Origin of the sequence: Leptospira ainazelensis (assembly GCF_016918785.1) — a bacterium.
In the GTDB taxonomy this organism is placed as follows: Bacteria; Spirochaetota; Leptospiria; order Leptospirales; family Leptospiraceae; genus Leptospira; species Leptospira ainazelensis.
The window spans coordinates 1-57,671 of sequence record NZ_JAFFPT010000009.1; the positions used below are offsets into that span (position 1 = coordinate 1).

General features: G+C 42.0%; 33 protein-coding genes and 1 pseudogene (1 of these 34 running past the window's edge). 11 read left to right on the forward strand and 23 right to left on the reverse strand.

Annotated features, from left to right (window positions below; translation table 11 throughout):
• Window positions 1-129 precede the first annotated feature (129 nt).
• The 8 genes and pseudogenes from JWG44_RS01650 to JWG44_RS01685 all read right to left on the reverse strand — a co-directional run bounded on the left by JWG44_RS01650 (window position 130) and on the right by JWG44_RS01685 (window position 23,075).
• Entirely contained in the window at window positions 130-768 is a 639-nt protein-coding gene (locus JWG44_RS01650) for a hypothetical protein (RefSeq protein ID WP_205273228.1), read from the reverse strand.
• 8 nt (window positions 769-776) lie between these two features.
• Window positions 777-4,709: pseudogene (locus tag JWG44_RS01655) on the reverse strand (TIGR04388 family protein); the annotation flags it as partial.
• Between the two features lie 698 nt (window positions 4,710-5,407).
• Window positions 5,408-6,019: an Ig domain-containing protein gene (locus JWG44_RS01660; protein WP_205273229.1), complete on the reverse strand. Its 612-nt coding sequence runs from the start codon at window positions 6,017-6,019 to the stop codon at window positions 5,408-5,410.
• A 495-nt stretch (window positions 6,020-6,514) separates the two neighbouring features.
• Window positions 6,515-7,201, reverse strand: a complete 687-nt coding sequence (gene lsa27, locus JWG44_RS01665; protein ID WP_205273230.1) for a laminin-binding protein Lsa27 — start codon at window positions 7,199-7,201, stop codon at window positions 6,515-6,517.
• A gap of 13 nt (window positions 7,202-7,214) precedes the next feature.
• Entirely contained in the window at window positions 7,215-16,382 is a 9,168-nt protein-coding gene (locus JWG44_RS01670) for a TIGR04388 family protein (protein ID WP_205273231.1), read from the reverse strand.
• Between the two features lie 13 nt (window positions 16,383-16,395).
• Window positions 16,396-16,938 (reverse strand): Lcl C-terminal domain-containing protein, encoded by a 543-nt coding sequence (locus JWG44_RS01675; RefSeq protein WP_205273232.1) that lies wholly within the window; start codon window positions 16,936-16,938, stop codon window positions 16,396-16,398.
• Window positions 16,939-16,975: 37 nt separating this feature from the next.
• The gene (locus JWG44_RS01680) at window positions 16,976-19,849 is read right to left on the reverse strand and encodes an Lcl domain-containing protein (RefSeq protein ID WP_205273473.1); all 2,874 of its coding nucleotides are present in this window, start codon (window positions 19,847-19,849) and stop codon (window positions 16,976-16,978) included.
• 46 nt (window positions 19,850-19,895) lie between these two features.
• Window positions 19,896-23,075, reverse strand: coding sequence for an Lcl domain-containing protein (locus JWG44_RS01685; protein ID WP_205273474.1), 3,180 nt, complete (start codon window positions 23,073-23,075; stop codon window positions 19,896-19,898).
• Between the two features lie 646 nt (window positions 23,076-23,721).
• Here JWG44_RS01685 and JWG44_RS01690 point away from each other — a divergent pair.
• From JWG44_RS01690 to JWG44_RS01730, 9 genes are read left to right on the forward strand one after another with little or no spacing between them, the layout of a single operon-like run.
• Window positions 23,722-25,152 carry a TolC family protein gene (locus JWG44_RS01690; RefSeq protein ID WP_408611859.1) on the forward strand — a complete coding sequence of 477 codons (1,431 nt, stop codon included), beginning with the start codon at window positions 23,722-23,724 and terminating at the stop codon, window positions 25,150-25,152.
• 9 nt (window positions 25,153-25,161) lie between these two features.
• A complete protein-coding gene (locus tag JWG44_RS01695) occupies window positions 25,162-26,979 on the forward strand; it encodes an Ig-like domain-containing protein (protein WP_205273234.1) in 1,818 nt (605 codons plus the stop codon).
• 32 nt (window positions 26,980-27,011) lie between these two features.
• Complete coding sequence (locus tag JWG44_RS01700; RefSeq protein WP_205273475.1) at window positions 27,012-27,740, forward strand: lipoprotein; 729 nt, start codon at window positions 27,012-27,014, stop codon at window positions 27,738-27,740.
• A gap of 1 nt (window position 27,741) precedes the next feature.
• Window positions 27,742-28,359, forward strand: a complete 618-nt coding sequence (locus JWG44_RS01705) for a tetratricopeptide repeat protein (protein ID WP_205273235.1) — start codon at window positions 27,742-27,744, stop codon at window positions 28,357-28,359.
• 44 nt (window positions 28,360-28,403) lie between these two features.
• Window positions 28,404-29,885, forward strand: a complete 1,482-nt coding sequence (locus JWG44_RS01710; RefSeq protein ID WP_205273236.1) for an efflux RND transporter periplasmic adaptor subunit — start codon at window positions 28,404-28,406, stop codon at window positions 29,883-29,885.
• On the forward strand, window positions 29,882-32,968 hold the full coding sequence (locus JWG44_RS01715) for an efflux RND transporter permease subunit (protein ID WP_205273237.1): 3,087 nt from the start codon (window positions 29,882-29,884) through the stop codon (window positions 32,966-32,968). The genes JWG44_RS01710 and JWG44_RS01715 overlap by 4 nt, the downstream gene beginning before the upstream one ends.
• Before the next feature lie 22 nt (window positions 32,969-32,990).
• A complete protein-coding gene (locus JWG44_RS01720) occupies window positions 32,991-35,873 on the forward strand; it encodes an efflux RND transporter permease subunit (RefSeq protein WP_269752185.1) in 2,883 nt (960 codons plus the stop codon).
• 2 nt (window positions 35,874-35,875) lie between these two features.
• Window positions 35,876-36,571, forward strand: a complete 696-nt coding sequence (locus tag JWG44_RS01725; protein ID WP_205273238.1) for an MORN repeat-containing protein — start codon at window positions 35,876-35,878, stop codon at window positions 36,569-36,571.
• A 12-nt stretch (window positions 36,572-36,583) separates the two neighbouring features.
• Window positions 36,584-37,279, forward strand: coding sequence for a hypothetical protein (locus JWG44_RS01730; RefSeq protein ID WP_205273239.1), 696 nt, complete (start codon window positions 36,584-36,586; stop codon window positions 37,277-37,279).
• 226 nt (window positions 37,280-37,505) lie between these two features.
• Here JWG44_RS01730 and JWG44_RS01735 read toward each other — a convergent pair whose 3' ends face one another.
• From JWG44_RS01735 to JWG44_RS01760, 6 genes are all read right to left on the reverse strand, one after another.
• Window positions 37,506-39,239 carry an ArnT family glycosyltransferase gene (locus JWG44_RS01735; RefSeq protein ID WP_205273240.1) on the reverse strand — a complete coding sequence of 578 codons (1,734 nt, stop codon included), beginning with the start codon at window positions 39,237-39,239 and terminating at the stop codon, window positions 37,506-37,508.
• A gap of 15 nt (window positions 39,240-39,254) precedes the next feature.
• Complete coding sequence (locus tag JWG44_RS01740) at window positions 39,255-39,542, reverse strand: Cys-rich protein (protein WP_205273241.1); 288 nt, start codon at window positions 39,540-39,542, stop codon at window positions 39,255-39,257.
• A gap of 30 nt (window positions 39,543-39,572) precedes the next feature.
• Window positions 39,573-40,634, reverse strand: coding sequence for a 23S rRNA (adenine(2503)-C(2))-methyltransferase RlmN (gene rlmN / locus JWG44_RS01745; RefSeq protein WP_205273242.1), 1,062 nt, complete (start codon window positions 40,632-40,634; stop codon window positions 39,573-39,575).
• A gap of 669 nt (window positions 40,635-41,303) precedes the next feature.
• Window positions 41,304-41,693 (reverse strand): hypothetical protein, encoded by a 390-nt coding sequence (locus tag JWG44_RS01750; RefSeq protein ID WP_205273243.1) that lies wholly within the window; start codon window positions 41,691-41,693, stop codon window positions 41,304-41,306.
• Window positions 41,694-42,149: 456 nt separating this feature from the next.
• Complete coding sequence (locus tag JWG44_RS01755; RefSeq protein WP_205273244.1) at window positions 42,150-42,908, reverse strand: indole-3-glycerol-phosphate synthase; 759 nt, start codon at window positions 42,906-42,908, stop codon at window positions 42,150-42,152.
• A gap of 7 nt (window positions 42,909-42,915) precedes the next feature.
• Complete coding sequence (locus JWG44_RS01760) at window positions 42,916-43,248, reverse strand: STAS domain-containing protein (protein ID WP_010575596.1); 333 nt, start codon at window positions 43,246-43,248, stop codon at window positions 42,916-42,918.
• A 79-nt stretch (window positions 43,249-43,327) separates the two neighbouring features.
• Between JWG44_RS01760 and murD the strand changes: the two genes are divergently transcribed.
• The gene (gene murD / locus JWG44_RS01765; RefSeq protein WP_205273245.1) at window positions 43,328-44,716 is read left to right on the forward strand and encodes a UDP-N-acetylmuramoyl-L-alanine--D-glutamate ligase; all 1,389 of its coding nucleotides are present in this window, start codon (window positions 43,328-43,330) and stop codon (window positions 44,714-44,716) included.
• A 168-nt stretch (window positions 44,717-44,884) separates the two neighbouring features.
• On the opposite strand, the gene JWG44_RS01770 is transcribed toward murD, so the two are convergent.
• The 7 genes from JWG44_RS01770 to JWG44_RS01800 all read right to left on the reverse strand — a co-directional run bounded on the left by JWG44_RS01770 (window position 44,885) and on the right by JWG44_RS01800 (window position 54,489).
• Window positions 44,885-45,295, reverse strand: coding sequence for an ester cyclase (locus tag JWG44_RS01770; protein ID WP_205273246.1), 411 nt, complete (start codon window positions 45,293-45,295; stop codon window positions 44,885-44,887).
• Window positions 45,296-46,370: 1,075 nt separating this feature from the next.
• Window positions 46,371-48,353, reverse strand: a complete 1,983-nt coding sequence (locus tag JWG44_RS01775; RefSeq protein ID WP_205273247.1) for an HD domain-containing phosphohydrolase — start codon at window positions 48,351-48,353, stop codon at window positions 46,371-46,373.
• Between the two features lie 247 nt (window positions 48,354-48,600).
• Window positions 48,601-49,995, reverse strand: a complete 1,395-nt coding sequence (gene flgE / locus JWG44_RS01780) for a flagellar hook protein FlgE (protein WP_205273248.1) — start codon at window positions 49,993-49,995, stop codon at window positions 48,601-48,603.
• Between the two features lie 27 nt (window positions 49,996-50,022).
• Window positions 50,023-50,730, reverse strand: a complete 708-nt coding sequence (locus JWG44_RS01785) for a flagellar hook capping FlgD N-terminal domain-containing protein (protein WP_205273249.1) — start codon at window positions 50,728-50,730, stop codon at window positions 50,023-50,025.
• A gap of 18 nt (window positions 50,731-50,748) precedes the next feature.
• A complete protein-coding gene (locus tag JWG44_RS01790; protein WP_205273250.1) occupies window positions 50,749-52,362 on the reverse strand; it encodes a flagellar hook-length control protein FliK in 1,614 nt (537 codons plus the stop codon).
• Window positions 52,363-52,709: 347 nt separating this feature from the next.
• Complete coding sequence (locus tag JWG44_RS01795; RefSeq protein WP_205273251.1) at window positions 52,710-53,933, reverse strand: hypothetical protein; 1,224 nt, start codon at window positions 53,931-53,933, stop codon at window positions 52,710-52,712.
• 4 nt (window positions 53,934-53,937) lie between these two features.
• Window positions 53,938-54,489, reverse strand: a complete 552-nt coding sequence (locus tag JWG44_RS01800) for a thioredoxin family protein (RefSeq protein WP_205273252.1) — start codon at window positions 54,487-54,489, stop codon at window positions 53,938-53,940.
• Window positions 54,490-54,744: 255 nt separating this feature from the next.
• On the opposite strand from JWG44_RS01800, the gene JWG44_RS01805 reads away from it, so the two are divergent.
• The gene (locus JWG44_RS01805) at window positions 54,745-55,173 is read left to right on the forward strand and encodes a DUF1499 domain-containing protein (RefSeq protein ID WP_232371434.1); all 429 of its coding nucleotides are present in this window, start codon (window positions 54,745-54,747) and stop codon (window positions 55,171-55,173) included.
• Window positions 55,174-55,239: 66 nt separating this feature from the next.
• On the opposite strand, the gene lp30 is transcribed toward JWG44_RS01805, so the two are convergent.
• Together lp30 and carB are read right to left on the reverse strand one after the other, a co-directional pair.
• Window positions 55,240-56,094: a plasminogen-binding receptor Lp30 gene (lp30, locus tag JWG44_RS01810; protein WP_205273254.1), complete on the reverse strand. Its 855-nt coding sequence runs from the start codon at window positions 56,092-56,094 to the stop codon at window positions 55,240-55,242.
• A gap of 309 nt (window positions 56,095-56,403) precedes the next feature.
• Window positions 56,404-57,671 carry the 3' portion of a carbamoyl-phosphate synthase large subunit gene (carB, locus tag JWG44_RS01815; protein WP_205273255.1) on the reverse strand. The gene runs 2,053 nt beyond the window's last position, so the window shows 1,268 of its 3,321 coding nt (coding positions 2,054-3,321); its start codon lies off the right edge, out of view; its stop codon occupies window positions 56,404-56,406.

Consider the following 57,671-nt stretch of genomic DNA (forward strand, 5'->3'; position numbering starts at 1 on the left):
AAATCCAATCCAATCCAATCCAATCCAATCCAATCCAATCCAATCCAATCCAATCCAATCCAATCCAATCCAATCCAATCCAAGGAGCTCATATCCGAAAACGAGGAGTATTAGACTATTGAGAACACGTTATTCTTCAATAGGACAATGTTTATCAAAGCCTGTGATCGAAAAATACCCAAACTCTCCTTTTTTACCCTTGTCTCCTTTAAAATATAACAAATACGCGTTATCTTTTGTTAACTTTTCTGTCTGCCCCTCTTCTCTCAAATATACATCATATGAAATTTCAAAAATCCCACTCGGTACGTCTTGTTTCAAGTAAGGCTGAAAAACGCCGCTGGGAACGATTTCATATGACACAATTTTTGTCTTAAAAAAAGCACCAAACTCACACCAGCCATACCCTGATTCAAAACTCTTTATCCAAGCCTGATCTGCGGCATATGAGGAGGAGTATCCAGTTGCAAATGAATCGGATAAACCTGGACTTGCTAAACCGACTAACTTATAAGGTAGCTTCTTTTCGATTCCCTCTTTGAGTTTTTTAATTTGAGGAACCATACGCTCTTTAGCAATTTGCCTCGGATCTAATTTGAATTTTTCAAACTGATCCTCAACATCAGAACTTGCTCTGATATATTTAATCCCATCTTCGAACAATTCTTCACTTGGGCCAGCCTTCCATTCAGGCCCAAAGAATTTGCATTCGAAAACGAAAAATACTAGAATCAGGTAAAATAGCTTTGAATTTTTTCTCAGAGTCATATTGATAATTACGCTCCCCATTTCCTTTTTTTCAATCCCTTTGGAACGATTTCGTTCAGAAAGTAATCCCCATTGATTTCATAATATTGGTTTTTACCTTCACCTTTGACGGTATACAATCCCTTAGGAAGTTCCAAAGGAGGGTTATTTGCCGTAAAGTATTTTACCGTCGCGTGTAAATGTGGACCCGTAGATCTTCCAGTACTTCCGACGTTCCCAATCTGCTTGCCCGCCGGGATAAAGTCTTTTATTTCGATCCATTTTCTCGGATCTTCTTTAAAATGTTTGTATTCCAAGCGGAAGGTTCCGGAAATTTCTCCTTCAAACTTCGTTTCTATCGTTACACTATTTCCTCCGGAATTCACAGTTTTCGGATTATCAATTGCATCCGGAGGAATTTGCAGCTGAACTTGTCTTTCGCTGAGCTTTATCTCGTCTTTTGGTCCACTCAATGTATAAAATCCTGGGTCTGTTACAATTCTGCCTTTTTTCTTATCATCGTTATATGCCAAATAAATTACACCTGTCATCCGTATTCCGGTATAGGCTTCCTTTTTAAAACCTGGATCCAAAGTTACCAACTCTTCTCGACTTAGCGGTGTTTTCTCGCCTTCACGATACAAACCCTCTTTTCTAACACTTCCATCAGTATGCAAACCTTCCGGCAGATAGATTATACCTTTGCTCTCTAGTTTCTTTGAAGGAACTTTGATTTCTAATCCTTGAGAGATGTCAACGACCGTTCCACTCAACATCGTATTCACGCGATCTCCATACATTGCCGCAATATCAATCCCGCTATGATCCAAAGCTTTCAACGCGCTCTTTACGATGTCTTTGAATCCGTATCCCTCTTCTCCATAATGAGATGTATATGTAATCGTATTCTTGTTTACATCATCTCCCACCGGATGTTTGAAACCTGGTTCTTTATCAGAAATGGGAAGAGATCTTGTAATATGCCCTTCCCCATCTTTGTGAGTTTTGTATCGTTCCCACTTTGCAACCTCAGTCGCTGGCTTACCTTTAGCAATCAAGCTTTGATCTTCCTTTGCAGCTAAGGTAAAAACGTCATCTTTAGCTAATTCACGAGTTTTCATTTCACGCTTTTCGTAAAGAACGATCTTCTTGTCGATCTCAATCGCTTTCTTCTTATCCCCCAACTTCTCGTATGTTTCCTTTCTGGCCTCAAGCTGCTTTGTTATCGCCTTAATTGCATCCTCTTCTTGTTCATACGACTGTTGTCTGCGGAGGACAAAGTCGCCTAACGGCTCTTCTTTTCCGTGGATCATCCTTCTCTTTGGTTCGTAGTCCAAAAAGTTCTTGTCGATCTGTGCAACTCTTTCCTCGGCTTTGGTGATTTGTTTTTGGAGATCGGATCTTTCTTTTGCCGTCTCGGAATCTTTTGGATCTAAAGTGGCAAGTTTACTTTCAAGAGTTTGGATTTTGTCGGTCTGTTCAAATCGATTTTTTACAACGACTCCCCTTTCTCCGCCAAAGTTTCTTTCAAGACTATCATGCATTTTATTTTTATTTTGATCAAAGAGGGCCGCTACTTCATTGTTATGCTCTTTCTTCGCAATATTGATCTCGTTCAATTCCTTTTGATCTTTCGCTGATAATGACCCTTTCAAAGCCAACTTCTCAAGCTCGATTCGTCTTGGTTCCTGAGGGAAGTTCGTTACAGTTTCATTCAAGAAGTTAGATCTCTCTTTCTCCAAATGATCCTGCATTGCGAGTGCCTTCTCCCTCCGACGATCCAGTTCCGGACTGCGTTTGTAAGGTTCATCCGGATGTTTTTTAGTATGATTCTCGTATTCTTGTCGTTCCAGTTTTTTCTGGGTTCTGATCACACCCAAGATTTGGTTGTCATATTCTTGGATTTTTGCATTATCAGCCGCACTCAAGTAAAGATCAAAAGCTTTGCGCTTTGTCTCAAAATCAATCGAGGAAGTCTTTTTACTCAAGCTACTCTTGTCAATTGTTCGAGAATCTACAATCCGTTCAGCAAATCGAGGGTCGTCTCCATATACTTTCGCGACATATCCTTCTATTCGGGCTTCCACTTCTTGAATTTTCTTAGCTTCCGCAACACCGCGTTCTCGAGATACCTTCTCATGATTTGCTAACGCGTCCTGTGTGCTTTGAAATCGAAGATTGGATGCTTTCAATCCTTCGACGCTGGATAATTCTCTACCTAATTTCCAAAGTCCGACATGAGTTCCAACCTCGCCGATCGATCTAAATTGAGGAGACGAATTAAAGGTTGGGGTCGCAGAGGCATAGCCGCCTCCTAAATCCTTCAATCCTGCCGCTCCCATCGGTAGGTTCTTAGACAAGTCCTGCCTTATCCAATTATCAATATCCAAAAGGGAGCTCTTAGTAAATCCCTGCCCGGGTTTTATACCGATTAACTTCTCACGAATTGATTTGATACCCGGAAGTGAATCCGCTTCCGGACTACGCAACATAGTCAAGAAATCGTTATTCTTCTTTATTTGACTATTTAAACTCATCCGAGCAGAACTATCGTCGAACATCAAACGATTCGTTTCTTTGTAAGACTCCGATGCGTTTTTTCGAAACTCATTATCTAATTTTTTAAGCTCGGTTAATCCACCCACAAACTCGGCATCATCCGGGGCAAGTTTACCGTATTTTTCAGTTCGATTCATTGCAGCTGCAACGATTGTTCTTTCTTTTTCGGTGTAATTATGGACAACGACTCCGCTCTCCCCCACGATATATGTATGATTGTCCTCTACTTCGATGTTGTAAACTTTCGTCGGCTCTACATTGTAGTGAAAGAGCCCAGTAACTCTTGCCCAGCTTCCATCCGACATGAGAACTTGATTGTTCAAGCGAAGGTCTTCCACCTTTACCCATTCCGACGTCGCTAAATCGTTGTTAGCTGTCGCCCTCCTTCTAAACGGGTGATTCCAAGTGGTATGTAAGGTCTCTTCGTCGTTTAACTCTAAGTCAAACAACTGGGGAACTTCATGAACGAACAACTCCGTGACTCTCTTGTTCTCAAAGGTGTTTGTCTTCTCATTCCAAGACTGGACTATATCTCCGATCTGTAATGTTTCAATCGACTTCGTCCCAGTCGCCAAGTGAACCTGAGTCCCCGCAACAAAACAAGTATCCAAGTGAAACACTCCGGACTTGTCCACCATCTTGCTTCCGTCGTTCGCAAAACCAAAACTCTGAGCAATATCCCCTGCAATCCCGGAAACAAACTTACCAAACGTGCTCGTCGCAGACTTGCCGTCGTTAAAGTTGATCTTCAAACCGGCCGCTTCACCTGCCTTCGATACCTGATCCTTCCAAATCTTTACGCTCTCATCGCTTCCAGACATCTTTCCCTTGTAATCATTCCACTTGGAAAGAAGTTCATTCGGATTCGCTCTATCTACATCGATATTTCCGTCTTTGTCTTTTGGTAAAAACTGATCGATCTCGGCGCTTGAATACAAGCCCATCTTTAAACCAGTCGCAATCAAAGGTTTCACAAGCTCCAATTGCGATCTGGAATGATTAAACTGAGCGTTCTCCGCAGCTAAACCTTGGTTGAATTCGTTTTGGAAGTTCTGATTCAAAGAAATCGGCTGGAACCCGTGAGTATTCGTATCATACGTTAGAGTTCCTACCGTCGCCCCTTGCATCTGACCGCTCAAAGACATCGTTCCGTCATTGCTAAACGACAACGTACCTCCATGCCCTCTTAACTGAGGAGGAATCGCCTTGTTTCCGTAATTGTAGTAACCGTCCAAACTCGCGCTTCCGTTCTTTCCTGCAGATACGCTAAAACCTGCGTGGTGTTTGTCGTTCTTGCTGTCCCAAGCGTCATAGCTCGCGTTCGCTGTATAATCACCGCTTTTGAAGTTGTAATCAAGGCCTACGCTGCCACCTTTAAAATTCAGTCGTAGCCGGAAAGAAAGTCACTGGGCGAGTTCGCTACGCGAAACGCGCTCTCCGCTTCAATCAGCGAAGCACCATTCGATATTTTAAAAAGCAAAGAGCTACATTCTAAACGATGGTGCATCGCCGGATTTTCGCTGCGATCACTCTCGCGAGTTTGTCTGTTGTCATAACTGCACCGCCGGTGCAGTTGACGCTAACGTGGATTCAATTTGAAAAGATTTTGAAAAAAAGTGAAGAGAGATTGAAGAGTCAGGAACCAGCTCTTTGATGTATCAAAGAGCTGGTCATCCGCCACTTTTGTCAATTGGAAAGGTGGAGTTTGAGATTTTTTTTACAAAGCTTCAGTTCAGAAATATTCAATTCTTAAAGTTATTCTCTTTCTGAAACTACTAATTCAGCATTCAAATAGTTACCTGTTTCAACTATTTCTTCTGCATTCGCCGTTCTTTTTTTTTAAAATACAACACATCAACAACGTATCTTCCATAGAGATCTTTAGATCTACTTCTAACGATCAACTTGGTCTTTGGGAGAAGTTTACTTTTTAGAAATTCAAAGCTCGAATACCCTTTTTGGGTATCCATTTCCGATGACCAAACATTCCTCATAATAGAAATAAATCCCCTTTGATCTAGGGAAAATAATCTCAATAATCAAAGCTACACTTCCTTAGAAAACGAAACTTTGATTATCAATTATTAAAAGAAAAACTGACCTAAAATCCGCAGGAAGCACTCTGCTGGCAAAGCGTTACCGTATTGAATGTTACGCCGGGAAACTGAGGGCACCCAAACTTTCCGCCTCCAACAGCAACGCAAGTCAACTGACCAGCTGCGTATATCTGAAAATTCAGGACCTGTGCAGTAAGATTTACGCTCGCAAAAGTAAGCTTGCTCGCCATCGAGTAACTAAACTCTAAATTGGTAGCCGCCATGGTCGCAGTTGGGGTTCCGGATAACGTTCCAGTAGTCGAATCGTAAGAAAGCCCATTTGCTAATGCATTATTTGTCAAAGACGGAACACTAAAATTACAATCAGGTAATGCAAGTGCCGCACCCGACTTTGCAAAGATTATAGAGTGAATAGGTCGGCCAACCTCACCTCTGAATTGAAACGTGCTAGTTTCGCTAGGATTTTCAGAATTCACAACGACCAACTTTCCCATTCCCTGTTTGCAAGTTAATCCCAATAAAACGATAGGATTCGTGACCAAGGCTAAATATGCATCTAAAGGGTCTTCTTCTTTTTCCTTTTTCCCGTCTTCACAAGAAAAGACCAAACCTATTAACAAAAGCGCAGCCAGTGTCTTAAGAATACTCTTTTTCATATTCCTTAAATTCTCCTAAATTAATAATTTCGAATAAACGATTTTCTACTATACATTCAGAATTTGTTTAAAGCTGTTTTTTGACAACTGTTTTCATTTTATAAAATAGAAACCAAAAGGAAGATTTTCTAATCATTCACTTAAAAAAAACCGGCCAAAAAAGAATATTCTCTCATTCGACTAATTTTTATGAAGATTGATAGACTGTCTTAACGCTGATCCAATACGCTCATTCATATCCCTTAAGTTGTTTGTAGAATTCATACCCGAATTCGTCTTCGTTCCCTTCTTAACTACTACCGAGTAAAAATTTCAACCAAACAGAAACTTGACAACGGCTGCTCCATACTTCGTGTCAAGAGCCAAGCAGGCAAACGCGCTCCTTGGACCGGTGTTCAATTTTAAAAGTCGGGCTAAAGGAAACGGGTCGATTAAAACGCAATAACCGACTCTTTTGTTCACATACTCAAATCTTTAAAGGACGAAATCTCCTTCCTAAGGATTTCCCGCATCCGGATGACTGCTTTCAAAATCCTTCAGGCGCTCCTCTTCCTCTTGACTCAGGATCGGACAGTGATTTGCAAATGCGTCGATTGAAAATCTTCCCCATCCCCCCTCTCGAAATAAACTTCCCTCAAAAATCAACACATGACTGTTTTCAAATGTCAATTTTCCGGTCTGGCCTTCTTTACGAAGATACACTCGATATCTCATATGTTTACTTGACGTACCATCAATTGGAACATCTTGATCCGCTTGCAAAGGTTCGATTTCATACGATACGATCTTGTCCTTGAATAAAAGATCGTAGTCGCACCACGCTTTTCCAGTTTCAAAGCTCTTCACCCAAGCATTCATAGCGTCATACTCGGACGGAATGTTGTAAGCCCTTTGAATGGATTGAGAAATCCTTGAATTAGAAAGATGTGTTACTCGATGATAATTTTTTTCTTCGATCCCTTCTCTCAATTTTAAAAGATCTTTCATCAATCGCTCTTTGGCAATGTCTCTCGCATTCAAACCGATCTTTTTGAATTCCTCTTCCACCTTCGGGTTCGAACCGCCTAAATACTTCACGCCTTCAGCAAATTGCTCTTCCTTCGGAGAACAGGAAAAAACAAAGCCGACCGCAAATGCCAAAACGAATATTAGAAATCGATGTTTGAGTCTAATCTTCTTCATATATTTTACCAACCTACCTCTTCACCCCCGAAGGTGCCATTACTTTAATGAAATATTGGGGATTGATCAGGTAGTAAACAATATTCCCCTTTTTGTCAGCTACAGCGTTGTAGAAAACAGGACTGACTCCGTTCGGTTTCTCATAACTCACCACAGAGATATGCAAATGCGCCCCTGTCGATCTTCCCGTCGTCCCCAAATCTCCGATTTTTTGTCCGGCCTTGATCGTATCTCCCTTCGTCAAAGGTTGCCCGTTTTCATTTCTTGGAATCGAGTCAAAGTGTTTGTATTGCAATTCATACTTCCCGGCAAACACACCCGTCAACGTCGTCTCGATCGATACACCGTTTCCGTTTGAATTCGCAAGTTCGGGTTTTCTTCGGATCTCTTCCGGTACCAAGGCAAGCTGCGCCAGCGTCAATTCCACCGGAGTCTTCGCATTCGCCATCGTGTAGAATTTACCCTTGTCGGAGATCACTCCCACCGATCTTACAGACTCAAACGGCTTCTCTATCTTAGCAAGTTCCGGGTTCGCTTTTCTGTATTTCGAATCCATCTCTCCCAGCTTGTTTGCCGAATATACCTTCCCGTCAGGATCGTAATAACCTGCATCACGCATCTTGTTTCCGTTTCCGTCGTACAATGGCTCGGAATATGCAATCCCCTTCTCTTTCAGGTGGGCTGGCATCTCTCCAGGCAATGTGATCGACAATCCTTTCGTCGGTTCTCCTTTCACCTTCCCTTCCAGAACCGAATTGATCCGTTCCCCTTTCACTCCTCCTCCATCCAAACCGGTATGGTCGTTCGAATGCAAATACGCCCCCACTACCTCTTGGTTGCCGTATCCGCCTCGACCAAAGTGAGAATTCACAGCAAGTTTCTTGCCCTCCGGATTTCCTACTGGATTTTTGATATGATCCGAAATCGGAAGTTCCCTTTCGTATTCATTGCTGTCTCGTTTGTCGGCGTGGGTCAGATATTCTTTCATATCCTGGAGCGCTTTCTCTCTTTCTGCCCCGCCCTTCCGAAGAGCAAGAGTGAGAACGTCATTTTCAGCTAATTTCAATGATTCTTGAGAGCGTTTTTCAAATTTATCAATTTTATCGTTAATCTCTTTTACCTTAGCAACATCACCCAAGGCTTTGTAATGTTTCTTCTGCGCTTCAAGCCCTTCTGTAATCCTTTCAATCGCTTTCGGCTCTCCTGCATAGCTGTCCTTTTCTCTCAGCAAAAACTTCTCCAAAGACTCATCCGCTTTTCGTACCGGTTTGAAGTCCAAAAAGTTTTTGTCGAGTTGCGCCGTTCTCTCTTGGATCGTCTGGATCTCTTTGTTCAACTTGTCGTATTCCGCCTTGTCCTTCTTCGGATCTAAGGTTCTCAGTTTGTCTTCTTTGTTAAGCAAATTCTGAGTCAACTCTGTTCTGTCGTTTGCTACCAGCATACGCTCTTTACCAAATACGGTCTCTAAAGTCGTGTGCATTGTATTTGAGTTTGTATCCAACAAGTTGGCTACTTGTTCGTTGTATTTCGTCTTCGCCTTGTCGATCGCATTGAGTTCGTTCCGCTCTTTGTCCGTAATCTTACCACTCAACACAAGTTTCTCAAGTTCGATCCGTCTTGGTTCCATCGGAAAGTGTGTGATCGTTTCATTCACAAAGTTGGATCTCTGTTTCTCCAAATGTTCACGGGTTGCGATCATCTTCTCCCGTCTCTGGTTGAGATCTGCGGAACGCTGATACGGTTCGCCAGGATGATGCTTTTGATGTTTCTCATAGTCTTCTCTCTCAAGGCGATTCTGAGTTTCTAAGATGCTGGATATCTGTTTGTCGAACTCTTGAATCTTCGCCCTGTCTCCCGGTTTCAGGTTGAATTCAAACGCCTTTCTCTTCGTATCAAAATCAACTCCATCAGAATTCTTACTCAAACTGCTTTTGTCGATCGTTCGGGAACTTACAATCGCTTCTGCAAACTTTGGATCATTGCCGTATCGGTGAGCTACGTATGCCTCTACTCTGTCTTCGACTGCTCGGATCGCTTTCGCTTCAGCCACTCCTCGTTCTTTAATCTTGTTCTGATGCGCAACCAGTGCAGTTTCGGAGTCCGTTATTCTCTGGCGGCCCAGATTCATCGTTTGCGTTTCGCTTAACTCTCGGCCCACCTTCCAAAGTCCTACATGTGTTCCCATTTCAGAAAGAGTTCGCGTATTTCCGGGTTTGTTTAAACCACCCAACCGAAAGGCCCCAGAAGAATACCCGCCTACCATGTCCTTGATTCCAGCTACACCCGAAGGTAAATTCTTAGAAAGATCCTGTCTGAGCCACGTGTCGATCTCAGAAAGTTGATGCTTTGAGTATCCTTTTGCAGGATCAATTCCTTTCAGCACATCTCGTATCTTACCAATGCCCGGTAAACTATCCGCATCCTTACTTCGAACCATGGTCACAAAGTCTAAATTCTTCTTACCCTGAACTTCCAGGTTTTGTTTTGCTGAGAAAGTTTCAAAAAGAAGTCGATTCGTCTCTTTACTTGCCTCTGCTCCGTTTTTGATAAACTCTTTGCCTAAATGTTTCAAATCATCTAAACTGCTTACAAATTCACGATCCTCTGGAGCAAGTTTAGAAAGCCTCTCCGTTCGATTCATCGCCGCTGACACTTCCGGTCTTTGTTTCTCATAGTTGTGGACAACAACACCGTTCACACCCACAACGTAGGTATGATTGTCCTCTACTTCGATGTTGTAAACTAAAGTCGGCTCTACATTGTAGTGAAAAAGCCCAGTAACTCTTGCCCAGCTTCCATCCGACTTCAAGACTTGATCCTGAACTTTCAGGTCTTCCGTTTTCACCCATTCCGACGTCGCTAAATCGTTGTTAGCTGTCGCCCTCCTTCTAAACGGGTGATTCCAAGTGGTATGTAAGGTCTCTTCGTCGTTTAACTCTAAGTCAAACAACTGAGGAACTTCATGAACGAACAACTCCGTGACTCTCTTGTTCTCAAAGGTGTTAGTCTTCTCATTCCAAGATACGACTACATCACCGATTTGAATCTCTTCAATGCTCTTCGTCCCAGTCGCTAAGTGAACCTGAGTCCCGGCAACAAAACAAGTATCCAAGTGAAACACTCCGGACTTGTCCGCCATCTTGCTTCCGTCGTTCGCAAAACCAAAACTCTGAGCAATATCCCCTGCAATCCCGGAAACAAACTTACCAAACGTGCTCGTCGCCGACTTGCCGTCGTTAAAGTTGATCTTTAAACCGGCCGCTTCACCTGCCTTCGATACCTGATCCTTCCAAATCTTTACGCTCTCATCGCTTCCAGACATCTTTCCCTTGTAATCATTCCACTTGGAAAGAAGTTCGCTCGGGTTCGCTCTATCTACATCGATATTTCCGTCTTTGTCTTTTGGTAAAAACTGATCGATCTCGGCGCTTGAATACAAGCCCATCTTTAAACCAGTCGCAATCAAAGGTTTCACAAGCTCCAATTGCGATTTGGAATGATTAAACTGAGCGTTCTCTGCCGCTAAACCTTGGTTGAATTCGTTCTGGAAATTCTGATTCAAAGAAATCGGCTGGAAACCGTGAGTATTCGTATCATACGTTAGAGTCCCGATTGTCGCTCCTTGCATCTGACCGCTCAAAGACATCGTTCCGTCATTGCTAAACGACAACGTACCTCCATGACCCCGTAACTGAGGCGGAATATCCTTGTTTCCGTAATTGTAGTAACCGTCTAAACTCGCACTTCCGTTCTTTCCTGCCGATACGCTAAAACCTGCGTGGTGTTTGTCGTTCTTGCTGTCCCAGGCGTCATAGCTCGCGTTCGCTGTATAGTCTCCGCTTTTGAAGTTGTAATCAAGGCCTACGCTACCACCTTTAAAATTCAACCCCACATTGGCCCCTAACCCGGCGTCTTGGTTATAGCTAAATCCTGCGTTAAACCCCGCGTAATTCAGATTGTTCAAAATGAGCGCCATCGCTTGGTTGTTCACATCGGAACCAACGACATTCAAACTCAAGCCTCCTCCCCAGCCTCCTTTTACTTCCTGTTGGCCTGTCAGTAGGTTGGCATTCTGATGTTTGGTATAGCTTACAAAACCGGTAACTGGGGTTTTGACTCCGAGAGTTGCTGCCGAGATTAGTCCATTGGCAAAAGCGGCAATCGCTCCATTGGAACCGTTGATAGAAGATTCAACAGCCATGTTAACCGCAGTGCTTGCGGCCAACGCGATCAATTGCCCGTTTGTGAGTCCGGTTGCGACAACGGTTGACACTCCGCCTACGGACGCCGTCGTTGCCGTTCCAGTTTGGATGGCCACAGAACTGAGCCAACTGTTGGCTGCACCCGATGCTGTTCCCGCAGAAAAGTAAATCGCTGCTGCCGCTGCGGCAACCTGCACAATGGTTTGTGCATCCTTAAGCTTTTGCTCTCTTGCGTCTTTCTTAGCTTCTTGCTGATCGATATGATGTTTGAGAAGCAAGCCCAAATTATGTCCCATGGTCTTGTCGCCTGGAACCAAAAATTCTCCAATGGCATCGAAAAGCAGATTGCGCATTTCTTTTTGCACAAAGGCTTGGTTGATAATACCTTGCTGACTTCTCGCTTTTACGTCTTGTTGTGTGATCGTATTGTGCCAAACCTTTGTTTGATCATACACGGAATCTTTAAAATCCGAGGAGACGATCGATTCCCCAAAAAGATTTCCAAGATCGGCGATCGATGTCATAACCCCTTTGAACCCTTTGGAAACAAGAGTTGTCAAACCGCCGCCGAACAATTTGGCGTCCAACAGCAAAGGACTAAGGATTCCTCCGGTAACGACCGTTCCGATCTTTAGAAAATCGTCCCTTCGATTTAAATCCCTTTCCGCCTGTTTTCTAACCACAAAGTCGGACGCTTGTTGCGACCATAGATCGATAGTCTTTTGATCGAGGTGATTGACCCGCCCATACTCTTTCACGGCTTCGCTCGCAAGCATCGCTTGATCGGAGTCCCAATTTCGGATATCGTCTTTTAAGTCTTTTAATTTTATATCGTTGATGATCGTTCTCATCTCTTTATTGAGATGTTTTTCATATTTTTCGGAAGTCAAACCGAGATCCCCCGAAAGATGAATCATGGTTTGAAGTTCAGCTCCGATGACTTCAGCTACAGCGCCGCCAATACTGGCAAACGCCGACTGTAAGTTTCCACCGAGTGATTGTAAGGAAAACGCTCCACTCCGCATCCCAAGCTCTTCTTTTGCATGCCGCATTTCCATATAATCAATCGTGTACTGAGCCAAAGCTCCGGCAAACGCGGGAGACATTCCATTCGCGATCGCTGCCTTCTGAACTCCAAATCCATACAAGCTGTTTTTGAAATCCTTCCATCTCTCGATCGCGGCCAGATTTTTATCGTAACCTTCAAATGCGGCCCCGATTCCTGAATTAAAATTTTGAATCCCTAAAGCTTTTGCATAATTACCGCCTATGCCGTCTAAAACCGTACCAAGGCCGGTCCCAACTTTCGCGAAAAGACCTTCCAACGGTTCCAAACCATAAGCATCTAAAACGTTATGAATCCCCTTTTGAATCCCTAAATTTTTAGTTCCCATATCGTGTTTTGCCTTCGACATTTCCATATGAGCCATAAGCCCGCCGGAGAGAAACGCGGCGACATCGGGAGGTAAATCGAATGCCTTCGCAATCACCGTCGCAACAACGTCTTGGATCGCAGATTGCGCCTGTTTATTCACCCAGGCGCTCGTAGACATCCCGCCTAACAAAACGGCTTCCACATAATCCACTACGATATTTGCAATCTTCACCCGGTTATTTGCGTCGGCGGATGCGATCGAAGAATTTTCATCGTTCAGTCTCTGGGCGGCATTCACCTCGGTAAAAAGACCGGACATATGTTTGTTAGAGGATAAAAAGGCATTCACATTCTGGAATGTGCTGTTAACAAGATCTCCGACCTGGTTGTCGTTGCCGTCGAAAATATCTCCTAAACGGGAAGCTCCCCTCCCCAAAAGAAACATTCCCCCGTTCGGCGGAGCGATCGTAACCACCGCATCATCGGTCCCAAAACAATAAGAGTCCAAGTTTGTCGCGTCCATCGCGCCGCAAAGCGAAGTCGAACCGTCATAAACGTTTCGATGCGCGGTAAGTTTGCCGCTCTTGTCCACATCGACGCTCGTATATTTGTTTTCGATAAACTGGTTGCAATGTCCGTTGCTGAGATCGTCTCCGCAAGTAGCCTTGATCCAATCCTGGATCTTCTGACCGAGGCTACCGTCCGCATTCAATACATACGTCGTAGTGATCGTTTCGCCTGAGTATGTGTCCTTGGATTCGACCGATTTCGTTTTGAGCTGATGAGCCTCGATCAGATCGCTTTGGCCGTTTTGCGAAAACTGCTTCTCCTTACGCATAGAATCCGCAACACCGTTCATATATCCCAAAATCGTATCCAGGGTCGCGTTGTTGGTCGAAGACAACAAACTCAAGTTGGAAGCGCCTGTGATCGCCCGGCTAAAGCTCGATCCGAGAGTGGAAAGCAAACCGAAATCCGGAATGTTTCTATCAGCGTTCCGATCCAATCCACTCAAGATCGTACCGAATGCATCCGTAAACAAACTCGTATTCGCAACGACTTCTCCGTCGATATTTGACTTAGTCCTTCCTTGATTGATGCCGGCCAAAACTTCTTGAGTAAGCTGACCGTAGTTCGTTTGCCCCTTTGCATTCTTGAGCGCGTTCTCTGCGGCTTGAAAAGCATTGGCGGCCTGTTGTTGCACCACCCCCATCTGAGCAAGCCAAGCCGATTCTTGACCTTGCAGATCCTGAACACCGCTGTTAAACGTATTCTGCGCGTCCGCTAAAGCGGCCTGCATCTCGGTCTGCCAATTTGCATACTGCGCCTGATACGAAGCCGACTGAGCGGTCCAATTCGTAATCGAAGGCATCACGTTGTTCTGCCAGTCGTGTTCGAAAGCCTGTAACTGCAAAACGAGGTCCTGATACGTGGTTACGTTCGCATAAGCATTGTTATTGGAAACGGTAAAGTTTAGCTCGATCCAGGCATAGTCCTGCATATGTTGAACGTCCGCTAAAAAGGGAACCCCCGCCCAAACCCCTGCTTCTCTGGCAAAGTAATCGTAAAAGTTACTGCCCCAAGCCCCGCCGACATTTTGCTGTTGGGAGTAAGTTCGATTGGCCATATAAATTCCGGGGGTAGGGTTAAAAATATCACCCGAATAACAACCAAGCCAGTCCGGACAATATTGATTCGGTCCAAAGTTTGCCGGAGGAGTATCCTGATCCTCGAAAGCACGAAGATCAGCGTGACTGATACCTGTGATCGTGATTCCAGGTCCAAGACCGCCGATCCCGGGAAGATCCATAGATGACCCGCTCAATCCGTTCGAGTAAGCATCCATGATCCAGTTCGCAAGATCCATCTCTGAAATTTCTTGACGAATATAGGCCATGATCTGTTTAGCTAAACCAATCTCGCCAGTCGTTTCACTCCCCCAAAGTGTATCGACTCGAACCGCAACCGCTGAATTTGCTTTCGCGGCAAAATGAGAGAAATCTGAATTCCCCCACATATAACTCAAGCCGCTATTATCAAATGACTCGCCAGAACTGGAACCATACTGATATTGATTCGTCCCGTTTCCATTCTGATAGTTGATCGCGTTTTGAAGGGCGCCTTGAGTAGCGAGAAGTTCGTTGTGCAAAAACGAAGTCATCAAATTGGAAGCATACAAAAAGCCGGCTTCCATATCCTGAACCTGACAAGTATGACCCGCCTGACAAGACACACAACGTGTATCTCCTACAGGACAACTGTTAGTAAAATAAGAACCCGTAGTGGAAGCGGGAATCGTATTGTCCACAACGGCGCTGTAACAAGTATGACCCGCCGAACAAGTGGTCGATGCGACAAACGTATCGGAAGTCGAATCGTAAAGACCTTTCACACAACTGCTACCGCTCAAACAATTCGCGTTGTAGCTGATCATCGTTCCCGAAGTATAATCGAAAATCGCAGGCATTACATATCCTTCCTGCAAAGCATTCGCAACGTTATTGATCACGTTCTGAAACGCCCTTCCGTCCGCGTTCAAACCCGTTCGAACCGATAAATTTTCAACCTCGCTCCCGTCGCAAACCGAAGGACAAACCGTATTCTGCAAATACTTACTATCGGTGGTATCATACAAAACATTCGCACAAGTGTGGCCCGCAGGACAAGAACCAAGCGTATAAAACTGACTGTTAGTCGGGTCATACTGAAATGTCGTACAACTATGACCTCCGGGGCAGCTCGCTTGGACATAGCTGTTCGAAGTATTGTCATACAGAATGGAAATAGAATTCCAAAAAAGACTATTTCCGTTTAAAAAAGACTGATAACCTTCCAAGCTCGAAAGAATCTGATCCTTAACCCCGGACTGGGATTGTTGAATCTGAGCAAGGTGGGCCTGATACTGCATCTCCGTTGCGTTGATCTGAGAGAGAAGGTTCTGATACTTTGTAGTCAAACCCTGGAGTGCTTCCTGATAAGTCTGTAAACCGCTTTGTAAATTCTGATTAAAATCGTTCCACCACTGACTCTCCAAACCTTCCAAAGTCTGTTGGCCGCTGTTCAAAACCGCTTGGCTGAGAGCGCCGCCGAGATTTAAATTTAAACCGCTGCCCGAAACAAACGCATCCCACTGGCTCTGAAATTGAGCTGTGGAACTCGCAACCGCTCCGGAATTCGAACCATACAACGCAGAAAGATATTCGCTCCTCTCGGACAAGATCTCGGTCTCGACCGTCGACTGCCAGGCTAACAGCTGTTCGCTCGCTTGGCCCTGCAAAGAGTTGTACATATACGACTGATAGTCTTGAACGGAAGCGAAATGATCGCTCGTCGTTACGCTGTTTACGATCATCGAAATCTGGGCCTGAACCTGAGCCTCCCATTGAGTCTGCAAAATACTCACACTCTGAAAAACAAATGCGTCCCAGTTGCCGATCGTCTGCATACCGTCCGCAACCGTAAACGTCTGGTTCATACTATTCGAATTGAAAACCGGCGTATTCAGATTCGGAACTACAACCGGTTGAGAGGAAAGAGGATGAAGATAAAGAGAGGATACAATTAAAAACGAAAGAAACAGGGTTCGTTTTCTATTAAATTCCATAATTAATAAATCCTTAATTTGTCGCTACACAACGCACGTGATAACCGAAATCCTTATCGCTTGTACCGTAGGAAGTTCCGTAAAAGAAATTTACCGCCCAAGCCGCGCTCGAACCGGTAATAACCGAAGTCGAAGACCAGAAATACTCAACTCCACCCGTTGTCAAAACGCTAGTATCCATCGCGGGATTCATCTGCGATCGATCGACAATACTCTTGAGTTCGTTTATATTCGGAAGTCTCCAAGTTTTACCGGCAGGTAATACGGGAGGTTTCCTAGACAAAGCTCCGTTACAATATTTGAGGGCATCCATCCAATGGTAAACGCCCGGACTGCCATTCTCGTTTCCATTCTCAGCCCCGCAGGTGGATTGATTCGATGCGTTATCCGAACCCAAACCCGCAGGACAAACCTGCCACAAAAGACCGGTTCGACGATCTAAAACGGTTCCATCTTTTTTATCTTCAAAACGGACCGTTACCGTCTGTCCAACTGTTAAAGTAAATACGGTAAGACAGACAAAATAGAATTTCAGTGATTTAGAAAAATGATTCATAAGATATTATACCTATTCTGATTCCTTAAAATAGATTTTATGGAGCCGCCGAGCTAGGGATACTTCCCGAAACACAACGAGTCTTTTTACCGCGCCAAGTAAAATCAAAGAAAATGTTTTGTTCGCAAAAATCCACATACCAAACGTTTCGCAGGTTAGAAGTAAAAAAGGAAGACGTCCAAAAATCATTTTGTCCGCCGGCCCCGCTGCAACCCGCATTAAACGAGAGCAAATGACTGCCGTCATAAACTAAGACGGATTCCAATTCCTCTACCGAAGGAACTCTCCAATCCGTACGATTGGCATAACCGTTAAATATATGAGCATTCGGCGCAGGCTGCGGATTCATGCGATTTAAGTTTGCACAATATTTTAAGGCGAAATCAAAATTTTCATTGGAACCGGAATAGTTATCCTGCCAAACGAGGGAAGTGCGGTTATCTCTCGTACTCGTGTTCGAAGGATACGTCGCGTTGGAAAGAGCCGTTTTACTAATCGCCGTCCCTAACTGAAAATAACCGTCTTGACCAACTCGTATCGAAAGACCGTCCATCATATTAGTATTTCCTAAACAATTATCAGGGTGAAAGCCTCCCGATTGATAGGAACAACGATTTTGTCCCGTTTTAGGAATTAAACTTTTATAATTAACGTCTCTCGTAGAAAAATAAGAACCGGTCAAAAAGGTTCCCGCCAATTGCCCGGAAACATCGTTGCTCTGAGCCGAATTATTAGAAATATCTTTCAGACTATCCTTGTTGATTTCCCATCTCAAAAGCGCGTTTTCAGGAAAACGAATCCAAGGAAGCTCGATGGTAAGAATGTTATGCGGCTCTCCAACCCCGGTATTCCAAGTAAAATTCGGAACAGCCCCGGAAACCGTATCAAAACTAAAATCAACCCAACTGGTTCCGTTAAAATATTGCACCTTAAAAACTGGTACAATATCCTGCATCGGTTCGCTGAAAGTAATCTTAATTTTCCCGGGATCCGGTTTCACGTTATGAGCATTTAAAGACGGCGAAATATCCGTCGCCTGTGGCACGTCCAAATCCTTCCACACGATCACCTCCCTACTTGCATACTGAGGACCGAATCCTGCAGCCGCGTTCGCCACACACACCAAGAGAGTATTTCTTCCCAAAGAAAAATTGAGAGGATCGATAGAAGAATTGATGGAGATCGGATTGGACATACTCAAAGCTCCGCTCGAGTTCGTATTCGAGCCCAGAAGAGAAATACCGTTGTTACAATGACAATCTCCTGCATTAGAATACAACGCTCCGCCTGAGTCCTTGAATTTTCCGACGGGACAATTCGCAACGCCGGCATCGACACATTCGTTACAACCGGAGGACCGTTTTTTGAAAAGAGAATACGAAACCTTGTTTCCGCTTACCTGCCAAGAAACCTGCGCCGTCGCATTGTCGATCACAAGACTTCCGTAATAAAGAGCGGGAGTGGTACCCGTAATCGTAATCGTCGGAATCGAAGTATCGACTGAGTAGATCGCAGATTGAACCGAACCTAAATTTCCGGCCTTATCACGAGCCAAAAACTTAATCGCGCGATTCAGAGTTCCGTTTGGTAAAGGAATCGGAGTAGTATAAGTCGACCCCGCGAGAACGGCCCCGGAACTGCCTGAAATGAGAGGATTAGAACCGTCGATTGTATAAGCGACTACCGAACAAGGAACGCCGGAGTTATCATTACATTTTAAAGCGACGTTTTCCTCTTTCCCATAATTCCCGGCACCGGGATCCGCGGTAATCGTAGGAGCCATGTCGTCACGGACTACCGTAAGACTAGCCTGCCCTGTAAACCCCGCCGTAACACAAATAAAAATAGAATTGCTACCAACGCTCAAGGAATTTGCGGAAATATTAAAAGTGTTGGGCGCGTTAGCCGAAACTGTACCGGAACTCAAAACGCCTCCGTTACTGCATCCCGTACCGTTGGCGCGGATGCTAAAAGTACCGCTTTGATTACTTTTCCAAAAGATAGGGATCGAATTCACGGCTCCATTCATCGCACTCACATAACCGCTGGCAGAACCTCCGTCCAAAGTTACGTTCGGAAGATTATGATTCACTTCGTAAACTGCGGATCGAACTCCTTCCAAATTGCCGGCTAAGTCTCTACAACGATACTGAACCGTGTAAACGCCTTCGCCAAACCCGCCTACGGTAAAGCTCGTGGTTGTAGGATTTTTGACATAACCGGCTAACGGGGAAAATGCGGGAATAGAACCGTCTACGGAATAGATCAAATTTCCCGGCGCCAAATTATCCGCGCAAGAAATCGTAACGGATTGGGCGCCGCCGTAAATGCCGGGAGTGGGAAAAATAGACGACATAGGAGGATTGATATCGTTTCCGATCAAAGCTAAAATAGGATTGTCCACAACCCCGTCCCCATTCTCATCGTAACCGAAACCGGGATATATGGTAACCTTGTTACCGGAACAATTCGGTCCGGTCGTAAGAGTTATTTTTCCGTCAGCGCCGGCGCAAAGATAATAGTCAAGCATCCCATCTCCGTTGATGTCGACCCCGATCGGATCACCTTGAGCATTGGTCACAAAAATGATCTGTGGAATACCGTTTCCGTTTACGGAAACTCCCGATGCGGTCCCATTCCCACTCGGGTCAACGACAATTCCGGTAGAGGCGCCGCCTTGCGAACCTCCGTTAAAGTCTACAGATTCACCTGGAGAAAAAGAAAAAACCTGACCAGAAATCGATTGAGCCGCGATTCCTTCCCCGCCGCTTGCAACATTAGGAACCCCTAATAAGGACAAAAAGGCGTTATACAAAGCTGCAGGTGTTGCCGAACTTTTATTATTACCGCAAGAAAGGAAAAGAATAAAGAACGAAAATAAAAACGAAATCTTAATATATTTACGAAACATAAAACAAACCGATTCTCCTTGTTCAAAATCATCGAAGCTCAAAAACTTATGGACCATTTGCAACGCACCTAACGTAAGCTGTACCTGTTTTGGAAGAAAAAGGCGTCATACCTCCGGACTGAAAAAACACAGTCCAAGCATTCCCCGGTGAAGGGGCATAAGAGGACGAAGTCCAATAGTAAGAATTCTTAGTATTTGGAAAAAAAGTCGAATTAACCGCAAGAGTGGAACTCGCTGAAGTCATATCAACGAGACTATTCAATTCCTTGATAGTAGGAAGTCTCCAAGACTTACCCGCCAGACTCAAACCGTTGCAATAAGTCAAGGCGGCGGACCAAGTCGGCTTGGTCGCAGTACCAGTTGCGCAAGTGCCGCCTGATAAGCCTGCGCTGCACTTTTGCCAAAACAAATTCGACGTCGAATCGGCAATGGTTTGATCACCCGGATCGGACAGGTTTTGAATTCCACTTCCTGAGCCGGAAACACAACGGATGTTATTGGTATTGGAACGCACAAAAGTATCCGATGCGCCGTAATTAAAATTCACTCCCCAGGCCAGGAAAGGATTCGAACGTCTCAAGGTGGAAGACCAATAGTAATTTGCAATCGAGTCGGGAAACCCGGTGCTCGGAAATGTAGCGTTTGAAGAAGAGGAACCGAAAACCGCAAGAGTATCGAGTTCTTTCTGGGTAGGAAGCCTCCAGTCGGTAATTCCGCCAAAACCGGCGCCTGAATTACACTGATTCAAATAGGAACAACCGTTTACACCGGAATGATGAACGACATTACTCCCATCTTGAAAACTAAAGAAAGGCCAAGAATCCAACTTAACCGGGTTATTTGAAGAATCAACCGGAGAACAACTTGCTGCGGGAGTAATGATATTTACGCACTCGGTCACACCGGCGTTTAAAGAAGCGACCATCCCTTCTACGCAAGTTTTCCATTTCAAACCGGAAACGGAATCTTCCGTAACGGCATCGTTCGGATAACCTCCGTAATATTGAATGGAATAATTTCGATTCGAACCGGATTGGGTTTCCCCGTCCTGATTCGTTCCGGCGCAAGGAATTAGATTCCCATTGGAATCCCAGCAACTTGTTTGATTTGTCTTAAAGGGTTTAAAGAACTGGGAACGTACTCCGGTGGCAAAACTCTGCTGAATATCGTTTAGAGGGGCATTCCCGGCCGAATCCTGAAGGACCGCCTTGGAAAGTGTCCAAAGAATCTTAGCGTTTTCAGGAAAATTCATCCAGGAAAAATCGATCTGGAGCGTAGTCGCGTTCACCCAAGTATAAGTTGCCGTAAAATCGATACAATCCCAACCGGCGCCATCATAAACAAAAACGCTCAAAGGGGGGTTCGTCGGGGCGGGATAACATACATTCTTGATTTTTGCCCCCGTGGAAATACCTCCGAAAGAAACATCCATGTTCTTGTTAAAAACAATCTGAATTCTACCGGGATTTGGGATCACATAGACTGGACTCCCTGCGTTAAAGTCTGCAGGATTCGTAGAACTGACCGTGGGGCGAGTGTTATCCTTGGTTACAGTAAAGGAAACGTTTCCATAAAGCGGATCCAAACTAGCGTTCGCAACGCAGATAGAAACCGTATTCGCTCCTTGAGCGAAATTAGAATTTAGAATCGTCGTGGTGATGGGAACGCCCGCAGTCACGTTACCTGCGCTGTTGGTTCCGGATAAAATTGTTCCCGATGCACAATCGGTTCCGGAGCGAAACGTAAACACGCCGTTTCTATCGCTCACCCAACTCACACTCTGGTCGGAAGTTGCATTGACAAGTCGACTAACGGGTGCAAATGAATTCGTAGTAACGGTGGCGACGGAAGTATTAATAAAGTAATTCACCGACTGCAAAGGTGATAAATTGCCGGCAAGATCCACACCGATGAATTTTAACGTCACTGCGGTATCCAAAGGAATCGCAATCGGATTCTGAAATTGAGTTCCGGTTAAAATTGTCCCGTTAGCGCCGTCGATATTCGGATCGGAGCCATCCAATGTATAAGCAATGATTCCGCATCCCGCAGGGTTATTGTCGGTACAAGTGAAGCTTACATTCTGTGCGGTGCCATAATTACCGCCTCCTGGAATCGGGCTAATGGAAGGTTGAGATTCATCCCGAACAACGGTGAGCGTTTGATAGCCCGTGAGAGCGGCTGAGGCACAAACGTGAATTGTATTGACCCCGGCTGAAAAGCTATTTGAGGACACGCTAAAACCGGTTGGAGTATTCGCAGAGACGATGCCGGACTGTAAAATGGATCCACTCTGACAATTACTTGCATTTAAGCGAATTGAATAGGATCCCGAATAATTCGAAGACCAATCAAAGGAAAAATTATTAATCGCACCCGCTTGTGTACTGACTCCCGTAGAATTCACATTAGAAATACTAACGGTAGGCACGTTATGATTGATTTCATAAGAGTCGGTGTGAACGGACTCTGTATTCCCGGACAAATCCCGGCACCGATATTTGATTGTATATAAGCCGTCGCTACCGCCCAAGGTAACTTTTTTAATCTTTGGGTTGGACGCGACACCTAAGAGCGGACTAAAAGATGGAGTGGATGAGTCGGTAGTATAAAGAATGTTTCCAGGCGCAACATTATCGTTGCAAGCGATGGTCAACTGGACGGCGGAACCATAGATCCCTGGATTCGGACTAATTAAAGAAGTTGGAGCCAGAGAGTCCCCGCCAATCTGAGAGAGAATCGTGTTATCCGCTACTCCATCCCCATTCGTGTCATATCCTTGACCAACAATAACCGACACGGGATTTCCCGTGCATCCGGAGCCTGTCATCAGAGAATATTCGGTATTGCTCTTATAACAAATATAATAATCAGCGAGACCGTTCCCATCAACATCCACGGCAATTGGAATTCCGTTTTCATTAAATAGGAAGATAATGTCCGGAACTCCGTTGTTTCTCGTCGAAACCCCAAGAGTTGAATTGTCCCCACTGACTGAGACGATAGGACCAGTATTCCCGGACCGAGAGCCATTAAGATGGGAAAGGTCTCCAGGACGAAATGGATTTTCAGAGGGATAGAAAACACCGTCCACGTATGTACCGCGATTCGCAACTCCTAAATACGACAGAAAGGAGTAATCTGTGTTTTGCGGTTTGCAAAAGCAGAGAAAACCGAGGAAAAAAAGAAGAAATCGAAACAAAGAAGTATGACGTTTCAAAATCACCAAAATACATCTCCCCTGGAAAAATGATAAGTCCTTGTAAAATACTACAAAAAAAACTTGAAAAAGCTCTTCCAAGCGATGGGAATGGATTTTGAGATAAAATGCAAATAAAAAAATCACATTTTGTCAAAAAAAGCAGACAAATGACAAGCACATTCAAAAAACGAACTTAGGAATAGAGAAAACTTAAAATCTATAATAATCGCGAATATGACCAGAAAATAATGGAGAAAACTCTTTAAAAGAAGAAATACGAAGTCACCTGAAATAAAATATGTCGAGAGGGACAGATAACGTGCCCAAGAACGTGATGAACCTTATCCATTGAGGATAGGGAAATGCCATCATTTTGCATTATGTGCCTTTAATCAAAAGGAATTTTGATTAAAGCCGAACGGAAAATCAAGGCAGTTACGGTTCTATTTCGCCTAAAAACTCAGTTTGGTACTAGTTTTGACTCTCCTTTTTAGCCCTCATCGGTTGAAAGATTACAAGTCAATTTCGAAAAAATATTTTGCTCATGCGTATAATGAAAATGAAAATGTTATGTAGATTAATAACGATAAAACCGGCATCCATCCTAGGTTTCTATTTTCTTTTCACGTCCGCTATAAGTTCCCAAACCGAAACACCTAAGCAACCCCCTATGAAAATCACTTTGGACCATGCCGTCCTCATTGGGTCTAGCAACAGTGTCGTCCTCAAAGTTTTGGAAGCCCGAAAGGATGTCACCAAAATGGTCATCACCGAAAAATGGAGAGAATTCCTCCCTAAATTTGGAATTCAATATTACGGATTACGAAACCAAAACGTAAATTCGACGGATAACATATACAACGATATCCGACTAACCGTGCAGCAGTTAATCTTTGATGGCGGAGAAGCAAACCTAAATTTAGAGATTGCGAAATTATCGGAAATGCTCAACGAGCAGGATTTTAAAATCAATCTATCAAGATTGCGATTAGAAATACAAAAAACTTATTTCAAAGCCCTTGCCACAAGGGGAAAAGTTTTCATTCAAAAAAAAGCCTTAGAGAAAGCGCAAGAGGCATATCGTAAAGGACAAGTTGAATTCAAGCAAGGTTTTATAACAAAATTACAAATTTTGGATTTGGAAAGTAAAGTTAAACAATCCGAATTTAACGTACAAAAATCCAAAAACGATAGCGACCAGGCCTTAATGGACCTTAAACAAGTCATGAATCTTGATTATTATGCGAACGTGGAACTTGACGAAAATTTATTCTTCGACTTTGTAATCAATCCGCCTCCCTCCGTTAATATAGATGAACTGATCGCAAGAGCCAGAAACGGCAGAGAGGATTTGAAAAAAATGCAGGTACTGGTCAAAAAAGTAAAGAGTGAAAAAGAAATATTAGATAATTATTATATGCCCAAAGTTTTCCTGGGTGGGTATGCAGGCAGAAACGGCAACAACAATCAATTTTCGCACGATAGCTATGGAGTAAACTTTAATCTAGTCATGCCGTTGGGAAGTAGCGTTATTCAATCCAACGGAAACACGGGCGTTCAAAAGGATGGAAACGGAATTCAAACTTATCCAGGATTTGGAAATCAGACCGTTGGGCCCGGAACAAATAGCTACAATTCAACGTCGGTGCGTTTATTCGACAATTTAAGCCAATCTAGAAAAATCGTTGAAGGAGAAATTCAACTTTCGGAAGCCCTATTAAATTATCGAAACATGGAAAATCAGGTAGGTTTCGAAATTAAAAAAACCGTGGATAAGCTCAACCAATCTTGGGAATTAATAAATATCGCGAATTCCAGAATCAATCTTCAAGTCGAGTCAAGCAGAGTGACTGCGGCCAAGGTAGCTTACGGCCAGGCTAAAAAGGAAGATCAAATAAATTCCGAATTGGAAATGATAAAATCACAGGAAGATCTTACCGATGCATTAGCCTCCTATGCAATCAACTGTTATGAATATGCACAAGTAACCACGGATGAAGGTGGTTTACGAAAATTAATCAACTATTCGAAAGGTTCGGGCAATTCAATCCTTTCGAATCTTATAAAAAACCAAGAAATTACAAATAAACCTAAACGATAGGATAAGAAAATGACTGATCAAAGAAGAATTAACAGATATAGTAGATTAAATTTTTATTATGTGCTTTTTGCAATCCAATTGATAATTACAAATTGCCAAGATACTGGCGAAAAACTTTTGGGTTTAGGCGCGCTCTGGGGCGACCCTCCTCCGGAAGTAATTTTTAGCAGCCCTATGTCTGGCACGGACGGCCTTCCCCCCGACCAGAAATTCGACGTGGGTTTTAGCAGAGAGATGAACATGCAAAGCTGCAGAATTGCATTTAGTATGTCCCCACAAACCGTGGGATTCTTTACCGAATTAAATGGAACCGTACTTACTTTTGCTCCTTCTGCCGCATTAAATCCGGGTACTTATACCTATACAGTCACCAAAAGTTGTGAAGATAAGGCCGGTTTAGATCTTAAGGATCCTTTTAGCGCATCCATATCGATTGGAAACGCTTCAAACGCAGGCCAAAGTCCGGCTGTAAACGGAATGTTCTTATCTGCGGGAAGTAGTTTGGCCTGCAACGGAGGAACGGCGACACAAACGAATTTTTTTGCAAGCGATGTTACGAATGCCTGTATGGGAAATCCAAGTGTAAACCCGATCCTTATTAATTTTTCAAGACCAATGAATACTTCGGCAACTCTAACGGCTCTCTCCGTTAGCCCAGGAATATCCGCAAAGTATGTTTGGACTTCCGGGAATACACTTGCTATTCAACCTGACTTCGCATTGACCGCTAATCAAAGATATAACATCAGCTTCAATACCGGAGCCAAAGACATCAATGGAATTGCCTTGGGCGGAAATCCGATAGGGAGTTTTTTCGTAGGGACCGCCAATGCCGGACCAAGTGTGAACACAATAACCGCGAGTACAGGCTCTCTTGCAGGTTGTCAGGCAGGCATAGGAACCCCAGTTGATATCATGACGGCTAACGTTACAAACGGATGTTTAGGGAATCCGAACAGCCAATCAATCGCGATTAATTTTAATACTCCGATGAATCCGACCATCACACAAAGTGCAGTAGGGATCAGTCCGCCAGTGAGCGGGACATACACCTGGACTGCGGGAAATCAGACTTTAACTTTCACTACGGATTCAAAATTAGAATTTGGAATAAGATATACTGTAACCGTTGGAACGTCCGCCGAAGCGGCTAACAATAATAATTTATCGACTCCAGTATCCGCTAGTTTTATCGCGGGCGGGAACAATCCAGATCCGATCGTACAAGCGATTGGCCTTGTAAGTCAAGTTGGAGCTCCCGGATGTGCGCCCAGTTTTCCAGCGATTGGAAGTGCAGCGGGTGGAACCTGGGTTTCCACATCCTGTTGGTGGGACAATAGCCTACCGGTACTACAACCGAGCAATTATCGATTTGAAGGCGGCGATGAAGGAACTAACAATGCGGCTTCTTGTAACGATAAGACGACTGACAATTTTCGTTTAGTATTTAATAATTATATGAATCTAGGAAATACGGTTGGTGCAGTTTCCCTATCTCGAGATTCTGGGTCATCAACTGTAATTCGATTATCAAGTTGGAACTGGAGCGATTGCCAGGCAGCTTTCCCATTTGGATGTCGCGTTTTGGACGTTATGTTTTCCGAAATGGAATCTAGTTGCGGCGGAGTGAACGGGTTCGGTAGCTCTGCAGACTTTAATTTGACGAATGCAAAATTCGATTTTAATGCAAATAACGGCGCGATCCCTTATCCAGCCATCCCAACTTCGCCGAACTATCCGATTTATACCATTCAAGTTAACGGATCCGCGACAGACATTTTAGGACGACAACTTACACCGTTTAACTTTTCCATGGTGAGCCAATGAAATTGGAAAATAAAAACCTATCGAGCAGAAGAATGAAACACAATTTGATTTTGATCTCCCTCTTTCTTTGCATTTTACAAAGTCACTGTACCGCTTTAAGCAGAAGCGCAAGGTCCGCTGAAAAAGTAGAAAAAGTAAAGGCAAATTACCAAATCGGCTATTTAGAAAACAGAGATTTCAAATTTGACCCGTTTCGAGTTAAGAATTTTCTCAGCCTCTTAAAATTTGAGATCATTCGCGGTGGAAACGGAATTGTAGAAGAAGGCTCTGATGCGGAAAGTGCCAAACCAAATGCGACAGCGATGCCAACTCAACAAACCGCTCCGCCGCTATCGCAAAATCCGGAAGCAAAAGACACTCCTATATCGCCCAACTCAAACTTACCGATTGGGCCTGCCACCACAGAGATGATTAAACCTGCTTCCCCAGTAGTCGAAAACGTATCAAAGGAAACGAAAAGATTACTTAACGAAACGGAAATCAAAAATCTTGGATCAAAAATCAATTTCGATTATTATCTCCAGGGTTCTTTTGGAATATCTGACAGCGGAAGTATCTTAGAGAAAAATTTTACAACCTTAATATTTATCGATGTGCATGATAAATCGGGAAAACTCATTCGCACTGTGACTTTCTCGCAGGAATCGAAGCATTTCTCAGAAGCAGAGGATTTAAAACAAGCAAGTACGCATCTCGCGGATAGAATTATGAGAAAGCAGGAAAATCAGGAAACTAAAGCGTGGTGGAAATTTGAATTTTAGAATGGCATTCTACAAAAAAAGAAAAATCTCATTTGTACTCGTATTCTTAAGCTTTCTTTACCTAAATTGTGGCCTTTCTGAAAAAGAAATGGAAACGATGTATGAAAAAGGTACTGCCCTATTTGTTGCAAACCAACGGAATGAAGCATTAAAAATATTTCAAGAACTGTATGAGGAAGATGAAGATTATAAAGATGTAAAACTCTTAATCGGAAAACTTTTATATTACGACCGTAAATTTCAGCAAGCAGAAGAAGTTTTTCAGGAGATTTCAGACAAAGATCCTGCAAATTACAACGCTTTAGGCTGGTTAATCAAAGCTCAGTTTGCGAGTACACCTCTCAAAAAAGAATTAACGGAAAACCTGCAGAATTTTCTATCCAAGGATACGGAAAATGCTGAAATTCTTTTTATTAGCGGTCGTTTATTAGAAGAAACTGGAAAACCCGATCAAGCAATTCTCGCGTATAAGAAAATCATATCGCAGACAGGTATACTTGCTTTATCGCATCGCCAACTTGAGATTTTGTACAGAAATGCAAGATTGGAGAAAAAGGCATCTTACCATAACAAGAAATATTTGGAACTCATTGGAAAATCGGATTCTTCCAAGGAATAATTTTTTCATCCGGGATTCGCGTTTGCCATTAGGAGGACAATCAATTGATCGTAAAATTTTTGACGTCGAAATCAGGTAAGTTTGTTTTAGGGATCACTCTAACATATTTTCTAATATCTCTATTCCTAATACGGATTTCAAAAAATTCAAACAGTAGAATTTTAAAAAATGCTACATCCGTAGTCACAAAACCTATCGCTTTTGCATTACCCTCTTCTGATAAGACCGAAAACGACGAAGAGCAAATTGAAAGAATGTCGATTTTGGCGATGACCGTTCAGACCGAATCTATCACTCCAATGGTCGAAGCTTCGGGAATGATCGACTTCATGGAAAAGGTGGATCTCTATTCAAAAGTGTCGGGCAGAATTGAAAAAACTTTCTTTAAAGAAGGAGAAGAAGTCTCGCAAGGGCAGAAGCTCTTTAAAATGGAGACGTTACCATTAGAATTAGAGTTATTAAAACAAGAATCCACAATGGAAAGCTCCCGATCGCAGGTCAAGTTAGCGCGAGAAAAGTATATTAAAGCAAAGGGAAGTGTTCTTGCTAGAATTCAAGAATACGAAAAAGCCATATCGGTTTTAGAAAAAACAAAACAAGAATACGAAAAAGCAAAAAATACATTCGTAGGAATCGAAGAAATTTATAACGCCGGCGGATTTACTAGAGAAGAGTTTGAGAATGCAAAACTCAATTTAAGCTCAAAAGAAACCTCATATCAATTGGCGGAAAGGGATGTGGAAATAAGAGGTATTGGCCTTGCCGATAAAGACATACTAAGGAATAATTATAAACTCCCCGAGACAAAAGAGGAGAGAATAAGAATCTTAGAAGAGATAAATAGCTTAATCGAAAAGGCAGAATGGGAAGTGGCCGAAGGAGTATTAAAAGCCCATGAAGCCCAAGTAAATTCTACAAAAATGTTATTAAAAGAATCTATAGTCTTTTCACCTATTAACGGCGTTGTGGCTAAACAATTTAAAAACGAGGGTGAGATCTTGAGCAGTTCTGGTCCAGGTCAACACGTGTTATCGGTAATAAATGTTAAACAAGTTTACGCAGTACTGAATATACCTGAATCCGAGTCAATAGACCTCCGAAAGGGGATGAAGATGTCCTTCTCGGCAGATATATACAAAGGGCAACAATTTACAGGAATTGTCCAAATGGTTAGCCCAATAATCGATCAAAAAAGCCACACTGTGGAAATCAAAGCGCTCGTGGACAATAAAAGTAAACACCTTAAACCCGGAATGTTCATTCGAGCAAATATCACGACAGGTCAAGAGAAACCGACGATTAGAATTCCAAGCACAGCAGTCTTATTAAATGAGGACGGAACAAGTGGAACTGTTTGTTTGGTCAGGGACGGGAAGAGTTATCGTAACGAGGTTAAACTTGGTCCTCAAAGTGAAGGGAAAATCATAATTTCAGACGGGTTATCTAACGGAGATACGATCCTTTTGGAAAGAATATCTCAAATTAGAGACGGCATGTCCGTAAATCCTCTTTTCGACAAAAGATGAAAACGATAGTTAGTCTTTGTGTGACAAAACCGGTAACGGTAATAATGACTTGGATTGCCATAGTCATATTCGGAATCATTGGATTAAAAAATGCTAAAATAACTCTTCTTCCGGAAATCGCATTTCCGCGAGTGTCTATTATTACAAGTTATCAAAATGCTTCACCGGAAGAAATAGAAAATCTAATCACCAAACCCCTTACGGATTCTATTGGAACAGTAGGAGGAATAGAAAAAGTTTCTTCCGAATCATTAGAAGGAATATCCATAATTACTGTTCAGTTTTCCTTCAACACATCGATAGATTTCGCGATTATCGAGCTGAGAGAAAAAATAGATCTTATACGAGACCAGCTACCTCAGGATGCCAGTAGACCGATAGCGACCAGATTCGACCCATCACAATCAGCATTCCAAGAAATCATTATTTTCCCTAAAAACGATCTGGATTCCAAATCTCTGCGATCCTTTTCTGAAGAAAATATCAAAGTATTCTTCGAGAGAATTGAAGGAATAGCCTACGTACAGATTTCCGGCGGTTTCGAAAAAGAAGTCCGCGTAGAAATTGATCCCGAAAGAATGACAACATACGGCGTGTCCATTCCGGAAGTCGAAAAATCCATTCTATCGGCGAACATAAACATTCCTGCCGGCAGCCTTCCAGTTGGGAATAAGGACCTGCTCCTTCGAACAATCGGAGAATACAAAACCTTAGATGATATTAAAGAAACGATAGTTGCCACTAATAGCGGAGGAGTTCCTATTCCTATCGGAGCGGTCGCTTCCGTGTTTAGTACTTTCAAAGAACGGAGCGGTCTAGCTCGTTACAATGGTAAGGATTGTATAATCTTCTATCTTTATAAAGAATCCGGGAAAAATTCAGTCGAGTTATCCGATCGAGTTAATAATGAATTGAACACAATCAATTCAAAATTTTCCGAAAAACTATCGGCCCAAATAGTTTATGACGAATCCGTTTTTATACGCGACTCCGTTTTAGGGTTAGTTTGGTCGTTAGTCATTGGGGCTGCACTCGCATTCTCTATACTTCTCCTATTGATTCAGAGCTTTAGAGCGCCTTTAATACTTCTTATTATAATACCTTTTTCTCTACTAGCAACGTTCCTTCTCTTCTACGTATTCCAAATTTCATTAAACATGATGTCGTTAGGCGGTTTAGCGCTCGGAATTGGAATGTTATTTGATACTAGTAACGTCGTATTTTCCTCGATTGAACGGAATCTAACAAAACGAAAATCAGTTTTTGAAGCCGCAATAGAAGGCACAACCGAAGTAACGGGATCGATCGTTTCGGCAACCCTAACCACAATAATCGTATTTCTACCGATAATTTTCATTAAGAGTTTTATCGGCATTTTGTTTTCTGAAATGGCTATCGCAATTGTTTTATCGATTTCAATTAGCTTACTTGCGTCGATCACAATCATACCAACGTTATATGTTATTTTCGACAAAACTAATTTTTCAAAGGCTCGCGAAAAAAACAGACTTTTCGCAAAATCCGCCGGATACTATGACGATGCGCTCGCTGCCTATGAATTAAAATTAAAAGAATACTTAGATCGACCCAGAAAGTTGTATTTATTTCTTTTTGTAGGTTTCGTGATTTCCGTTCAGTTTCTATTTATTCTTCCACGTGAATTTATGCCAGCTGTGGATAATGGCGAGTTTATCATTAATATAGAAAATGGTCAAAACACTACTTTAATAAGTACGACGAGTATCGTTGATACCGTTGAACAAATCTTACTCTCTGACAAAAGCGTTAAGAGTGTAATATCGAAAATCGGTTCAGATAATGACGATTTTGTCTCGAAGTTAAATGGTGGATCTGGGGCGAACATTGCCAAACTTAGAGTCTTGCTTCAACCGAACTCTTCTAAAACAACAAAAGAAATCATCGAAAATCTGAGAAAGAGGCTTTCGTTTACTGAAGATATCCGGATAAATTTTGAAGGGAATGGTGATCTCATTGGCAAGATCCTAGATCCGCATAGTAGCCAATTAAATCTGGAAATTCACGGTGAAGATCTAAAAATATTATCTGAAATCGGTAATACTTTAATAGGGAAACTTGAAAAAAATCATATCGCAACGGATCTAAGGAGCACTCTCGAAACTAAAAAACATGAGTATCTAATTGAATTTGATCCAATTAAAGCGAGCTCTTTAAAGCTAACGAACGAATATATATCTCAATACGTGAAAGTTGCAAGCTATGGCGCAAATATATCCAGAATAAGATATCAAGAAGAAGATCTTAACATTCGCCTTCTCATAAAAAAGGACCAAATCGATAACTTAAACAAACTTAACGCTTTAAACATAAAGACCCCAACGGGCGAATTTGTAAGCATATCTCAACTTGCAAACATTAAGGAAAACCTTTCATCTGGATCGATCCGCAGATCGGGTAACTCTAGGGTGAATGCAGTTTATGGAAATCTTGATCTAAACGGTACAACTGAAAAAATCACCCAATTAATCTCTACTCTAAAATTGCCTGTCGGATATTCTGTCAAAATTGGTGGGGAATTCGAGAATATAGAAAAGTCCTACAAGGAACTTCTATTCGCTTTTATTTTAGCCTCTGCTTTGATTTATATGCTGCTAAGCAGCCAATTTCAATCGCTAAAGCTTTCAGCGATCATGATCTGCACAATTCCTTTGATGTTCATAGGAATATTTCCTGCACTATTCTTATTCGGGAAAAGTTTTAACATTAGCGCTTTTTTAGGACTCGTCTTGTTATTGGGCGTTGTGGTCGACAATGCCTCACTCTATTTTGAATATCTTGTTATTTCATTAGAGGAGCATAAAGAACTTAAGAAAGCCATTATAGAAAGCGGTAAAATTGTATTTCGACCAGTTTTGATGAATAACCTTACTACTATCCTAGGCTTGGTCCCCGTTGCCTTTGAATTTCAAAAAGGTGCAGAGTTTCAGTCTCCGATGGCAATCGTTGTAATCGTAGGGTTATTATCCTCTTTCATTTTTAGCCTCTTTCTGCTTCCAATATTATTCTTTTTATTATTAAAAAATCGCAAAAGCCAAACGATATAATCGATTTCATATGAGCTCAAAGATGCCGTCCAAAATCACAGTTCAAATGTTAATAATTTCAGTGTTACTCTTTGGAATCATATCTGTATTTAAATTAAATTATTCTTTATTACCCACAGTGAAAAATCCTGCACTTTCAATCGTAGTTGAATTTCCGGGTGCGGATTCTGAAACCGTAGAGAATACGATAACAATTCCCTTAGAAGACAAAATATCTGCGATAGGTGGAATTACAGAAATACGTTCCCAATCTGAAAAAGGAAAATCACTTATTCGTTTAGATTTCGAAAGTAGCGCAGACCTAAATCTCAAAACATTAGAGATTAAAGAAAGAATTGAAAACACGGTCGTAAATTTTCCTAAAGAAGTCCGGAAGCCTAGAGTATTAAATTTTGACCCGAATGAAATGCCAATCTTCGTAATTTCGCTAAAGGTACCCAAATCTGAAGAAATGGGAGAATTAAGAGCTTTCGCAGACAGCGTAATCAAGAAGTCCTTCGAAGGAATCGAAGGAGTTAGTAAAGTTACAATCTCAGGAGGAAAAGTAAAGGAAATACTTATTTCTTTCGATATCCAGAAATTAAATACTTATAACATAAGCTTGGCTGAAATTTACAACGCAATACATTTTAATAATCGTTCCTTAACCTTAGCGGCGGTAGAAGAAAAAGGAGGACTTTATCAAGTACGACTCAAGGGGAAATTCAAAACGATAGAAGAATTAATTGAATTACCCGTAACAAGCTTAGCGTTGGGAAAAACGATTTCTCTTGGAAACATCGCGACCGTGGAAGGCTCTTATAGAGATGATGATAACTCCTATCGCGTTAATGGAAGTGAAAATATAGGAATATATGTTTATAAAAAACATAACGCTAATATCTTACAAATTTCCGCCGAGATAGATAAATCTATTTCCAATTTGAATGGCAGCGTTCTGCGTCTGGATAAAATATTCAATCAAGCGGATAATATCAAAGGAAGTTATGCCAATTTCTTTTTCATTATGGTTGTCACATTCTTTTTAATATATATTTTTCTCAAAACGAGAAAATATCATAATCCCTTAAGCTTAATTGCGCTTCTCCTATTCCAATCCGTCCTAATACTTTTAATTTTTTCCTTCGTTCATTTCCTCTTTAAAATAGATTTCGATTTGTTAACCGTTCTGTCTTTTTATCTATCCTTTATAATTTGGATAACGCTCTACTTTCAGCTTAACAGTCAAGAAGCAAAAATGAAGCGCACTTTACTCTTATGGATTCTCCTATCGTTACCCTCTCTTTTTTTACCAAGCATACTACTTAACCCTACGATCGCAATAAACCTAATTAGGTTATCTCTTCTAACAGCATTGGGAATATCATGCCTTCAACTTTCCTTCGAATACATAACGGCTCGAAAGGAAAAAAATACGTCCCTAATGCAGGATATCCAAACTCTTCCGGAAGGGCCCCTTTATCAAATGAATAGTCGTCATCCTGATCAAAAGAACGGCTGGAGGTTTCTGATATTCATTGCAGCCGTGACGATATTTGCGCTGGTTATATTTCTCAGATCAACAAAGGAGGTTTATTTCAATATTGAGGACGACCGAGTATACGGTTATATTGAACTACCGTCAGATTCGAGCTTTCTATATACGAACAATATCGTACAAAATATTGAAGCAAAACTGTTAAAAAACTCGAACGTAAAGGATGTAATTTCGCAAATTGATCCGGGTCACGCCTTTTTAATCATAAATTACCATAAGACCGCCTTCTTCAAAAACGATATAATAGCTTCGTTAAATGAATCCGTTGGAAAACAGAATCCCGCCTATTGTTATTTTACGAAAGAATCCGAATTAGGACGAATGAAGGAAGTTTCATTGGATATAATTGGTTCCAATCACGCGGATTTAAATAAGTCAGTACCAAAGATTGCAAATCTGCTCACCAGCTTTTCCGGAATACAAGAGGTTATTCTCAATTTCAAACCACCTCGGAGCGAACTTCAATTAGACTTAAATAGCCATAATCCATTAGTACAAAATTCGGAAATTGGTTCCTTTTTAAGAACTGTCATACAAGGATCTGTTGTTAGTAAATTTAATGAAGAAAACAGTGAACTCGATATACGAATTCGAGCCTCAAAAGAATATCGAGGATCAGAAAAACAACTCAATAAGTTTCTCATCAAAAACAATGTCGGTCAATTCTCTCCGATAAGTAACCTTTTTACAGGAAGGGAGACAACCTCTCCAATAAAATTATTCAGAAAAAACAAACGCCCGACTCTCGCATTATCAGTTAGGGCAGGCTCCTATAATGCTGCAGAATTACTGAAACTCGTTCACAATAATGCCAGGGATCTACTGAATAAAGACGAACGAATTGAATTTAATAGTCGAATTGAAAAACTTTCGGAATCAAACGGAATCTTTTTAACCTACTTGCTATTGATTTTTTCTATATGTTTTTTTCTTTTCACCGGCTTTACCGAATCAATAGGAAAGTCATTAAATTATTTTTTCTCCCTGATATTTACTTATAGTATTTTCTTGTCGCTCTATTTGCTCCTTTTCAAAGCTTACGATATCGGCTTACATATTGGCAGCGTTGTAGTCTTAATAGTTCTAATGATTCATATAGTATCAAAATCTGATGCTACCGTTCCTGCGAGAATTCGTGCAGAAAAGGAGAAACATCTTATGATCGGAACGATTTTATATCTACCCTTACTTGTATTTTCAAATATTGAGCTAACTGTAATAAAAAACGTCGCTGGCATATTTTTAATTTCAGCGTTCTTATCTAGATTTCTACTATTTGAATTTAACGTAAGTTATATGAATGTTCTGAATTACACAAAAGAGAAAATCACATCCCGTTTTCAAATCTTAATGAATAGGAGAAAATAACCTTGTATCCAACGAGAATTATCACGTTTTTCAAAACTGCGGTGTTAACTTTAAAAAGGTCTCTTCAACGATGGACCTCTACAAAAAAAGGAAAGCTTTTCTTCTTTTTAACTATTGCATTTTGTCTCTTTGTGTTTGTAACTGCTTTTTTAAAGTTCACTAAATACAAATGTTTAACGGAGAGTTGCGAAAATGGTTTTGCAAAAATACAGTACCGGGGAGGGGCTTATTACGAAGGTTATGTAAGAAACTCACATCCGGATGGCTACGGGTTATTTAAAAACGAAGAAGGACATTTCTACAAAGGAGAATGGAAACATGGAGTAAAGCATGGCGACGGGTCATATAGATATCCGGACGGATCTTCTTATTCAGGCACATTCGTGAATAATAAAAAACAAGGACTTGGAGTTTTCGGATGGAGAGATGGAACAACCTTAAGCGTTAGGTGGAACGAAGACGAGCCGGATGGTGCAGGATTGTTGATTCTGTCCGATGGAACAAAACTGAGTGGAATTTATAAGTCAGGTAGGATTTACGATGGGAACGGAGCGTTTATCTATCCCGATGGAAACGTATACATCGGATCTTGGCGAGCTGGAAAAAGGGAGGGCTTCGGAATCCTACGAAACGAATCCGGGCAAATAATCCACAAAGGAAACTGGAAAAACGACAAGGAAGCGTTTAACGCTAATTAATTAGGAAACACAATGCAATTATTCGTGAAGATGAAACAAGTTATCGCAAATAACATTGTTAAAAAAGAGATATTGAAAACCTTAAGTTTTCATTTAAATCCGGAAACAATTCAGGGAATAGAGGATAAGGAATTCTTCAAAACGGCCTTAAAAACTCACCTGATTCTTTTGGGACTTTACATAATAGTAAACTTTCTTCTCTCACTACTCAACCTTTCATATTTAGTAGAGTATTCCCAAGTCATGAGAGGTTTTTTAGTAGAAGGCAAAATTTCCGTATTGATGTATTTGTTAAATTCCTTTCCTTACAATATTTTCTTCTTTGCATTATCACTAGTAATTTTTGAACTTTTTGTCAGTATCAGTTCCTATTTTACAGTTAAAACTTTTGGAGAAAAGAACGTAAGTTTTTTCAGATGCGCGTCTTTGGTGATTTCAAGCAATCTTTACGTCTTATTATCGTTTTTTCCAATTTTATTCTTCTTCAGCCTGATGCCAAATTCAGCGAAAAAAGATATTTTCTATATGATTCTCTTCATCGGTTTTGTGAGTCTTTTTTTAATCATAGGCATTTTGCTACAGGCAATCAGCTATTTTCGAATGGTAAAAACTGTATTTCAGCAAAATAGTGGCAGGGCTTTTCTGACTTGGTTTTCCCCTTTCTTAATTCTCTTATTTTTCTTTTTATGGACCTATAGGCCTGTTTAAATTAAGAATTACCCTGGAGAAAAGCATAGCCAATCGACTATTATAGTATTTGGTTTTTCAGTAGTTTAATTTACTCAAGCCGGCAGTTTGAGAATTCTTCGATGAGAAAAAGGGGAAAAGTAGTCCCCGGTTTCACCCAGGGACCAAAACCAAACCAGGCTCACAATTTAGCCTAATTAACTTTTCGGGAGAATCGGAAATTCTCCTCATCATTTTTTAGAAACTCTTATTTTTTCTCGGATTTTTTTAATGTGGCCCGCATCAGGATCACCTTTCCAGAGACCTTCTCCCGTTCCGATTTCAGAAAAAACTTTCCTTCCGGAGTAGCCACCTTATAAGACGGGTATTCTTTTACCGTTTCAAACTGAACTTCCTTTCCGAAGAATTCATCCATCTTACTCATCCATTTATCTTGAACGATCAGATAACGTTGTCCGTCCTTTTGAATCGCATCGATCAAAATCGCCGGATCAAAAAGAGTTCTCGAAATTCTTTGAGAATAATAAGCGTAAGATCTTTTGGAAGCGGGAACTCCAAAGAGAAAAAGTTTTTCCTTTCCAGGTTCGTTTTCGCGAATAAAAGTTCCGATCTCTTTTGAAGGCTGAAACGAAGTCAACATCGGATAAAGATATAAACTCACAATGGAGAAGAACAAGGAAACCGGAAACATCCAAGAAGCAAGCAAACGCCCTTCCCTACCCGTTTGAAAATAAACCCAGATAAAAACCGCCAAGTATATCGCGGGTAGAATCAGATAATCCCAACTCACATCCACGCTCAGAAAAGGAAGAATCAAGAGCGTAACCAAAAAGGCGCTTCCGGTGATCAAAAGAAGAATCACGCCTATCCCTTGAAAGGATTCTCTCTTTTGGGATCCTTTCAAAGAAAGAAGAATCGATTCTAAAACTCCCGCCCCGATCACTGCCGCCGCGGGAAGACACCAATAGATATACTGAGGAAGTTGATATCTCGAAAAACTAATCAAAAATAAAAAGAGAAAAAGCCAAAAACCGGGAACAAAATCCTGATTCTTATATTCATTTTTTAGAATATTCTGAAATAAACCTTTAGATTTTCCTTCTTTGAAAAAATTCCTCACACGATCGATCACAAAGCCGACAAAGGGAAGAATAAAAATTCCGAAAGCCCAGGAAAAGTTGGAATAAAAAAAGAGAGGATTGAACTTCTGATTGTACATCTTTACGTAAAATCTTCCGAAAGATTGAATCCACAAAAAGAAGTAAGGACCGTAGGTCTGAAACTCAAGATAAAGCGGAATCGACCAGAGAACCGGGGGAAGGATCGCGAGAAATGCGCCGGGAAATAATTTCATTTCGAGAAGTCGTTTCCAATCCCTCCTAAAAAGAATATCACCCCCGATCGACAAGGCGGGAATCACCATCGCAATCGGTCCTTTGGTGATAAACCCGAGCCCCATCGCAAAATACATAAGAAAGTAATAATTTCGATTCTTCTTAAAGCCTAAATAATAGAAAGCGTGCACCAAGATCAGATACGGAGTCAGATAGACGTCGATCTTAGGATCGACGACCATCGAGTAGAGCCCGGGTGAAAGAGAATATAAGAATACCGCGATCCAAGCTCGAAGCCGACTTCCCGAATACGATTCCGTGAGTTTAAAAATTCCCCAGAAGGAAAGAAACGTAAAGAGAAGCGCCGGAAGACGAAACGCAAAATTTTGATAACCGAAGACGAGAAAAGAAAGGGAAATTTTCCAAAACGTCAGGATCGGTTTGTCCAGATATCTTCTTCCATTGTCGCGGATAAAAAACGGATTCCCGCCTTCCACCATCTCTCTCGAAATTTCCGCGTATTGGGAAGAATCGATATCGATCACGTCGAGAGGAAGAGTAAAGAGCAAAGGAAGAATCGAGATCAAAAGAAGAACAAAAAGAACTTTGATGGAAATCAAGGGTTTATCGGAAGCGATTGAATTCATTTTTTATTCCTTTTTTTAATCCATAAATCCGGATTCGAGGACACAGGTATTAAAACCTTTGCATGTAGTTTCAGATTCGAAACAAGGAAGAACAAAACTCTGTTCTCGGATACAACCGCTCTCGCAGTCGATCATCGCCTGATTCTTTTCAAGTTCCGTAACCCTAACGTCTTTAAACGTGGTCACCGCACACTGAACGAAGAACTTACACGCCGAACTGCACTTTTGTTGAACGTATTCCTGACAGGAAACGAAAGGTAAGATCGTTAATAAGAGGAAAAGAAGAATTCTTCTCGGATTCATTCCCCCATTTTTCAAAAAGGAAAACTGAGGTCAACTTTTTGAGGCGAGCATTCCGCAGGCCCCGAAAATATCTTTTCCGGGTGATCTTCGGTTGAGAATCGGAACTCCCGCGGGTTCCAAGAGTGTGATAAACTCTTCCACCTCGTTTCTCGTAGGCCTTCTCCATCCGAAGAATTCAGTATTGAGGGGGATCACATTAATCTTGCAATCCATGGATCTCGCGATCTTTATGAGTTTGTTTGCGTTCTCTTGTCCCATGTTTACGCCGGGAATCATAACGTATTCGAAAGTGATTCTTCGATTCAGTTCTCTCGTAAAATCCTTTGCGGCTTGGATGAGTTCCGGAAGGGCGAATTTTTCTTCGATGTCCATGATCTCCTTTCTTCCGTTCGGGTCCGGATGATTGAGAGAGATCGCAAAGTTATAAGGTTCTTTATTTTCAATAAAACGTCTGATCCCATTGACGACACCGGATGTGGAGATTGTGATTTTTTTCGCGCCAAGGTTGAGTGCGTCCGGATCATGAAGAATGGAAGCGGCGCGGATCACGTTGAAATAGTTGTGGAACGGTTCCCCCATTCCCATAAAAACGACGTTAGTCGCTCTATCGCCTACGATTTTTTCGACTTGGAGAATCTGATCTACGATCTCGTGGGCCTTGAGATTTCCCTGGAATTCCAACTTTGCAGTTGCGCAGAATTTACAATTGAGAGTACAACCGACTTGTGAAGAAATACAAATCGTCTTTCTCCCTCCGTCTCCCGACGGAATCCAGACCGCTTCGAATTCTTTTCCGTTATTCGGTTCGGAAGTGAAGGTGAACTTTTGAGTTCCGTCTACGGATTTGAGATGTTTTGCGACATGAAGACGAGTGAGAGAACAGAGTTCTTCCAACTTTTCTTTGAGCGCCTTGGAGAATGTAGTGAATTGTTCCCAAGATTCGTAACGATTTACATAAAGGCCGTGATAGATCTGTTTTGCGCGAAAAGGCTTTTCGCCCAGGGAAGACATGATATCCGAAAGCTCTTTTAAGGTTCTTCCTTTTAACGGAATCTTTCCGGTTTGAACTTCTCCGAGCGTCTCTTGAATCATGAGAATCATCCTACAAGTCTATGTTTTTCTCTATGGTCGTAGAGAAAACTCTTTTCAAACTCTATTTTTCCATGAAGAAAAAAAAGGCGACGAAACCACGACCGGTTCTTTTCAAAAGACTCCTCCCCTTTTTGTTTTTATAAGAATCCTTATGTCTTTTACTTTTTATAAAGTTATGTTTCTCAGTTAGAGTTAGTTTCGTGCGGTTTATACGAACTTCGCACAATTGCAGATCAAAGCGTTAAACAGTGATTTTCATCGGCAGAATTACCACAAAACTCGGCGCTCCAACTGGAAAGGGTCGCGTTTAGGCGAACTTCGCATAAATGCCAAAATCAAACAGAAAGATCGGATTCTTTTGGTCGGAGTTACCACAAAACTCGGGGCTCCAACTGGAAAGGGTCGCGTTTAGGCGAACTTTGCATAAACGTAAAAAAATTCGCATGCAAATTACAAACGATCCTTCTTCGTTAAAACAAAACTCGAGACTCCAATTGAAAAGTCGCGTTTAGGCGAACTTCGCATAAATGCCAAAATCAAACAGAAAATTCGGATTCTCTTTTGGTCGTAGGTACGGCAAAACGCGGGACTCCAACTGGAAAGACGCGTTTAGCTGAACTTCGCATAAACAAACAAAAAGATCAAATTCTTCTATCGAAAGTTTTCCATCTAAGAACGATCCAAGATTCTATAAAACAAATAAGGGGAAACTGCAATCCACAGGAGGACAAGAATCCAGAGTTCTCCTTGGAAAAAATCGTGTGCGCGATAGAATTCGGAGATCGGTTTTTGCGACCAAAAGACTATCATAGTAAATTCAAAAACTTCGGTAAAAATCACCCAAAGAACCCCGACTAAGATCGACTGTCTCGAATTTGCAAATGGATAATATTTCGCGATCCAAGCGATCGGAATACTCAAAAGGAGAATACCTGTAAATACCGAAATCTGATGCGATAAAAACTCTCCGAAAAGATTCTTATAAGTAAGTTCTCGAATCGCCGCATTCAAAAACGCAAAAACAAGAAGAAAGAACCAAAAAAAAGAATATCGAGTCATAATTTCCCTCACTCTTCTCAAATCAACTCTACGATTCGAAGAACTTCCATTCTAAAATTCGCGCCTTTCTATTGATAAATGTCTACTGAAAAGTTTCGTAGAGGGCAATCCATTGTTGATGAGTGGAACTCTCGAAATGTAGAAACGCGTTTTTGGGAATTTGGAAAAACTAAAAACTTCTCTGAAAGTTTAGAGTTTGTCGCAAAACCCAAAAAAAATGTAGGAACTCCAATAAAAATTTAACAAAAACAAGTTTGTTAGAATATTCTTGGAAGCGTCGGCCAGGCTAAAAAAGGAATCTGTAGGAACTCCATCGTTTTTATTACGAGCTCATCGAATGTTATGGAAGATTTCTTGGAAGGTCTTGAGACAACCTGAATGAAAAACGGCTTTAAGTTCGGTGAGATTATTTTCGCCGAAACATTTTTTCGGAAAATCGGTCAATATTAAAATATTCTAAAATAGATCGAGCCAGGCCTTGTGAATATCCGGCTTCTCCATAAAATAGGTTCCGATCAGTGCGGCGTCCACGAGTTTTCGAAAGTTATCGAGATCGGAACGATTTTTCACACCTGATTCTCCCACCTTAATCACGTTAGGCGGTAAAAAGGAAGAAACCTCTTCGACGAGATTTTTGTGAATCTGAAACGTATCCAAGTCTCTTGTGTTGATTCCTATGATTTCGGCGCCACAATCCAAAGCCAACTTTGCCTCTTCAGACGTATGAACTTCCACAAGGCTGTCCATTCCCAAAGAAAGTGCGGATTTTAAAAATGTTTTGATTTGTTCCGGAGTCAGAATTCTTACAATTAAAAGAATCGCAGAAGCGCCGTATTCTCTTGCTTCCCGAATCTGGATCTCGTTTAGAATAAAGTCTTTTCTTAAAACGGGAATCCTTACCTTGGAAGAAACGTTCTTCAAATCTTCCAAGGAACCGCCAAAATAATCTCGATCGGTCAAAACCGAAATCGCCGACGCTCCACAATCTTCGTAAACGCTCGCGATCTTTACCGGATCATAGTCGGTACGAATTTCACCGGCGGAAGGACTTTTCCTTTTACATTCTGCGATGATCGAGAACTTACGACTTCTGAGGGATTCCCGAAGTCCGAGTCCTTGATAAGGAGTTGGATCAAAACTACGAGTATTCAGAATCTCGTTCTGTTTGGTGGCAATGATTTCCCGGAGAACCCGGTGCAATTGAGCGGAAGACATTTGAGGCTTAGAAAGATTTCAAAGCCTCGTCTTCAGTTTCGCGGATATCAAAAAGAGAGGTGAGTTCGATTACGTCAAAGATGCGTTTCACCGCAGGTTTGATATTACTGATTTTTAATGCACCCTCTTTTGAGTTGAGTTTTCTGAGGGTGGAGATACAAGCTCTGAATCCGGATGAAGACATATAATCCACTTCCTGCATATTCAGAATTACTTTTTTATGACCTTGATTGTCGATCAGATCATTCAGATTTTCCTCTACTTCATTGGCGATGGAAACATCCAAACGTCCTTTGAGATAAACAATCAAAACACCGTCGCGTACTTTGTGATCGAGCAAGGGAATATCCTTAAGTTTTTGCTACTGACAACTATCGGGGGTGAAAATAACCTGTCAATCACTGTTCCAAGGTCAAAAAATGAAATTTCCCGAGTCCCTAAAAGGCCAGAAGACTCTTGTTCTTGGTGGAGGAATCTCCGGAAATTCCGCTTTGAATCTTTTGATCACCATCGGCGCGGATCCGATTCTCTGTGATCGAAATCCTCCTTCTTCCAACTCGATTTCTTATCTTTCGGATTCTACCGAACCGAACTCCCTTCCTCAAATCTCTCTTATCATCAAGTCGCCTGGAATTTTACCGGATCATCCAATTCTTCTCTTCGCGAAAGAAAAAGGAATTCCTGTTTTTTCCGAAATCGATCTTGGAAATAATTTTTTTCATGGAAGAATGATAGGCATTACCGGCACTGACGGAAAGTCCACTACAACGGCGCTTACGGCTCATCTCTTAAAAAAAGATTTCCCCGATCTGAAAGAAGGAGGAAACCTCGGAATTCCTTTTACTTCTTTTTGCAAAGAACCGATTTCCTTGGCGGTTCTTGAACTTTCCAGCTATCAATTGGACGATTCGTCTCCGCTTCGATTGAACACATCCGTATTTTTAAATCTCGCTCCCGATCATTTAGAAAGACACAAGACGATGGAAAATTATTTCCGAGCAAAACTCAAGATTGCCGATCTTCAAAATAAAAATCATTCTCTGATCGTTTCTCAAAAGATAAAAGATAGAATTTTGAATTCCGAAAAATTTCAGTGCAAACTTTTGACTTTTGGAAGAATTCCGGAAGCGGATGCGTTTTTAGATGAGAATTCTCTAAAAATTCGAACCGCAAAATTCGAATACGATCTCTCCCAGTTTTTTCTCCCCGGAACTCACAATCGTGAAAATCTTGCGGCTTCGATTCTCGCAGCGGAGGCGATCGGAGGAAAACCGGAATCGATTCAAGACCAAATTCCCCTCTTCAAAGGTCTTCCTCATCGTTTCCAGATTGCCGGAGAAAAAAACGGATTTTCGTTTATCAACGATTCTAAATCGACAAACCTTCACAGTATGCTCGCGGGAATGTCGACTTGGAAAAAAAGGGAGGAAACCTGTCTCATCCTCGGAGGAAGACCGAAAAAAGAGGATCCTAAACCACTTTATGATTTTTTAATACAAGGAATCGGTTGTGTAATTCTTATCGGAGAAGGTCGCCAGGTTTGGGAGGAAGATATCGGAAAACTCATCGGAGAGAAACTTTTTGCCGTAGAATCCTTAAAAGACGCTTTTGCGATCTTAGAGGAAGGGAAAACAAAACTTCCCGAAAATTCCGGGGAAACGTTTCAAATTCATCTGAAGAATGGAACACAAATCTCTTCGGTAGTTTTTTCTCCCGCCTGTGCAAGTTTTGATCAATATAAGAATTTCGAAGAAAGGGGAAATCATTTTCTCTCTCTTGTTGAATCCTTTCTCAAAAATATTCAATAATCGACATATTTCTTCGGTTTTCCGTCTTCGGCCCCTTCCAAAGAGCAGCGTAGAATCAATCACGAATTTCGATCTCAAAACGTAGGAATATTTACAGCGCGTTCCAAAACTCGATGATCATAGTTAGAAAGATCAAGCCGCAAGAACCTGTCTGCCTCAGTTTTGTGACTAGTTCTTATAGAACCCTTGCTTTGAAAGCAATTCACCCAGGAACTCGGAAGTATTCCATTCTTCAATGATGAACCCATCTTTAAATTTAGAGACTACCATTTCATCCCACTTAATCGTTTTTTTAGGAACTAATTTGTTGCTCTTCGAGGGTTTGATTTTTCCTTTTAATGTTCTTTTCCAAACGACAACCTCTTCGGTCTGAACTAAGAATTGAATTTTAACGATTTTTAAGTCGTAGAAATATTTATTTAGATCGCGCAACCACCTTTTTATGATTTCGTGCCCTTTATAATCTTTTTTAGAGGTATGAACAATATAGTTTCGCGCAAATGCGCCTTGAATCGAATTCGGGTTATTATTTTGTATTAATTCTTTTAGAATATATTCTATTTTCTCAGTGTTTTTCATAATATTCCTATAGGGTGATTCTACTTTATTGATTTGTAATTTAGATTTTAAGCATTATTTATTTTTTTGTGAACTGCTATTTGAGTCTGATCCGGAAAAAAGATTTCGCTATCGACGTAGTAAATTCTTCAAAATCCTGTGCACGCCCCTTTTTCGGTCATTTTAAATTTTTTAGACCACCCTTGGAAACGGAGATGATTCTATTCTATGAAAGGAGTCATCGATTGTATATAATGTTGAGCAGCCGAATTTCGCATAAAAAATTTTCAGTTAAGATACGAACGTCCTTTGCACTGTTTCGACAAAATTAGGTGATTCTGTCCAACGCGGGCAGCGTTTAGGCGAACTTCGCACAATTGCGGGTGAAACGTTCAAAACCAGACTCTCAAAGTCGGAGTTACGACGAAGAAAAGCGACCCGCTCAAACCCGCGTAGCGTTTATACGAACTTCGCACAATTGCGAGTGAAACGTTTAGAAGTTGACTCCCGACGTCAGTGTTACGACGACCTAAGCGATTTCTATCAGACCGGGCTACATTTAGGCGAACTTCGCACAATTGCGGGTGTAACGTTTAGAAGCTGTCTCCCGACGTTGGAGTTACGACGACGCAAAGGTAATTCCGTCCAACCACGCGTTTAGGCGAACTTCGCGTAAACGAAACGTCAAAATCAAACAGAAAACTCGTACTCTTTTGGTCGGAGGTACGGCAATACTCGGGGCTCCAACTGAAAAGTCGCGTTTAGGCGAACTTCGCGCAAATGCAGATTAAGCATCCAAAACCGGATTCTCAACGTCGGAATTACGACGACCCAAGGCGACCCTCTCAAACCACGCGTTTAGGCGAACTTCGCACAATTGCGGGTGGAACGTTTAGAAGCCGATTTTCACGTTGGAGTTACGACGAAGCAAAGCGATTTCTGTCAAATCGGGCTGCGTTTATAGGAACTTCGCACAAGTGCGCCTCGGCGAAGGATACTCAAACCAGGGAAACTCCTGCGAACCAGCTTGTTATTTTTAATTTTGAAAAGACAAGGCGCCCAAATTAAATCTTGAGGAAAAGACTTTGAATTTCGATCAGCGAAGATGCCCTGAATTGGAAAGTCTTTCGTAAACCTTCCCTTCGATAAAGATCTTAAGAAGATCGAAATCCACATGATTCTCGCGAGCCTCCATCTGCAAAATATCCAGGGCCCGTTCCAACGGAACCGCTCTTTTATAAGGACGATCCTTATCGGTAAGAGCGTCGAAAATATCGGAGATCGTCATGATCTTTGATTGAACAGGGATCGAATCTCCGGCCAATCCCCTTGGATAACCGGTTCCATCGAGTTTCTCATGATGCGCGTGTGCAATGGATGGAACCATCTTTAAATCGCCCGTCCAAGGAATTTTACTCAAAAACTGGAACGTATGCTCCACGTGCGATTCAATTTCTTTTCTTTCAGCAAAATCTAAAGAGCCTTTTTTGATCGTAAGAAAACCGAATTCATAAGGGGAAATGAGATTCAGATTTTCACCGGCAGTTGTGGAATAATTCACTTTTGCAATCTCTTCCAGCATTTGAAAATTAGATTCTTCTAAAATAGAAGGTTCGTTAGAGTCGATTACGATCTGAAACATCTGATCGAGTTTTTGATATTCAACCTGAAGTTCGAATTCAAGAGAGGTTTCATAATCAGCAAAACCGGCGCTTCCGTGTTTTTTTAGGTAATCGGTTTTCTTTTGTAGAATCCTGGACTCGATGTCCTTCTTGATATATTGAAATCTCCAACGAATCAGTTCGAGTTCGTAGTCTTCCAATTTTTTGGATTTGACCAAAACCTTCTCTCGAACTCCCACTTTTCCGAAATCATGCAACAAAGACGCATAACGTATTTCTTTGATTTGTTCTTTGGAGAATTTGATATCCCTGTATTTCCCGTCTCCTACCTGATCCACCGTTTCAGCAAGACCGACCGTAAGAAGCGCTACACGAAAAGAATGACCGCTTGTTGTCGGATCCCGAGATTCGATCGCGTTTACGGAAGCGGTAACGAATCCTTCAAAAAGCGTCTCAATCTCTTGTAAAAGATTATTATTCTGAATCGCGACTGCCGCCTGTCCCGCAACGCTCATCACGAGCTGCGCGGAATAATCGTCAAAGGGAAGAATGTCCTTTCCCTTCATCTGATCCACGGTTAACTTCTGATTGAAGTTCCTTTTTTTATTTATTAGCTGAATGACCCCAACGACTTCGTTCCTATGATTTTTCATGGGAACAACCAGCATGGATTTAGTATGATAATTGGATAAAACGTCAAAATTACTATTAAAGGTATATTCCGCGTCTTCGGATAGATCGTAGACGTCGGGAATATTTAAAATTTTGCCGGTAGCGGCGACATATCCTGCGATACTCGATTTGTTAATAGGAAGTAAAAATTCTTCCGTATCTATATCCATGGAAGAAATCTTAAATCTCAAATTTTTTATAAAACCGAGTTCGTCTTTTTCAACGAGATAAAGAGAGCCCGAATCGGCGACTGCGATCTCCCTCGCGCTAAAAATAATTTCCCGAAGGAGTTTGTTAAAATCCTTCTCGTCGGCAAGACTGATTCCGATCCGAGTCAACTTCGAAATTTCGTATTTTGTAGTGTTAACTTTGTGCTGAAGATCGAATTGATCCGTAATCATCTGAATTTGAGTAAAAGCGTTCAGAACCGTCTTATTCAAAATCACGTCAGAGGAGGATTCCGGAAGAATTGCGAAGATCAAATCGTCTTCTATTTTCAAATCCTCCGATTCCGTATAATCAAGATTCTCGTTCAGAATAAAACGGCTGAGAATCAAAGGATTGCTCTGAAATTGTTTATGAATCTTTCTTTGATATTCTTTTAAGGTAGGAACGGAAAGATAAAATATTATGTTTAAAAAGCCGACGGAATCACGAATGACCTCGGATTCAAAGAATTCTTTCAATTCTAAAAATTGGACTTCTAAACGTGAAGTAACGGGATTGAGTCTTTTGGCGATTGAACGGGAGTCCGTGACTATGTATTTAGGGAACTTCTGACTCATCCTTTCTAGGAACCAATGAAATCGTACGGGAAATATAGTGGAAAGAGAATTTTTCCCAAAACCTGTCAAAAAAAATTAACTGTTATTTAAGAAATGAAATATTCTTAAAATCGCGTTTTTGGAAGGAAAACTTAGAAGGAAACGGCGCTGTCTGAAAAAAAACGAAAATTTGGAAACCCTCCGAAGGGAGGAAAACTTCTTCTTAGACCGAATAGGATCAGCCTAAGAAGAAATCATTAAAGAATTCTTAACGTTTGAGACCCAGGACTTCCTGAATCATCTGATCCGAAGTCGTAATGGTTCTCGAATTCGCTTGGAACCCTCTCTGAGTTACGATCATATCCGTAAACTGATCGGAAAGATCCACGTTAGACATTTCAAGAAGTCCGGCGTTGATTTTTCCCCTTCCTTGAACTCCCGCCTCACCGATGTTAGGTTCCCCGGAGTTCATGGAATACGCGAACATCGTATCTCCCGCTTTGTCGAGACCGGCAGGGTTGTTAAAAACCGCCGTCGCAATTCTCGCGAGAGGCTGACGAACTCCGTTGGAAAATACACCGGTCACGGTTCCGGAGTTATCGATCGAAAAGGATTCGAGATATCCCATCGTATATCCGTCTTGTTTTACGGCTTTGGTAGTAAAATCGGAAGAGAACTGAGTGATCCCATCGACCATTCCGGCTTCGCCTAAATTCAGGTCGAAGTTTTGGACCGCAGGATTACCCGGAATTCTAAAAGAAACTTTCGCGTTCAACTTACCGGTGTTCATCGAATCGGTTCCGTCGGAAACGTAGACGAGTTTTCCGTCAGGAGTGAATCCGAGTTCGATCTCCGTGTTTCCAGGAAGTTGAGTATTTTGACCGCCGGTTCCCGCAACGTCTACGGAGAGTTGAGTCGCGTCGGTTAGACTCAAACGAGCCTTCCAAGTGTTATCCCGAACTTTATAAAGTTCCATCTTGAATTCTCTCTGAATCCCTTGATCGTCGAAGGTCTTGATCGTGGTGACGTGACCCCTTCTCATCTTTGGATCCGGATCGTTGATCATTGCGGAGATTTCCTCTTGAGTCGCATCCGGAGGAACGGCAGGTACGGAAGAATTCAAGTTGGATTTAAAGTCGATCTGAGAAGTAGCTCTCGCGGGTTCTTTGGAATAAACCGGAATCACGATATCTTCTATCGAAGCCGAAGAATTGATAAATTTATTTCCTTTGTCGTCCAGTCGTGAATTCCAACCTTGCACCTTTAGGCCGTTAGCCGGATTCACGTAGTAGCCGTTCTTATCCAAGTTAAAGGCGCCGGCTCTTGTATAAAATTGTTTATCCCCGTCCTTAACTATAAAAAAACCTTCGCCGGACATCGCGACGTCAGTATTTTTTCCGGTCGTCTGGAGAGAACCCTGAGTCATGATTTTATCGATCGCGGCAATCAAAGATCCCAAACCAACTTGCTGCGGGTTCACACCTCCGATATTCTCCTTCGGTTCGGAAGCTCCTCGGAGTTCCTGAGAAATCATATCCTGAAACGTAACTCTTTCGGTTTTGAAACCGTGAGTGTTGACGTTAGAGATGTTATTTCCAATGACATCCATGCGGACCTGGTGGTTTTTAAGTCCGGATACACCGGAATAGAGTGACCTCATCATAAAGCTGTTACCTTGATTATCCTTTGTTTATTCGTATGAATTGCTTTTGTCTTTACCCGGAAACTTCCAGTCCGACGGTTTTTCATCCGCCGCTGTTTTATCTTTGAGTTCCGGAGGTTGTACAGTTGTTTCGGAAGAAACTTCCTTTGGTTCCGATTTGGTCTGTACTGCGTTAGGCGCCGTTTGTGGAGCGGGCGCCAATGTTTGAGTTTGAGCCTGGTTAAAAGCCGCTTCCTGTTCCTTGAGAACGATCGGATCGCTGATCAGAGTGATCTGTTCCACGTCGATCGATCTTCCGTTGACACGAACAAACGTCTTCCCTTCTCCATCGAAGAAAAGAGCTCCCGCGATACCCGCGATACTTTCGCCGTTTACGAAGTCCGGACCGGAGACAAGTTTTCCAACCAGAGAAAAACTTTGACGATTTCCCATCTTCTGAATTCCGGTAGAGATATTGTTCATCTGTTCAAGAGAGGAGAATTGCGCCATCTGCGCGATAAAATCCTGATCCTTGACCGGATTGGTAGGATCTTGAGACGAAAGTTGAGTTATGAGGAGTTTTAGAAAATCATCCTTACCGAGGGACTTTACCGTGGAACGAATTTCAATTCCTTTGAGACCGTTTTTTTCTTCCTTCTCCAGATTCTCCATGTGGTTCCGGATTTTAAAACTTCTGTCTCCTTCGAGGTAATGATCTCTTGTAGCTTGTTGGCTTACGCCGGATGTTTCTGGCATGATGATTTCCTCCGAGGCCTATACTTTCAGATCGAGCAGTTTCTCTGTTTTCCCTTCGGTTTTTTCGGAAAAACCATGAGTCTCGGAAGAATTTTCTTCAAAGGAAAGTTCATCGTCTTCCCGGGAAGAATTTTTGAAATCGGAGTTCCATTCCTCGCCGAATGCGGTTTGAAAAGAATGAGAATCTTGTTTTTGTTTTTCGGAGTCGCCGTTAAATACGAATGTTTCTTCTCTTTCCTTTACTTCGATGATTAGAGATTCAAGTTCGAGGCCGTTCGCCTTTAGATCCTGTTTTAGGTTCGCGAGTTCGGCGGTTAATTGTTGTTTGATGAAATCGGATTCTACCAGAAGTTTTCCTCGAACTACGTCCTTGTCCGTAGAAAGGGAAAGCGACATCTGACCGAGATCCTTCGGATTCATACGAATACTCGCTTCCGTTTTGCCGTTGTCGAGGATTTGAACCCTTGCGGAACGGATCAGGTTTTGAAAGTTCTGTTGAATGTCCTTTTTAGAAAGAACGTGCGATTCTTTGGAAATCGGGAATTCTTTCCCGGAACCCGGAATTTCTCTCCCCACAACGTTAGGCGTCGTTGAACCCTTAACCAAGGAAGAATAAGAATCTCCGGATCCTCCGCGTGAAAATTGCTCCTGTCCGGATTTACCCGAAGAATTTTCGGAAAATTGATTGAGAACGGCCGTTTTGATCTCCTCTCTTCCCGAAGTTTTTAAGTGAAAATAAGAATCCGTCTTTTTGTCCCTGCTGATTTTCCATTTTTCGGAATCAACCGCCAGTTCTTTCGCAACTTCAGTTTTGTTCTCTTCGGCGATCTTCGAAAAATTTTCCTTTTGGGAAAAATTCTTCACATTCTCCTTTAAATCCTTAGAAGTCTGTTCAAGCGAACGAGTTTCAGGTTGTAAGAATTTGGATTCTTTCTCAAGGGATACTTCTTCCCTTTGTTCCGATCGAACCTTGTTTTCTTTGGACGCCTTGATCGGGGCGGTCTCTTGCGATTGTTCTTGGACGAGGAAGGTTGTTTCCGATTTTTCTTCGACGTCGACTTCGCTTAACAATTCAGGGGATTCTTCTCTTGAAAAAAGGGTTTGTACAAGATCCGTAGTGGAAGAAAGCGGTTCTGTCTCGAGTTCGGAAACGACGACTTCTTCCGCCGCGATCTCGGCTTCGAGTTCGTTTAATATTTCGGTTTCAATTTTCGGATCTACGATTTCGTCCGATTTTGCGTCTGCGACGAGAAACCAGGGAAGAACGGAAACGCCGGAGGATTCTTCGATAGTCCCGAGTTCGTCTTCTTCCGGTGTTATTGCCGTTTCCTCGTCCTTAGAAGTTTCGGATACTTCTGGAGATGATATTTCGTCTTTCGATTCTAATTCTTCTTTTGGAACTTCTTTTACTTCTTCCTTTTTTTCGGAAGTTTCAGTTTTGGTGAAAGTGTTCTGAATTCCGGAAAGGGTTTCATCCAACCCTTTTTGAGCGGACCCCTGAAGCGATTTCATAAGATCCATAAAAGAGTTCTTTCCGATCAAACCGGAAAAAGAGGCCGCGTTTAAGGTCGATTCCGTTACACGCGTTTGAGGTTTATAATCTGATATGGAAAGATCGCCTGAAATATTCATACTGAGCTCCGCAGTATTAAAATCGATCTTTCATGGAATTCCTTGATGGTTTTTTAAATTATCTTCTTCCCTTTTACGATTATGTCGCACAATTTTGAGAATGGGAGTTCCCACATTCGGGAAATTGCCTTCTAAATCGAAATTCTTCCGGAAAATCGAAAAAGTAGGAACTCACACTTTTCCCAAAAGACTTTCCAAAACGAAAAAATACAAAACATCCAACGGACTCCAAATTCCGTATTTTCTCAAACGTTGAAACCTTTTTTGATAATTCAATAAACTGAATGTGTTTTCCTAATCTTCCGAATCGAAGACGCCGAACGTTCCGTTTTCGAAGACGGTTTTTTTTACTTACAAGCCTTTTGACGTCGGATCATCTCGTTCAATTTACTTTCTTCTTCCTGTGTTATGTTATGGCGTTTCAAAACCGATTCCGCCAACGGAAGAACCGCAGGATCCTTGTTGATACACTGACTAAAAAACTCGATCGCTTCCGCTCTTGTGTTTTGATTTTCTTTGCTCAAACGGATCCTGTGAAGTTCGAGACGTTTTTCTCGGGTGGAAACGTCTACGATTAGATAATCGGCGTAACATTCTTTGATGAGGTGATCGGGAAGATCGGTTATCGGACAACTTTTTTTGGGTGAATGCGTCTTTTCCGGTTCTGTTACGATTCGTTCTACGATCTTTTGTGTTTCGGTTTCCGTCCTCGTTGGGTTCGGGATGATCGGAACGTTTTTAGTTTCGACTTTTTTCGGTTCTTCGGCTTTTTCGGGAACGACTATCTTGGTTTCCGCAACCGGTTCTTTTTTAAGAAGGCGATTGTAAAAATAGTCTATCATAAAAATTGAATATTTCTGTATCTTATCCTCGTCGTGAAAATTAAGGACGGATTTTTTGGCCGACTTCGAGGAATTTAGAATTTCGGCCTTACTTGCCTTAGACGATTCCAATTCTTTTACGGTGGACGCAAGACTTTGATGGAATTTTTTTCTATAGGATTGATTCCAATTCAAGGCCGATTCTTTTAACAAATCCTGAAAGGATGAAAAACTTCGATCCCTTTCTTTTAGCTTTTTTTGAACCATCTCCCGATAGAGTTTTTTCAGATCGTCGTCTTGTGTGGTTTTCGGTTGAACCTTTACCGGCGGCGGGTCCGCCTTCTTCTCGGTATCGAACCAACTGTAAACCGAGTTTAAAACACCGTCGACCACGGATTGAAAGAGATCGCCTATAAGAGAATTAGGCTTCGTTTTATGATTCTTATCCGCGACCAGCTTTCTATAGATAAGTTCGTATTCCAAGTTTCTACTTTTTTGAAGTTCCGAATATTTCTCGGTAAGATTCTTTTTTAGAATTCTCCAATCCTGATAGAGTTCTCCGCTTTTTTTCAAATAAGGAATGAGTCCTGAAGTGGGAAGGTTTTCCAATACGTTTTCATTTTTTCGGAATTCTACGCGGAAATGTTCCAAGGTTTTGGCTTCGATTTCTCGATAGTGTTCCGTTAAAAATTCCGCGTCTTGAAAAGACTCGGCGGCTACAGGCGTATGATCGGGTGTTATTGCGGGCAAAAGATTATTCCTTCCATTTGATTGAGCAACCCATCGAGGGTAATTGATTGATAGGAGGCGGATTTCCTTTTACGAGTTGGTGAACTGCGTATTCGAGTTCCTTTCTGGAAATCTGCTTTTCATTCTTCCAATTGTCGTCCATTCTTCCGTGATAGAATAATTTCCTGTCGGCGTCATAGAGATAAATATCCGGCGTACACATAGCCTTCAGGTTTCGTGCAACGTTCTGACTTTCGTCGGCGAGATAAGGAAATGTAATCCCCCACTCCTGAATTTTGGTCGACATCGCCTCCGGAGAATCTTCCGGGTAATCGGGGCGAATATTGGGATTGATCGCAACCGTCTTTACTCCTAAGGAAAGAATCTCTCCCGCAAACCGAATCAAACGGGGCCAGATCGCCTGTGCATAAGGACAATGATTGCAGGTTATAACCAGCAAAAGACCGGTCGAACCCGAGACTGCATCGGAAGAATAAACCTTCCCGTTCGGATCTGGCAGCTCAAAGGATGGTAATAAGGTTCCCAGAGGTATTTTTTCGGATTCAAGAAGAGACATCGGTTTGGACTTAGACTGGAAGCCTATTTATTTCATGAAATTAATTTTTTATCGAAACTCGGAAGAAATTTCGGAAAGATTCTAAAATTCTTTGTCATATTCCGATTTTCCTGTTATTCTTTCCCTATGAAAAATAGACCATTTTCTCCATCTCGTGCAACGATATCTTCTCGAAAAACATCGGCGGCTAACAGGCATAAGTTGGGATACGCCTTCGACCGAATTAAAAGGTCAGTTTTTGTTCCGAGTTTCCTCTTGCTCACGATCAGCCTTCTCTTCTTTTTCCAATGTAATGGAACCCGGCCTTCGACCTTGGGCGCACAGAACGGAAAATTAGGACTTTGTCCGCAAACTCCGAACTGTGTGAGCAGCGTCGTCCCTGAAACCGACTCGGAACACAGCATCAAGCCCTTAAGTTATAAAGGAACCCTCGAGGAAGGAAAGACAAAGTTAAAAACCGCGATAGGCGAAATCTCGAGAACACAGATCGTAAAAGAAGAATCGGATTATCTCTATGTGGAATTTACGAGTTTGATCTGGAGATTTGTGGACGACGTCGAATTCGTATTCGATCCGAACTCGCCTACGATTCATGTGCGTTCCGCGTCTCGTCTTGGAAAATCGGACCTTGGGGTCAATCGTAAAAGAATCGAGACGATCCGCGAAAAGCTGAATTCTCTTTAAACTCGGAACGAAAAACAAATCCGCTCGGAAGAATTTTTATTCTTCATAAATTAAGAATCCGGGAGGCTAATTTTCCAGAGCGGCCTTTTTTCTTTCCGCAAGAGACTTCCAATATCCTTCCGGATAGGCTTTAATTAGAATTTCATAAAATAGTTTTTCCGCGTTCTTTACGTTCACAACTCCTCCGTAAAAGTATTTTCGAAGAGAATCGGACTCCATGGTTTTGATATATTCTTCACCCGGTTCTAGATGGACGGCGACTTTGTTGCCTGAAAAAATTTCGGTTAATTTCGGAGTATCGTCGAGAATTCCAAAAGGATCATCGGGCGTTGTTGGAAGCACCCGCGCCATCAAAATTCCCCCGAAAGAAATTTCTCCGGCCTTGGTTTTGATCGGAAAGGCCTGAAAGGATTTGGAAGGATCGACCGGAAAATTTCGAATCACGATTCTTCGACAATTCTGCCCGCAACTGATTTGATAGAGATAATTGATTCCTGTGATCACGTATTCTTTCGAAGGATCAAAGGATAACAAAAGATAGAATGGAGACAAATAACCGGTCTTTCCCTCGTAATATTGAGTGGACTCAACTTTTTCAACCATAGCCGGCGCTTCGTCGGGATACGGACTAACGTCCTTCGGATTATTTTTGGAGTCTTTGCGAAGAATTTCGGAAAATCGAACTCCGGAAGTACCGAGTTCGTGAAAGACCGTTCCGGAATCCTTACCGAATATGTTAAACAAATTCTTGTGATTTTGATTATAAACGTAAAGGCCGAAACCGATCACTCCAAAGGAATTTTTCTCCCGGTCCGATTTCGGATTTTGCACCCGCACGACTTCCTGCGTGCAATCGACAACTAGGAGAAAAAAAAGAAGTAAAAGAAAACAGTTTAGGATGTTCTGCTTACGATTTCCCATAGAACTACAAAAATAAATTCTTTCATCCTCTGCCAACTTTCTTTTATCGAGGAAATTCTTTTTATCCGCGTATATCCGTTTACAAAGTGCCTAACGGAAATAAGAAAATTATATTTTCTTCCGGTTCTCCTAAGGCGCTGAAATCTTAGGAATGTTTTATCGTCAAAACTCAACCGATGGAATTGGAAATTTCAATCCAAGAAAATAAGACCGGTTTCAGGATTGTACATCTCAAAAATCGATTCGATCACACTTTTTACGGCTCTTCTGCGATGATAAAACTGTATCCGGATCTGAATCGAAACTCCGTCAGAAAATCTTAGGCATCGCGTGGATTTCCTGAAGAGAATGGATCGTAAATCCCTTATTTTTCATTTCCACCATCCCTTTGATGAGCGCCTTAGCGGCGTTAGACGTGGTTAGACAAGGAACCTTAAACCGGATCGCAGCCTGACGAATCGTAAAACTATCGTCTCTCGTCACTCTTGAAAGCGGAGTGTTGATGATCAGGTGAATTTTATTCTCACGAATATAATCCAACGCGGTAGGAAATACTCCGTCGTACACCTTGTTGATCTTGGAGGATAGAATTCCGTTGTCCGATAAAAACTTATGAGTTCCGGAAGTTGCGATCAGGTTGAATCCCAGTTCGGAAAGATCCTTGATATAGGAAAGAAGCTCCATCTTGGTCTTATCGTTGATACTTACGAAGACGGTTCCCTGAGAAGGAAGCTCGTCTCCAGCCATATACTGCGATTTCAAAAACGCTTCCCCTGCGGTCGAAGCGATTCCCATAACTTCTCCGGTGGAACGCATCTCCGGTCCGAGAATGGTATCGACACCCGGAAATTTATTAAACGGAAGTACTACTTCTTTCACGCTCACCTGAGAGAAAGCCATCTCTTTGGGAAGTGGTAGACTTTTCAGAGATTCTCCCATCATGATACGAGTAGCGTATTTTACGATCGGATGACCGAGGGCCTTTGATACAAAAGGAACCGTTCTGGAAGCCCTAGGATTTACTTCGATGATATAAAGGACTTCGTTTTTAACGGCGTATTGAATATTGATCAGACCTTTGACTTGGAGTTCGATCGCCAGAGCCACGGTCGCTGAGCGGATCTCATCCATTATCTTTTTGGAAAGTGTTTGAGGAGGAAGCACACAAGCGGAATCCCCGCTATGAACTCCGGCTTCCTCGATATGTTCCATGATCCCGGTGACAAAAACTTCTTTTCCGTCGCAGAGCGCATCCACATCCACTTCGATTGCGTCTTCGAGAAAAGAGTCTATCAAAAGCGGTTTGTCTTTGGAGATCTCTTCCGCTTTTTCCATATATCGATCCAACTCTTTCTCTTCGTTGATGATGAGCATCGCCCTTCCGCCGAGAACGTAACTCGGACGAACCAGAACCGGATATGTGATCTTTTGTGCGATCACTCTCGCTTCTTCCATCGAGGTCGCGATCCCGCTCTCGGGAGAATTCAGTTTCAATTTTTCTAATACTTCAACGAAACGTTTTCTATCTTCCGCACGGTCGATGGAATCAGGACTTGTCCCGAGAATTTTCACTCCCT

Coding starts and splice junctions, on each gene's coding strand:
- JWG44_RS01650 (WP_205273228.1), bottom strand. CDS start 768: ATGACTCTGAGAAAAAATTCAAAGCTATTTTACCTGATTCTAGTATTT.
- JWG44_RS01660 (WP_205273229.1), bottom strand. CDS start 6,019: ATGAAAAAGAGTATTCTTAAGACACTGGCTGCGCTTTTGTTAATAGGT.
- lsa27 (WP_205273230.1), bottom strand. CDS start 7,201: ATGAAGAAGATTAGACTCAAACATCGATTTCTAATATTCGTTTTGGCA.
- JWG44_RS01670 (WP_205273231.1), bottom strand. CDS start 16,382: ATGGAATTTAATAGAAAACGAACCCTGTTTCTTTCGTTTTTAATTGTA.
- JWG44_RS01675 (WP_205273232.1), bottom strand. CDS start 16,938: ATGAATCATTTTTCTAAATCACTGAAATTCTATTTTGTCTGTCTTACC.
- JWG44_RS01680 (WP_205273473.1), bottom strand. CDS start 19,849: ATGTTTCGTAAATATATTAAGATTTCGTTTTTATTTTCGTTCTTTATT.
- JWG44_RS01690 (WP_408611859.1), top strand. CDS start 23,722: ATGAAAATCACTTTGGACCATGCCGTCCTCATTGGGTCTAGCAACAGT.
- JWG44_RS01695 (WP_205273234.1), top strand. CDS start 25,162: ATGACTGATCAAAGAAGAATTAACAGATATAGTAGATTAAATTTTTAT.
- JWG44_RS01700 (WP_205273475.1), top strand. CDS start 27,012: ATGAAACACAATTTGATTTTGATCTCCCTCTTTCTTTGCATTTTACAA.
- JWG44_RS01705 (WP_205273235.1), top strand. CDS start 27,742: ATGGCATTCTACAAAAAAAGAAAAATCTCATTTGTACTCGTATTCTTA.
- JWG44_RS01715 (WP_205273237.1), top strand. CDS start 29,882: ATGAAAACGATAGTTAGTCTTTGTGTGACAAAACCGGTAACGGTAATA.
- JWG44_RS01720 (WP_269752185.1), top strand. CDS start 32,991: ATGCCGTCCAAAATCACAGTTCAAATGTTAATAATTTCAGTGTTACTC.
- JWG44_RS01730 (WP_205273239.1), top strand. CDS start 36,584: ATGCAATTATTCGTGAAGATGAAACAAGTTATCGCAAATAACATTGTT.
- JWG44_RS01735 (WP_205273240.1), bottom strand. CDS start 39,239: ATGAATTCAATCGCTTCCGATAAACCCTTGATTTCCATCAAAGTTCTT.
- JWG44_RS01740 (WP_205273241.1), bottom strand. CDS start 39,542: ATGAATCCGAGAAGAATTCTTCTTTTCCTCTTATTAACGATCTTACCT.
- rlmN (WP_205273242.1), bottom strand. CDS start 40,634: ATGATTCAAGAGACGCTCGGAGAAGTTCAAACCGGAAAGATTCCGTTA.
- JWG44_RS01750 (WP_205273243.1), bottom strand. CDS start 41,693: ATGACTCGATATTCTTTTTTTTGGTTCTTTCTTCTTGTTTTTGCGTTT.
- JWG44_RS01755 (WP_205273244.1), bottom strand. CDS start 42,908: ATGTCTTCCGCTCAATTGCACCGGGTTCTCCGGGAAATCATTGCCACC.
- murD (WP_205273245.1), top strand. CDS start 43,328: ATGAAATTTCCCGAGTCCCTAAAAGGCCAGAAGACTCTTGTTCTTGGT.
- JWG44_RS01770 (WP_205273246.1), bottom strand. CDS start 45,295: ATGAAAAACACTGAGAAAATAGAATATATTCTAAAAGAATTAATACAA.
- JWG44_RS01775 (WP_205273247.1), bottom strand. CDS start 48,353: ATGAGTCAGAAGTTCCCTAAATACATAGTCACGGACTCCCGTTCAATC.
- flgE (WP_205273248.1), bottom strand. CDS start 49,995: ATGATGAGGTCACTCTATTCCGGTGTATCCGGACTTAAAAACCACCAG.
- JWG44_RS01785 (WP_205273249.1), bottom strand. CDS start 50,730: ATGCCAGAAACATCCGGCGTAAGCCAACAAGCTACAAGAGATCATTAC.
- JWG44_RS01790 (WP_205273250.1), bottom strand. CDS start 52,362: ATGAATATTTCAGGCGATCTTTCCATATCAGATTATAAACCTCAAACG.
- JWG44_RS01800 (WP_205273252.1), bottom strand. CDS start 54,489: ATGTCTCTTCTTGAATCCGAAAAAATACCTCTGGGAACCTTATTACCA.
- lp30 (WP_205273254.1), bottom strand. CDS start 56,094: ATGGGAAATCGTAAGCAGAACATCCTAAACTGTTTTCTTTTACTTCTT.